This is a genomic window from Janibacter sp. RAF52 (genome assembly GCF_052114035.1).
GTDB classification, from domain to species: domain Bacteria; phylum Actinomycetota; class Actinomycetes; order Actinomycetales; family Dermatophilaceae; genus Janibacter; species Janibacter hoylei.
Map to the genome: position 1 here is coordinate 1 of NZ_JBFRDY010000001.1, position 56237 is coordinate 56237.

The window sequence follows — 56237 nt, forward strand, 5'->3', positions numbered from 1 at the left end:
AAGGGGCGACCACGACGCCCCGTGCGAGCAGGAAGCAACGGCTCGATCAGCCGCCACTGCGCATCCGACAGCACCTGAAATCGCGTCATGTCGTCCACGCTGCCCCACCCAAACCCAAATCTTTGCCAGACACGCCCTAGGGAAATGCGCAGGCCTGGCCGTATTTCCCTAGGGAGATACGGGGGTCAGGTAGACGGCGCCGAGGGCGGCGACGCGGACGCGAGCGGACCAGGGCTGGCCCTGCCACGGGTGCTCCTCGGTCTCGACGGTCACCCCGGCCTGGCTGGGGGAGCCGGCAGCGTCGTAGCCACTCGTGTCCAAGCGCACCTCCCAGCGGCCCGCACGCGGCAGGCCGATGCGCAGCTCGCCGCGGTCGGCCCCGCCGAAGTTGACGACGACGGCGACGACGTCGCCGCGGCGCTCCTGGTCGGCGAAGCGCAGGAAGGCGACGGTGTTGCCGAGGTGGTCGTCGGCGTCGAGCCACTGGAAGCCGGCCGGGTCGGCGTCCAGCGCCCACATCGCCGGGTGGTCCGCCGCGAAGGAGTTGAGCTGCGCGACGAGCTCGGCGACCCGACGGTGGCCGGGGTCGTCGAGCAGCTCCCAGTCGAGCGAGCGGCTCTCGGCCCACTCACGCGTCTGCGCCATCTCCGTCCCCATGAAGATCAGCTGCTTGCCCGGGAAGGACCACTGGTAGGCGTAGAAGGCCCGCAAGGTCGCCAGCTGCTGCTCGATCGTCCCAGGGATCTTCAGCGGCATCGACCCCTTGCCGTGGACGACCTCGTCATGGCTGATCGGCAGCAGGTAGCTCTCCGCGTAGGCGTACATCATCGCGAAGCTCAGCAGCCGGTGGTGGTGCTGCCGGTTGATCGGGTCCTCCGCCAGGTAGCGCAGGGCGTCGTTCATCCAGCCCATGTTCCACTTCAGCCCGAAGCCGAGCCCGCCCCCGTCGGTCGGGGCGGTCACGCCCGGCCAGGCCGTCGACTCCTCGGCGATGGTGACGATGCCGGGCGAGCGGCGGTAGGCGGTCGCATTGACCTCCTGGAGCAGGGCGACCGCCTCGAGGTTTTCGCGGCCGCCGTGCGCATTGGGCAGCCAGTCGCCGTCGCCGCGGGAGTAGTCGAGGTAGAGCATGGAGGCGACGCCGTCGACCCGCAGCCCGTCGACGTGGAACTCCTCGAGCCAGTACAGCGCGTTGGCGACGAGGAAGTTGCGCACCTCGGGCCGACCGAAGTCGAAGACGTAGCTGCCCCAGTCCGGCTGCCAGCCCCGTCGCGGGTCCGGGTGCTCGTAGAGCGGCAACCCGTCGAAGGCCACGAGCGCCCACTCGTCCGTCGCGAAGTGCCCGGGCACCCAGTCGAGGATGACGCCGATGCCGGCCCGGTGGCAGCGGTCGACGAGGTGGCGGAAGTCGTCGGGCGAGCCGAAGCGGGAGTTCGGCGCGAAGTAGCTCGTCACGTGGTAGCCCCATGACGGCGGGTAGGGGTGGTCCATGACGGGCATGAGCTCGATGTGCGTGAAGCCGTGCCGCACGACGTGGTCGACGAGCTCGTCGGCCAGGTCACGCCACGAGAGCCCCTGGCGCCACGACCCCGGATGCACCTCGTAGACGCTCATCCGGCCCGTGTGCGGATCCGTGCGCGCCCGCTGCTCGAGCCAGGCGGCGTCCTGCCACTCATGGCCGCTCGTCGTCACGACCGAGCCGGTCGCCGGCGCCGTCTCGGCGAGCCGGGCGAGCGGGTCGGCCTTGTGCCGCACGACGTCGTCGGCCCCCCGCAGGGCGAACTTGTACACGTCGCCGTCGGCCGCGCCCGGCACGAAGAGCTCCCACACCCCGGACCCGCCGAGACAGCGCATCGGGTGGCTCGCCTCGTCCCACCCGTTGAAGTCGCCGATGACGTGCACCGCCTTGGCCCGCGGTGCCCACACCGCGAAGGAGACCCCCTCGACCGGCCCCATCGGGCCGTCGTAGGCCCGGGTGTGGGCCCCGAGCACGGTCCACAGCTGCTCGTGACGCCCTTCGTTGATGAGGTGGAGGTCGACCTCGCCGACGGTCGGGGCGAAGCGGTAGGGGTCGTCCCCGACGTGCTCGACGCCGTCCTCCCAGGTCGTGAGGACCCGGTAGTCCATGGTCCGGTCGGCGTCCTCCCGCAGGCCCGAGAAGATGCCGTCCTGCTCGTGGTCGAGGTCGAGCGTGACGTCGTCCTCGAAGCGCACCCGCACGCGCGTCGCCAGGGGGCGGAGCACCCGCACGCGCAGCCCACCGGCCTCGAGGTGCTGGCCCAGCACGTCGTGGGGCTGCGCGCTGCGGCCGTGCGCCACGGCCCACAGGGCGCCGGGCAGGGCGGACTCGGGTACGGGGGTCACGGGCGCTCCTCCAGCAGTCGGTCGATCGCGGTGGCCGGCAGCACGAGCCACGCGGGGCGGTGGTGCGCCTCGTAGACCACCTCGTACAGCGCCTTGTCGAGCACGAAGGCATCGAGCAGCGCACCCGACTCGCGCGGGTCGGGCCCGACGTCGGCGTAGCCGTCGAGGAAGGCGGTCTGTGCCGCCGTGCACCACGCCCGGGCGTCGACCGCCGCGCCCTCGCGCTCGAGGGTGCCGGCCACGTAGTCGAGCGAGCGCAGGATCCCGGCGACGTCCCGCAGCGGGCAGTCGAGCTCGTTGCGCTCGGCGAGCGGTCGCAGGGGCTCACCCTCGAAGTCGATGAGGACCCAGCCGCGGCCGGGTACGTCGAGGACCTGCCCAAGGTGCAGGTCACCGTGGATGCGCTGCAGGTCGGGCCAGCGGGCCGTCGTCGCCGCGTCGACCAGGGCGGCGACCTGTTGCTCGTGCCCGGCGAGCCCGGGGACCTCGCTCGTCGCCAGCGCGGCACGGCGACGGATGGCCGAGGTGATCCGGGCGATGTCGTCGTCGCCGGCGGGCCGCGTCGGCAGCACCCGGGCGAGGGTGTCGTGCACGTGCGCGACGGCCTGCCCCAGCCGGCGGGCGCCATCGCTGAAGTCCTCACCCGCGGCGGCCGTGCGCAGGCACACGCGCCAGGCGTCGGTCGTGCCCTCGAGGTACTCCTGGGCGAAGGCCAGCTGACCGAGTTCGCGGTCGGGGGGTGCCCCCTTCGTCGGGTCGGCCCCGGGGCGCTGCCACGCGCCGGCCACGTGGCCCACGCTGGCGGGGACGAAGGGGGAGTGGGACGCCGCGAGCGCCCCCTGGAGCGTGATGTCCGGGTTTTCGCCGGCGGCGAGGGTGCGGAAGACCTTGAGGATCACCGGCGCGCCCGTGCCGGGGACCGGCGTGACGATGATCGAGGTGTTGGACTGCTCGCCGCCGATGACGCGGCTGGAGGCGACGACCGGGTCGCTCGGCCACGCCGGGTGCGGTGCGCCGACGATGTCCGGGTCGACCGTGTCGGAGACCGCACCGGCCTGCGCGGCCACGCGCCCGCAGATCAGCTCGAGCAGCTGTGTGACGAAGACGGGGTCGTGCGGCGCGTCGTAGACCCACCGGTGGCCGAGCACGGAGTGCTCCATCTCGCCGACGAGGGCGGCGTCAGCTCCGGGGAGCGGGGCTCCGCGGTAGGTGAGCGGCACCTGGTAGATGACCGGGCGCGTCGCCGACTCGTCGAGCACGACGAGGACCTCGATGCCGACCTCGCCGGCCGGGTCGTCGAGGCGCCACGAGTCGAGCCGGCGCAGGCGGGGCCGGCCACGACCGAGGTACCAGCGCTGCCCACCCATCCAGTCGGTGAGCAGCTCGAGCTTGGTCGGCGACAGCTCGGCCCGGTGGATCGTCGCCATCAGCGGATCACCGAGACGATGTGGACCGGCTCGCTCTCCGGGCCGAGGCGCACGTAGGTCTCCTCGCCCCACTGCCACCGGGCCCCGGTCACGAGGTCCTCCACCTCGACGCGCTCGCCGGGCTCGAGACCGAGGGCGGCCAGGTCGAGTCGCAGGGTCGACTCGCGCGTGCTGTGCGGGTCGACGTTGGCCACGACGATGACGGTGTCGACGCCGCCGTCGGGGAGGGTGCGCGACTTGGAGTAGGCGATGAGCTGGTCGTCGTCGACGTGGTGGAAGGTCAGGTTGCGCAGCAGCTGCAGGCTCGGGTGCTCGCGACGGGCGCGGTTGAGCATCGTCAGCCAGCCGGCGAGGGAGTCGCCCGCCTCGGCGACGAGGTCCCAGCGGCGGTCCTTGAGCTCGTACTTCTCGTTGTCGATCTGCTCCTCGGCGCCGGGGCGGGCCACGTGCTCCATGAGCTCGTAGCCGGCGTAGATGCCCCACGTCGGCACCATCGTCGCGGCCAGGGCGGCGCGCACCTGCCACGCGGCCCGCCCGCCGAACTGCAGGTAGGGAGTGAGGATGTCGTGCGTCGTCGGCCAGAAGCTCGGGCGCATGTACGCCGCCGCCTCACCGCTCACCTCGGTGCCGTACTCGACGAGCTCGGCCACGGTGTTGCGCCAGGCGAAGTACGTGTAGCTCTGCTGGAAGCCGACCTTGGCCAGGGTGTGCATCATCGCGGGCTTGGTGAAGGCCTCCGACAGCCAGATGACGTCGGGGTGCTTGCGCGCGACGTCGGAGATGAGCCACTGCCAGAACTGCACCGGCTTGGTGTGCGGGTTGTCGACCCGGAAGATCTTCACCCCGTGGTCGATCCACACCTGGACGACCCGCCGCACCTCGGCGTAGATCCCGGCGGGGTCGTTGTCGAAGTTGACCGGGTAGATGTCTTGGTACTTCTTCGGCGGATTTTCGGCGTAGGCGATGGTGCCGTCGGCGCGGGTGGTGAACCACTCCGGGTGCTCGGTGACCCACGGGTGGTCCGGCGAGCACTGCAGCGCCAGGTCGAGCGCGACCTCCAGCCCCAGCCGGGTCGCGTCGGCGACGAAGGCGTCGAAGTCGGCGAAGGTCCCGAGCTCCGGGTGGATCGCGTCGTGGCCCCCGTCGGGCGAGCCGATCGCGTAGGGCGAGCCGGGGTCGTCGGGCCCGGCCACGAGGGTGTTGTTGGGTCCCTTGCGCGCCGTCGTCCCGATGGGGTGGATCGGGGTGAGGTAGACGACGTCGAAGCCCATCTCCGCGATGGCCGGCAGCCGCTGCGCGGCCGTGCGCAGGGTCCCGCTCACCCAGCGCCCGGTCGTCGGGTCGACGTGGGCACCCTCGCTCCGGGGGAAGATCTCGTACCAGGAGCCGAAGAGCGCCAGCTCGCGCTCGACGAGCAACGGCAGGTCGGCACTCGGGCTGACCAGCTCTCGGTGGGGCCGTGCCGCCAGCTCCGCGGCAGCGGCGCCCGTCGTCACGAGGTGCAGGGCCGCGGCGGCTTGGTGGCCCGCCTCGTCCCGCAGGACGTCGGCAGCAGCACGAAGGGGGGCGCGCCCCCCTTCGTCGCGGGCGGGGTCGGCGACGGCCCGGTCCAGCACGACGGCACCCTCGGCCCGCATGAGCGAGGCGTCGATGTCGGCGGGGATCTTGATCGACGCGTCGTGCACCCACGTCGCCCACGGGTCCGACCAGCCCTCGACGCGGTAGTGCCACAGGCCCTCGCGGTCGGCGACGACCTCGACCTCCCACAGGCTCAGCCCGGGGTTGGTGCAGGTCATCGGCAGGTGCTGCTCGACGCCGTCGGGGTCGGTGAGCACGAGCGTCGCGTTGACCGCGTCGTGGCCCTCGCGGAAGACCTCGGCGGTCACGGTGAAGGGCTCGGCGACGACCGACTTCGCCGGGCGGGTGCCGTGGTCGACGCACGGACGCACGTCGCTGACGGGGATGCGGCCGATCGGCTGCTGGGGCGGCACGGAGACGGGCGCCGTGCTCGCGGGGGCAGGGGCGACGGTGAAGTCGGTGCTCACCCCCGCAACGTTACCCGCGGTCCACCTGCTGCAGGTTGGCGCGCCGGGGCGAAAGCCCCCAAGATGGGGGAGGTGAAGGCCATTCGACGTTTCAGCGTCCGCACCGCCCTGCCCGAGCCGATCACCGCCCTCGGCGATCTCGCGATGAACCTGCGGTGGAGCTGGCACTCGCCGACCCGCGAGCTCTTCGCCGGGCTCGACCCGCAGCGCTGGGACGAGGTCCACCACGACCCGGTCCGGCTGCTCTCCACCTTTTCGGCGGGAGAGCTCGAGGAGCTGGCCCGCGACGGTGATCTCGTCGCCCGCGTCGGCGCGGCCAAGGCCGACCTCGACGACTACCTCGGGTCGCGCCGGTGGTACCAGGACGAGGCGTCCCGGTCCCCGGGGAGTGACGGAGGGTCGAAGGGGGGCCTGCCCGCCTCCATCGCCTACTTCAGCCCCGAGTACGGCATCACCGAGGTGCTGCCGCAGTACTCCGGTGGCCTCGGGATCCTCGCGGGCGACCACCTCAAGGCCGCGTCCGACCTCGGGGTGCCGATCGTCGGCGTCGGCCTCTTCTACACGACCGGCTACTTCAAGCAGAGCCTGGACGCCTCCGGCTGGCAGCAGGAGACCTACCCCGTCCTCGACCCTCAGGGTCTGCCGCTGCACCTGCTCCGCGAGGACGACGGCACCCCGTGCGTGGTGACCGTCGCGATGCCCGGGGGTGCCTCCCTTCGCGCTCACGTCTGGCGCGCCCAGGTGGGCCGCGTGCCACTGCTCCTGCTCGACTCCGACGTGCCCGGCAACGACGACGCGATGCGCGCGGTCACCGAGCGTCTCTACGGCGGTGGCGGGGAGCAGCGCCTGCAGCAGGAGATGCTGCTCGGCATCGGCGGCGTGCGAGCGCTGCGCCTGTGGTCCCGGCTCACCGGAGCCCCCGAGCCGGAGGTCTTCCACACCAACGAGGGCCACGCGGGCTTCCTCGGCATCGAGCGGATCAGCGAGTTCACGCAGACCGCGGGGATGAGCTTCGAGGAGGCGATGGAGGCGGCCCGCGCCGGCACCGTCTTCACGACGCACACCCCGGTGCCCGCGGGCATCGACCGCTTCGACGTCGCCCTGCTCGAACGGTACTTCGGCGGGGCCCAGGAGTTGCCCGGCGTGCCGCTGGACAAGCTGCGGGCGCTCGGCGCGGAGACCTACGAGGGCGGCTCCGAGGGCATCTTCAACATGGCGGTCATGGGGCTGCGCCTGGCCGAGCGGGCCAACGGCGTCTCCCAGCTGCACGGTGTCGTCTCCCGGGAGATGTTCGACGGGCTGTGGCCGGGCTTCGACGACGCCGAGGTGCCGATCGCCTCGATCACCAACGGCGTGCACGCCCCGACGTGGGTCGACGACGCGGTCTACGACATCGCCGCCCACCACCTCGGCGGCCGCGACGTCGAGGCGTCGGACCGGTGGGAGGGCATCCCCGAGGTGCCGGGCGAGGCCATCTGGGCCGCCAAGGCGCAGATGCGCTCGCGGCTCGTCGACGACGTGCGCGCCCGCCTGCGATCCAGCTGGGCCAAGCGCGGGGCCACCGACGCCGAGCTCGGCTGGACCGACGGCGTCCTCGACCCCGAGGTGCTCACCATCGGCTTCGCCCGGCGGGTGCCGACGTACAAGCGGCTGACCCTCATGCTGCGCGACCCCGAGCGGCTGCGGGCGCTGCTGCTCCACCCCGAGCGGCCCGTCCAGCTGGTCATCGCCGGCAAGTCGCACCCGGCCGACGAGACCGGCAAGCAGCTCATCCAGCAGATGGTGCAGTTCGCCGACCAGCACGACGTGCGCCACCGCATCGTCTTCCTGCCCAACTACGACATCGCCATGGCGCGCACCCTCTACCCGGGGTGCGACGTCTGGCTCAACAACCCGCTGCGGCCCTTCGAGGCGTGCGGCACCTCCGGCATGAAGGCCGCCCTCAACGGCGGGCTCAACCTGTCGATCCTCGACGGCTGGTGGGACGAGTGGTACGACGGCGACAACGGGTGGGCCATCCCCACCGCCGACGGTGTCACCGACGAGGGCCGGCGCGACGACATCGAGGCCGCCGCCCTCTACGACCTCATCGAGACGCAGGTCGCGCCGCGCTTCTACGACGTCGACGAGGCCGGTCTGCCGCAGCGCTGGCTGTCGATGCTGCGGCACACCCTCACCACGCTCGGGCCCAAGGTGCTCGCCACCCGCATGGTGCGCGACTACACCGAGCAGCTCTACGCACCCGCCGCCCAGCACAACGCCCGGGTCAACGCCGACGGCCACGCCGGCGCGCGGGCGCTCGCGGAGTACAAGGCGCGGGCTCGGGCCGGCTGGTCCAGCGTGCGCGTCGAGCACGTCGAGGGCTCGGGCGTCTCCGACAGCCCGATCGTCGGTGAGTCGCTGAGCGTCGACGCCTACGTCGCACTCGACGGCCTGGCCCCCCACGAGGTCGACGTCCAGGTCGTCGCCGGTCGGGTCGCCCTCGGCACCGACGACCTCGTCGACTGGGACGCCACCTCGCTCGGCTTCGTCGAGGCCTACGAGGACGGGCGGGCGAAGTTTGCCGGCCACGTCCCCATCGAGCGGACCGGCCAGTTCGGCTGGACCGTGCGGGTGCTGCCGCGGCACGAGCTCATGGCGTACCCCGCGAGCCTGGGGCTCGTCGCCAACGCCTGACCCCTCCGGTCCCCGGGGAGGCGCGCCAGCGCCGTCTCGAAGGGCCCGCGTGGTCGCCTCTCCGTCGCGGTCGCCTCTGGCGTCGCGGGCGAAGGGAGGGGTGGCCCTAAGGGAAAGTCCGGCCGCTTGGCGTGACGACTCACGTCGTGCGGGCAGCCGGACTTTCCCATGAGTCGGGCCGACCCCTCCCTTCGCCCGCTCCTGCAGTGGTCGGGCTCTCCCTTCGCCAGGGCGTCGTACCCGCAGGTCAGGTCGTGTAGAGGCGCAGGCTCAGCGGGGTGAGGGTCTGCTGGCGGTCGGCGGGGCCCGCGTCGGCGTCCTGCGGGCGCTCCCAGGCGCTGTCCCACCTCAGGCGAAGGGGGCCGACGTCCGGGAGCGTGACGGCAGCCTCGTCGAGGCCTCCGTGCACCACCACCAGGGCGGCGGGCTCGCCGGCGAGGTGCAGCTGGAGGGTGCGTCGCTCGTCCTGGGCCCAGGTCTCGTCGGTCATCGGGGCGCCGGTCTCGTCGTACCAGCCGATGACCGACTCGTCGTGGTCCCGCAGGACGGGCACCTCGCGGCGCAGCCCGGTGAGGTGGGCGACCGTGGCGAGCAGGTCCCGGCGCTCGTCGTCGAGGTCCCAGTCGAGCCAGGTCATCTCGTTGTCCTGGCAGTAGGGGTTGTTGTTGCCGTCGTGCGTGCGCCCGATCTCGTCGCCGGAGGCGATCATCGGGATGCCGGACGACAGCAGCAGCGTGCCGAGGAGGTTGCGCACCGACCGGCGCCGGGCGAGCTGCACGACGGCGTCGTCGGTCGGGCCCTCGACGCCGTGGTTCCACGAGCGGTTGTGGTCGTTGCCGTCGCGGTTGTCCTCGCTGTTGGCCTCGTTGTGCTTGTGGTCGTAGGCGACGAGGTCGGCGGCGGTGAAACCGTCGTGGGCGGTGACGAAGCCGACCGACGACAGGGGGGTGCGTTCGCCGAAGAGGTCGCGGCTGCCGACGAGCCGGGTGGCGATCTCGCGCACGCCCGGGCCGCTCGCCTCGCCCCGCGAGAGCGCCCCGGCGTCGGCGAGCCAGAAGTCGCGGGTGGCGTCGCGGAAGCGGTCGTTCCACTCCGCCCACGCCCCGGGGAACTGTCCCGTGCGCCACCCGTCGGGCCCGAGGTCCCAGGGCTCGGCGACGTGCAGCACCCGGGAGAGCACCGGGTCCTCGCGCAGCGCCACGAGGAAGGGGTGGTCCGGCGTGTAGCCGAGGTCCTCGCCGCGGCCGAGGGCAACCGCCAGGTCGTAGCGGAAGCCGTCGACGTGCACCTCGGTGACCCAGTAGCGCAGCGAGTCGAGCACCATCTCGAGCACGAGCGGCTCGGTGAGGTCGAGCGTGTTGCCGCAGCCGGTGACGTCGACGTCGTGGCCCTGCTCGTCGAGCCGGTACCAGGTCGCGGTGTCGAGGCCGCGCCACGACAGCGTCGCGCCCCCGGTGCTCTGCTCGGCGGTGTGGTTGTAGACGACGTCGAGCAGGACCTCGATGCCGGCGGCGTGCAGCAGCTTGACCATGCCCTTGAGCTCGCGCAGCACCTCGTGCGGGTCGGCGTCGCTGGCGTAGGGCGCGTGAGGGGCGAAGAAGCCCAGCGTGTTGTAGCCCCAGTGGTTGGTCAGGCCGTGCTCGACGAGGTGCGGCTCGTCGGCGAAGGCGTGCACGGGCAGCAGCTCGACGGTCGTCACACCGAGGGAGCGCAGGTGCTCGATGGTCACCGGGTGGCACAGGCCGGCGTAGGTGCCGCGCAGGTGCTCGGGGACCCCTGGCAGCCGTCGCGTCATCTCGCGCACGTGCACCTCGTAGACCACCCGTGCGTCGCGGGGGTGGGCCGGGGGAGCGTCGTCGCCCCAGTCGAAGGTCGTGTCGAGCACGACATTGCGCGGGACGAAGGGGGCCGACTCGCCGCCCCGCTCGAAGACCGCCGGGTCGTACGTCACGGTCCCCTCGACGGCTCGACCCCACGGGTCGAGGAGCAGCTTTGCTGGGTCGAAGCGGTGCCCCACGGCCGGGTCCCAGGGTCCGTCGGCCCGCAGCCCGTAGCGCCGGCCCGGGTGGACGTCCGGCACGAACCCACCCCACCACCCGTCGCCGAAGGGGGGCAGCTCGACGCGCGTCTCGCCCCCTTCGTCGTCGGTCAGGCAGAGCCACACCGCCGTCGCGCCGGCGGCGTGGACCGCCACCGTCACCCCGCCGTCGACGGGGTGGACGCCCGGGGTGGGCCGGTGGGGCAGGACCCGGGCGGTGGAGGTCGACATGGCTCACAGGGTAAGCAGTGGGTAGCGTGGCGGCCATGAGCGACCCGACCGCCCTCCCCAACTTCGGCCCGACCCCTCCCGCCTCGGGTGACCAGCCCGAGCCCGAGGCCCCGCTGCGTGACCGCGTCCAGGACGCGCTGCGCGAGCTGGGTCTCGAGCCGTCGATCGACGACGAGGGCGACGTGGCCTTCACCTTCTCGGAGCAGCAGATGTTCATCCGCTGCGACGGCGAGTCCAACGTGCTGCGCGTCTTCGGCCAGTGGGCCCTCGAGGACCCGGTGCCGACCGACCCGGTGGAGCGGCTGCAGGTCAGCAACGACCTCAACGTCGCCTTCAACCTCGTCAAGGCGGCCGTCGCCGGCGACACCCTGCTCGTGACCTCCGAGCACATCCTCCCGCGCGGGGCCGACATCCGTGGCCTGCTCGGTCTGGCCCTGCCGCTCGTCCTCCAGGGTGTGCAGCTGTGGCACCAGCGGGCGACCGGTCAGGAGCCCGAGGGCGAGCCGACCGAGGCGGGGGAGCCCCAGGCATGAGCGAGGTCGTCCGCCTCGAGGTCGCCGACGGCATCGGCACCATCGTCCTCGACCGCCCGAAGATGAATGCGCTCGACGCCGAGATGCAGCGCCAGCTCGTCGCCGTCGCTGAGGAGGCCGCCGAGCGCACCGACGTCAAGGCGGTCATCGTCTGGGGCGGCGAGCGGGTCTTCGCCGCCGGCGCCGACGTCAAGGAGATGGCCGAGATGTCCTACACGGACATGGCCGCCCACGTGCGTCTGCTCCAGCGCTTCTCCCGCGCACTGGCCTCGATCCCCAAGCCGACCGTCGCCGCGATCACCGGCTTCGCGCTCGGTGGTGGTCTCGAGACCGCGCTGTGCTGCGACTTCCGGGTCGTCGCCGACAACGCGAAGCTCGGCCTGCCCGAGATCACCCTCGGGATCATCCCCGGTGCCGGCGGCACCCAGCGCCTGCCGCGGCTCGTCGGCCCGGCGAAGGCCAAGGAGCTGATCTTCAGCGGTCGCTTCGTCGACGCCGCCGAGGCGCTCGAGATCGGTCTCGCCGACCGGGTCGTGCCCGCCGCGGAGGTGCTCGCCACCGCGCAGGCGCTCGTCGCCCCCTTCGTCACCGGGCCGACGCAGGCCCTGCGCGCTGCCAAGGAGGCGGTCGACAAGGGGCTGGAGGTCAGCCTCGACACCGGGCTCGAGATCGAGGCCCAGCTCTTCACCGGGCTCTTCGCGACCAACGACCAGAAGACCGGCATGCGCAGCTTCGTCGACAACGGGCCGGGCAAGGCCACCTTCGAGGGGATCTGATGGCCGGACCTCGCGCGGCGAGCGCCGAGCAGGTCGAGGCCGCCTGGGAGGACAACAAGCTCGCCCAGGTGCTGTACCACGACTGGGAGGCGCAGACCTACGACGAGAAGTGGTCGATCAGCTTCGACGACCGCTGCACGTCGGTCGTGCGTGACCGCTTCCTCCACGTCCTGGAGTCGACGCGTCGGCCGGGGGAGTCGCTGCCCTTCGGGCGCACCCTCGAGCTCGGGGCCGGCACCGGCTTCTTCTCGCTCAACCTCAAGCTCGCCGGCCTCGTCGACGAGGTGCACGTCTCCGACCTGTCGCCCGGCATGGTCGAGGCGGCCAAGGCCAATGCCCAGCGGCTCGGTTTCGAGATCGAGGGGCGGGTCGCCGACGCGGAGTCGCTGCCCTACGACGACGACAGCTTCGACCTCGTCGTCGGGCACGCAGTGATCCACCACATCCCCGACGTCGAGGGCGCCCTGCGCGAGGTCGTGCGGGTGCTCAAGCCGGGTGGACGCTTCGTCATCGCCGGCGAGCCGACGACCATCGGCCACTGGTACGCACGACACCTCTCCCGGGCCACGTGGGAGACCGCGACGCGGGTCAGCAGGCTGCCGCCGCTGCGGGGCACGTGGGCCCGCGCCCAGGCCGAGCTCGACGAGTCGTCGCGGGCCGCCGCGCTCGAGGCCGTCGTCGACCTGCACACCTTCGACCCGGCGCAGCTGGCCGCGATGGCCCGCCGCGCGGGTGCGGAGCACGTCGGGACGGCGACCGAGGAGCTGCTGTCCGCCTTCGCCGGCTGGCCGATCCGCACCTTCGAGTACGCCGTCGCCGAGGATGCCCTCGGCTTCGGGTGGGCGAAGTTCGCCTACGGCTCGTGGAAGAACCTCATGAAGGTCGACGCGGTCCTCGGCCGCGTCGTGCCGCAGCGCTTCTTCTACAACGTCGGCGTCACCGGGACCAAGCCGCTGCGGTGACGGGCACGCGCTGATGGCCTCCTCGCACCTCACGTGGTGGCACTGGGCCCGGTGGGTCGTCGCCAACCGGGCCTGGTCCCACCACCACGTCCTCGGCTACCTGCGGATGGTCCGCGCCAAGCTCACGACCCCGGGGCTCGTCTTCGAGGGGCCGTGCTTCATCGGGCCCGGCGTCCAGTTCCAGGTCACGCCGGGCACCGGCCGGCTCGTCGTCGGTGCCTACACGCACATCGGTGGTGGCTCGGCGCTGCGCGCTCACGAGGGCACCCTGCGCATCGGTGCCAAGACGGTCATCGGGATCCGCAACACCTTCAACACGTGGCTCGACATCGAGGTCGGCGAGGCCTGCCTCTTCGCCGACGACGTCTACGTGTGCGACTTCGACCACCGCACCGAGGACCTCGACACCCCGATCAAGGACCAGGGGATCATCAAGTCGCCCGTGCGCTTCGGCGACGACGTGTGGGTCGCGACGAAGTGCGTCATCACCCGCGGCACGGACATCGGCGCGCACTCGGTCGTCGGGGCCGGCGCGGTGGTCCGGGGGGCGCATCCCCCCTTCGTCGTGCTCGGCGGGGTGCCCGCCCGCGTGCTCAAGCAGCGCGAGCGGGTCGTCGTCACCGAGGACGAGCTCGACCTGCCGGCGGGGTGGTGACGTGAGCGCGCGCGAGGCCCTCGACGTGCTCGTCGCCCACATCCCCGCCACGCACACCGACGAGGTGCTCGCGGCGCTCTTCGCCGTGGGCGCCGGAGCGGTGGGGGACTACCGCGAGTGCGCCTTCGTCCTGCGTGGCGAAGGGAGGTTCCGCCCTGTCGACGGAGCCCACCCGACGATCGGGACCGTCGGCGAGGCCGAACGGGTCGTCGAGGACCGCGTCGAGGTCGCCTTCCCCCGATCGCGAAGGGCGTTGGTGGTCAAGGCCCTTCGCGAGGCGCACCCCTACGAGGAGCCGTCCTTCCACGTCCTGGTCAATGTCGCGGACGAATTTCCCTCCGCCCCTCCCGCTCCCTGAGGAAGGTCGCGCAGCGACCGCCTCGCATCCCTTCCCGCTCCCTGAGGAAGGTCGCGCAGCGACCGCCGCGCACCCCTTCCCGCTCCCTGAGGAAGGTCGCGCAGCGACGGCCGCGTACCCCTTCCCGCTCCCTGAGGAAGGTCGCGCAGCGACCGCCTCGAAGGGTGGTGTGGTGAAGGGCACCCTCACCCGCGTTGGAGGTCGCGGCTCCCGCTGGATAGCGTGGGCGGACTGGGAGCCTCCCCACAGTTCGGGCACATCCTGCGCGGCTGCTGAGAGGATCAGCCCGGTACCCAGCCCCCTCACCCAGGAAGAGGACGATTCGCCGATGAACATCGTCGTCTGCGTGAAGTACGTTCCGGACGCACAGTCCGACCGCGGATTCAACGAGGACAACACGACCGACCGCGAAGGCGTGGACGGTCTGCTGTCCGAGCTCGACGAGTACGCCGTCGAGCAGGCCCTCCAGATCGTCGAGGCCGGTGAGGGCGAGGTCACCGTCCTGACCATCGGCCCCGCCGACGCCGCCGAGGCCGTCAAGAAGTCCCTCCAGATGGGTGCCGACAAGGGCGTCCACGTCTCCGACGACGCGATCGCCGGCTCCGACGCCCTCGCGACCTCGCTCGTCCTCGCCGAGGCCATCAAGAAGATCGGCACCCCGGACATCGTCCTCACCGGCATGGCCTCGACCGACGGCACCATGGGTGTCGTCCCGGCGATGCTCGCCGAGCGTCTCGGCCTGCCGCAGGTCACCTACGCCTCCGAGCTGACCGTCGACGGTGGGGTCGCGAAGATCCGCCGTGACGGTGACACCGCGAGCGAGACCATCGAGGCCTCCCTCCCGGCGCTCATCTCGGTCACCGACCAGATCAACGAGCCGCGCTACCCCTCCTTCAAGGGGATCATGGCCGCGAAGAAGAAGCCGGTCGAGGAGTGGAGCCTCTCCGACCTCGGCGTCGACGCCGGCCAAGTCGGCCTCGCCAACGCGGCCACGGCCGTCGAGTCGACGACCAAGCGTCCCCCGCGCGAGCAGGGCACGATCGTCACCGACGAGGGTGACGGCGGCACCAAGCTCGCCGAGTTCCTGACCACCAACAAGTTCGTCTGATCGACGACCCGGACACGAAGGAGCAATAGACATGGCTGAAGTCCTCGTCCTCGTCGACCACGCAAACGGTGAGGTGAAGAAGCCCGCCGCGGAGATGCTGACCATCGCCCGCCGCCTGGGTGAGCCCTCCGCCGTCTTCATCGGCCCCGGCGCCGAGACCGCCAAGGACCTGCTCGCGCGCTACGGCGCCGAGAAGATCTACGCCGTCTCCGATCCGGCCGCCCTCGAGCACCTCGTCGCCCCCCAGGCCGAGGTCCTCGCGCAGCTGGTGCAGGAGAAGTCCCCGGCGGCCGTGCTCATCCCGAGCAATGCCGCCGGCAAGGAGATCGGTGCCCGCCTCGCGGTCAAGACCGACTCCGGTCTGATCACCGACGCCGTCGACGTGCAGGAGGGGCCGGTCACGACCCAGTCCGTCTTCGCCGGCAGCTACACGGTCCAGGCCAAGGTCACCAAGGGCACGCCGATCATCTGCGTCAAGCCCAACTCCGCCGCGCCGGAGCAGGCCAACGGTGCCGGTGCCTTCGAGGAGCTCTCCGTGAGCATCTCCGACGGCGCCAAGGCCGCCAAGGTCACCGCGTCCGAGCCGAAGAAGGCCTCCGGTCGTCCCGAGCTCACCGAGGCGGCGATCGTCGTCTCCGGTGGTCGCGGCACCGGTGGCGACTTCTCGCCGGTCGAGACCTTCGCGGACGCCCTCGGTGCCGCCGTCGGTGCCTCGCGCGCCGCGGTCGACGCCGGTTGGTACCCGCACAGCTCGCAGGTCGGCCAGACCGGCAAGCAGGTCTCGCCGCAGCTGTACGTCGCGGCGGGCATCTCCGGTGCCATCCAGCACCGCGCCGGCATGCAGACGTCCAAGACGATCGTCGCGATCAACAAGGACGATGAGGCCCCGATCTTCGAGCTCGTCGACTTCGGTGTCGTCGGTGACCTCTTCACCGTCCTGCCCCAGGCCACGGAGGCCGTCAAGGGCAAGTGACCCTCGGTCACGCCTGACGAAGGGCGCCGCTCCCCGCACCGGGGGCGGCGCCCTTCGTCGTGTCGGCGCGTCACGCGGCGGGTCCGGCCCCGCCCCGGACGGGGTGAGCAAGGTCCCCTTTACCGAAACGTGACTTTTGGGACGGGGAGTGGCTATGGTGTCTCGTGGCCGTGAGGCCGTCCCTGTTGTCCCAAGCCTTGAGGTCTCGCGTGAGCACGTCCCGTTACGTCGGTCGGCACGGCAGTCGTCGTCCCAGTCCCCTGTCCCGTCTCGGTGCACTCCCTTCGTCCGCCGGCTCCCACGGAGCCCGTGCGGCAGCCAAGACCGTCGCCGGCCTCGGCATCGTCCTGGGCTCCGGCGCCTTCGTCATCGCGCCGACCTCCGCCGTCGGCAGCCAGTCCGGCACGGACGTCGCTGCCGTCGAGAGCGTGGACACGACCGCCGCGGAGCTCCTGGGCGAGCGTGCGGGCGACCCGACGGCCTCCCGCTCGGGCTCCCGGACCACTGCGGCGATCACCGCGCCCACCGGCAGCACGGCCGACGACGCCCACGAGGACTCCGGCGCTCTCGGCATCGACCCCGTCGTCAAGCCCAAGCCGAAGCCGAAGCCCAAGCCCGAGCCCGAGCCCGTCGAGCAGGAGCAGACGGACGAGGCCGACAGCGGTGCCGAGCGCGAGCAGACGCAGACCTCCCGCAGCTCGGACACCCGCAGCGCTCCGGAGCAGGACACCGAGTCGTCGCAGTCCTCGCAGTCGCAGTCGCAGCAGTCGAGCGGGTCGGTCGCCACGGGCAACTACGCCTCGCAGGGCGCTGCCCTCGGCCTCGGCCCCAACGCGCAGAAGGTCTACTCGGCCGTGCGCACCCAGTTCCCCGACATGACCAACATCGGCGGCTTCCGCGCCGGCGACCCCGGTGACCACGGCAGCGGCAACGCGGTCGACATCATGGTCACCGGCAGCCGCGGCGACCAGGTCGCGTCGTGGCTGCAGGCCAACGCCGGCCAGCTCAACATCAAGTACCTCATCTGGAAGCAGCGCATCTGGCTCCCGGGCAGCGGCTGGCGGCCGATGGAGGACCGCGGCGACCCGACGCAGAACCACTTCGACCACGTGCACGTCTCGGTCGGCTGAGACCCGCGCCCGCACGCCCCGTCACGCACCAGCGTGGCGGGGCGTGCGTCGTCGCGGGAGGGTCGGCCCGGGCAGCTCAGGCGTCGAGGACCTGACGCGCCAGGGCGAGCCGGTCAGGCGCCAGGGTGAACCAGGCCCACTGCCCGCGACGCTCCCGTGTCAGCAGCCCGGCGTCGACGAGCACCTTGAGGTGGTGACTCACCGTGGGCTGGGCCAGGCCGAGGGGCTCCGGTAGGTCGCAGGCGCACACTTCCTGACCGGGGGAGCAGCGCACGATGCCCAGGATCTGCAGCCGGACGGGGTCGGCGACCGCCTTGAGCAGCCGGGCCACCACCTCGGCGTCCTCGCGCGTGATCGGTGCGCTGCCCTCGGTGGCGCAGCACCGCTCCACCGCCTGGCTGAGGAGGGTGCGTCCGTCGGTAGAGGGGGCGATCGACATGGCCCCATATTGACACGCGTCGATGCGCAGTGCCAAGGTTGACGTATCGACACACGTCGATATGACCCGATGGAGGAACCCCACGTGAGCCGCGTCCAGATCGCTCTCAATGTCGTCGACCTCGAGGCGTCCATCGCCTTCTACTCCACGCTCTTCGGTGTCGAGCCGCACAAGCGCCGGCCCGGCTACGCCAACTTCGCGATCACCGAGCCGTCGCTCAAGCTCGTGCTCATCGAGACCGACGAGGCGACCCGCGAGAGTGGGCCGCGCGGTGCGCTGAACCACCTCGGTGTCGAGGTTGACCGCGCCGAGCAGGTCAGCGAGGCGCGCGCCCGGCTCGCGGATGGCGGGCTGGCGACCTTCGACGAGGACGACACGACGTGCTGCTATGCGCTCCAGGACAAGGTGTGGGTCCACGACCCGGCCGGCGCTCCGTGGGAGGTCTACGTCGTCAAGGACGACAACCCGGCGAATGCGCAGCCGGCCACCGCGGCCCTGCCCGTCCTCGAGCAGTCCTCGCCGTGCTGCGCCCCGCAGGGGAGCCGGGCGTGACGATGTCTGAAGTGGCCACCGAGCGCGCGCCCGCGCGCCTGGCGATGCTGGATCGCTACCTGCCCGTGTGGATCGGCATCGCCATGGTCGCCGGGCTCGTGCTCGGCCGTGGGGTGCCTGGTCTGGGGTCCGCGCTGGACGCTGTGCAGCTGCATGGCATCTCGCTGCCGATCGCCCTCGGCCTGCTCGTCATGATGTACCCGCCGCTGGCCAAGGTCAGGTACGACCGCCTTGATTCGGTCACCCGTGACCGCAGCCTGCTCGGGTCCTCCCTCGTGCTCAACTGGATCGTCGGGCCGGCGCTGATGTTCGCCCTGGCGTGGGCCTTCCTGCCCGACCTGCCGGAGTACCGGACCGGTCTGATCATCGTAGGCCTCGCCCGGTGCATCGCCATGGTGATCATCTGGAACGACCTGGCCTGCGGGGACCGTGAAGCGGCTGCCGTGCTCGTCGCGCTCAACTCGATCTTCCAGGTCATCGCCTTTGCCGGCCTCGGGTGGTTCTACCTTTCGGTGCTGCCTGGCTGGTTGGGCCTGGAGCAAAGCACGCTGGACGTCTCGTTCGGCCAGATCGCCGTGTCGGTCCTGATCTTCCTCGGGGTCCCCCTGCTCGCCGGGTACCTCTCCCGGCGCATCGGCGAGCGGCGCTGGGGCCGGCAGGCATACGAGGGCACCTTCCTGCCGAAGATCAGCCCGTGGGCGCTCTACGGCCTGCTCTTCACCATCGTCGTCCTCTTCGCCCTGCAGGGCGACGCCATCACCTCGCGCCCACTGGACGTCGCCCGCATCGCGGTGCCCCTCCTGGCCTACTTCGCCCTGATGTGGGGCGCCGGATACCTCACCGGTCGCGTACTCGGGATGACCTACGAACGCACCACCACGCTCGCCTTCACCGCGGCGGGCAACAACTTCGAGCTGGCCATCGCCGTCGCCATCGCGACCTTCGGCGTCACCTCCGGCCAGGCCCTCGCAGGCGTCGTCGGACCCCTCATCGAGGTGCCGGTCCTCGTCGGCCTCGTCTACGTCAGCCTTGGCCTGCGTCGACGATTCCCCCACCCTTCGTCAGCCGTGGCACCATCTCGCATCAGAGCAGAGGACCGCACGTGAGTACCGCACCCCACACGCCCGACACGTACGACCGACTCATCGACGACCTGACCTACGCCTACGACGGGGTCTTCTCACCCGAGACCATCGCCACAGTCGTGCACGAGGCCCGCGCCCTGCTCGAGCCGCGCGCCACGATCACGCAGTACCTGCCGATCTTCGTCGCGAAGCAGGCCCGCGAGCAGCTCATGACCGTGGCCCAGGCTGAAGGGAGAGTCGCCAAGCAAGTCCCCGAGATCCTCTTCGTCTGCGTGCACAACGCCGGGCGGTCCCAGATGGCGGCCGCCCTGACCGAGCACCTGTCTGCCCGCAAGGTCCACGTGCGCTCAGCCGGGTCTGAACCCGTGGACACGGTCAACCCCACCGTCCTCGACGCCCTGGCTGAGCGTGGCATCCCGCTCAGCGCGCCATACCCCAAGCCATTGACCCACAGCGCCGTCCAGGCAGCAGACGTCATCGTCACCATGGGCTGCGGCGACGCCTGCCCGGTCTTTCCCGGCAAGCGCTACGAGGACTGGGACGTCGCCGACCCCGACGGCCAACCACTCGACGTCGTGCGGGACATCCGGGATGACATTCAGCAGCGTGTGACCCGCCTCCTTCGTGACGTCCTCGCCTGACCCCTCCCACACGCCTGGAGCCCCACATGACCGACCAGCCCTCAGTCCTCTATGTCTGCGTCCACAACGCCGGGCGGTCCCAGATGGCCGCCGCCTACACGCGCACCCTCTCCGGTGGCGCCGTCGAGGTGAGATCAGCCGGATCTGCACCTGCCGACACGATCAACCCCGCCGTGCGAGAAGCGATGCTCGAGGAGGGCATCGACCTGTCAGCGGAGACGCCCAAGATCCTCACGACCGAAGCCGTCGAGGCCTCCGACGTCGTCATCACCATGGGCTGCGGCGACACCTGCCCGATCTTCCCCGGCAAGCGCTACGAGGACTGGACCCTCGATGACCCGGCCGGGCAGGGAGTCGAGGCCGTCCGGCCGATCCGAGACAACATTCGAGCGCGGGTCAGCGAACTCCTCGACTCCCTCGGGATCGAGACGGTCGAGGCCAGCTCGTGAGCACCCGCCCCTCCGTGCTCTTCGTCTGCGTCAAGAACGGCGGCAAGTCCCAGATGGCCGCCGCCCTCATGCGTCAACGCCACGGCGACGCCGTCGACGTGTACTCCGCCGGCACCCACCCCGGGGACAAGCTCAACACGCAGTCCGTCGCCTCGCTCGAGGAAGTCGGGGCCAGCGTCACTGGTGAGCACCCCAAGCCCATCGACCCCGCTCTCCTCGACTCCGTCGAGCGCGTCATCATCCTCGGCGACGAGGCGCACATCGACCAGCCGGGCAGCGCACAGGTCGACCGGTGGATCACCGACGAACCATCCAACCGCGGCATCGAGGGGCGCGAGCGCATGGCTCTGATCCGCGATGACATCGCTACCCAGGTCGATGCCCTCGCTGCAGATCTGCACCAGGGGGACTGAGGGCTCGCGGTGGCAGTGTTGGCGACCTCCTCGTGCACCTCGAATGTGCGAGGTTTCCTGGACCCTCACCGGCACGCCCGTCACGCGTCCGCGCGGGCCATCGCCGTGAAGTAGGCGCCGTCGTGCTCGTCGCGCAGACGCTTGAGCTCCGTGAGTTCCTGCGGTGCGGCGTCGTCGGCGACCGCGGCGGCGTAGGCCGCGTAGACGCCTGACCGGTCACGGCGACCGGCGGCTGCGACTCGTCCCATGCCGAGCGGATCTCCGGCGTGACCCAGCCCTCGCGCTGGTGCTGGCCGGCCAGCTGCCACCGAAATCCCTGCCCCCGCGCCAGCTTGTCCTCGAGGGCGTCGCCGACCGTCGGGCCGTTGACGAGGACGGTGAGCGGGAGGTCGCCCGGCGGTGACCCGAGGAGGGTGGCCAGGTCCCGGGGCCCGACGGTGGTGAAGAACCGGCTGTCCAGGAGCATCGAGTCGGTGACGAGGATCTCGCCGCCGATGAGGTGCGCGACGCGGAGGGCGCCGACGACTCGGGCCATGGCTCGCGACGGGTCGGTGCTGTCGTCGTGGAGGCGGCGCATGGCCACGGAGTCGAGCTCCGCGAGGAAGATCCGGCGAGCCAGGTGCATGTGGGCATCATGTCAGCACGGCAGCGCCCTCCAACGGATCGCCGCTGTAGTATATCATCGTCACATGACGATGAATGGACGGGCGCTCGTCTTCCACGCATTCTCCGAGCCGACCCGGCTCGCACTGCTGGAGCACCTGCGCAGCGGAGAGCACCGGGTGCGCGACCTCGTCGACCACATGGGGCTGGCACAGTCCACCGTCAGCGTCCACCTCGCCTGCCTGCGCGACGCCGGTCTCGTGACGGTGCGTGCCGAAGGGAGGGCCAGCTGGTTCTCCCTTCGTCGGCCCGACCGTCTCGACGCGCTGCTCCGCAGCGCGGACGACCTCGTCGAGGAGCCGGCATGAGCGGCGGGCACGGACACTCGCACGCCCCCACCTCGGCCACACCGGACCGTGGGCTGCGCAACCGGCTGGCCATGGCCTTCGCGATCACGGCCCTCGTCGTCGTGGCCCAGGCGATCGGGGCCCTCGTCACCGGCAGCCTCGCGTTGCTCACCGACACCGCGCACGCGCTCGCCGACTCCGCCGGCCTGCTCGTCGCGGTGGTCGCGGCGACGATGGTGCTGCGTCCGGCGAGCAGCCGGCGGACCTGGGGCTTCTTGCGGATCGAGGTCATCGCGGCCCTCGGGCAGGCCTGCCTGCTCGTCCTCGTCGGCGGCTACGCGGCGATCGAAGGGGTGCGTCGCCTCGTCGAGCCGAGCGAAGTGCCGGGGCCGCAGCTGCTCGTCTTCGGGATGCTCGGTCTGCTCGCCAACCTCGTCGCCATGGCGGTCCTGTCGACCGGGCGCGGGGCCAACCTCAACATGCGGGCCGCCTTCCTCGAGGTTGTCAATGACGCGCTCGGGTCGCTCGGCGTCATCGTGGCGGCCGTCGTCATCACGACGACCGGTTTCACCCGGGCTGACAGCATCGCCGGTCTCTTCATCGTGGCGCTCATCGTGCCGCGTGCCGTCACCCTCCTGCGCGAGACGGTGCGGGTGCTCATGGAGTTCGCCCCCGAGGACGTCGACCTGGACGTCGTGCGCGCCCACGTCCTCGAGCTCGACCACGTGCGTGAGGTGCACGACCTGCACGCGTCGACGATCGGCACCGGCCTGCCCGTCATCTCCGCCCACGTCGTCATCGACGACGGGTGCTTCGAGTCGGGGCACGCGCCGCAGATCCTCGAGGAGATCCGGCAGTGCCTGCGCGAGCACTTCCCCGTCTCCTTCGACCACGCGACGGTCCAGCTCGAGACCGCGGACCTGCGGGAGCGCACCTGCGACTCGATGGAGCACGCCTGAGCGGCAGTGCCTCAGTCAGCGGGGGCCTCGCGCCGGTCGCGGACCGCGAAGACGAGCGCGACGAGCACGATGACGCCGATGAGCCCGAAGCCGGTGCTCAGGGCGGCCGGCCAGCTGCCGGTGGTGCCGACGACGGTGAAGGTCGCCGAGGTGATGACGGCGATGCCGACCGAGGTGCCGATGCGCTGACCAGTCTGCATGACGGCACCCGGGCTGCCCGCGTAGGCCAGCGGCACGTCGGCGAGGGCGAGCGTCTGGTTGAGGCTGATGACCGACCCCTGCGCCGCCCCGACGAAGACGAGGCTGAGCACGAGCCACCACTCGCTGATGTGGCCGCCCGCCTGGAGCAGGGCCACGACGATGCTGCCGACGACTCCGACGAGACAGCCCGAGGCCGCCGATGACGAGCTGCCGCCCCCGGCGGTCGACCCGTCGACCCGCCCAGCTGGCGGGACGGCGGCGGTGAGGGCCGCGGGGACGCCGACGAGCGCCGTCTGCAGGGCGCTCTTGCCGGTACCGATCTGCAGGTAGAGGGCGACGAGGACCCACACGCTCGTCATGCCGAGGAAGTACAGCAGCGCGATGGTGCTGCCGCGGGTGAAGCTGGGGATCGCAAAGATCGCCAGGTCGACCATAGGGCTGCGGCCGGTGTCGCGGTAGTGGCGCTCCCACCGCACCCAGGCCCAGCCGAGCAGGAGGCCGACGGGCAGGCTCGTCCAGTACCAGGGCGAGCTGCCCGGTGGGGAAGTGGCGGTAGAGCGTGCCCGCCCCGACCCCCGCCTGCTCCTCGGTACCCCGGGCATCGGCATCGCGCTCACCATGCTCTTCGTCGGGGGCGGCGCAACCTCCCACCTCGTCGTCCTCGCCTGCTGGATCGTCGGCGGGGTCGCGCGCGGGTCTCGGGGTCGCCCGGCAGGGGCGTGGCGCGCACATCGCGGTCGCCGAACGCGAGGGCGCGCTGGCCTCGGCCTGAGCGAGCCCAAGGTTGTGTGTGCAACTGGTAGCCCTGCGGGCCGGCGCGCGCTGAGGAGCGTCGCCGGCGGCCAGGACTACCGGTTCAACACACAACCATCGCTCGGCGGATCGCCGCCGGATCGCCGCCGGATCGCCGCCGCAGTCACCTCGTAGACTTCATCCGATGACCACCTACCTCGACCACGCGGCGACCACGCCGATGACTCCCGCTGCCCGGGAGGCGATGGTCGAGCAGCTCGCGCTCACCGGCAACGCCTCCAGCCTCCACGGGCCCGGCCGCGACGCCCGCCGGGTCGTCGAGGAGTCGCGTGAGCGCATCGCCGCGGCCCTCGGCGCCCGTCCGAGCGAGATCGTCTTCACCTCCGGAGGCACCGAGGCGGACAACCTCGCCATCACCGGCTCGCTCCGTGCGGCACGTGCGGCGGACCCCCTTCGCTCTCGCGTCGTCGTCAGCGGTGTCGAGCACCACGCCGTCCTCGACGTCGTCGACCACGCGGTCGAGCACGAGGGCGCCCAGGCGACCTTCGTCGCTCCGGGGGAGTGCGGCGCGGTGCAGCCCGACGCGGTCCGGGCCGCGATCGAGGAGGACCCCGCGAGCGTCGGGCTCGTCTCGGTCATGTGGGCCAACAACGAGGTCGGCACCGTCCAGGACGTCGCCACGATGGCCGCGATCTCCCACGAGCACGGGCTGGCCTTCCACACCGATGCCGTCCAGGCTGCCGGCCACCTGGCGGTCGACTTCGCCGAGAGCGGCGTCGACCTCATGAGCATCAGCGCGCACAAGTTCGGCGGACCGCTCGGCATCGGGGCGCTCGTCGCCAAGCGCGACGCCCGGCTCGTCGCCCTGAGCCACGGTGGCGGGCAGGAGCGCGGGGTGCGGTCCGGCACGCTCGACGTGCCGGCCATCCGCGGCTTCGCCGTCGCGCTCACCGAGGCGGTCGAGCGCCGCGAGGACGAGGCCGCCCGCGTCGGCGTCCTGCGCGACCGCTTCCTCGCCGGCACCCAAGCCCTCGACCTCGACATCCGGATCACCGGCTGCTGGACGCCCGGCGACGTGTCCAACCGTCTGCCGGGCAATGCCCACATCACCATCCCCGGGTGCGAGGGCGACTCGATGCTCTACCTGCTCGACGCCGCGGGCGTCGCGGTCTCGACGGGCTCGGCCTGCCAGGCCGGCATCCCGCAGCCCTCCCACGTCGTGCTCGCGATGGGCCGCTCCGAGGAAGAGGCGCGCGGCTCGCTGCGGGTGTCCTTCGGCTGGACCTCCACCGAGGCCGACGTCGATGCCGTCCTCGCGGCGCTGCCCGAGGCGGTCGAGCGAGCCCGGCGGGCGAGCGGGGCAGCCTGATGCGCGTCGTCGCAGCGATGAGCGGGGGCGTCGACTCGGCGGTCGCCGCCTCCCGGATGATCGAGGCCGGCCACGACGTCGTCGGAGTCCACCTCGCCCTGGCCAAGAACGCCAAGACGCTGCGCGAGGGCGCCCGCGGCTGCTGCACCATCGAGGACGCCGGCGACGCCCGGCGGGTCGCCGACCGACTGGGCATCCCCTTCTACGTCTGGGACATGGCCACCCCCTTCGCCCGGGACGTCGTCGACGACTTCGTCGCCGAGTACGAGGCAGGCCGCACCCCCAACCCCTGCCTGCGGTGCAACGAGAAGATCAAGTTCGCCGCGCTCCTCGACAAGGCGCTGGCGCTCGGCTTCGACGCCGTGGCGACCGGGCACTACGCGCAGATCGTCGACAGCCCCCACGGGCGCGAGCTGCACCGTGCGGTCGACTCCGCCAAGGACCAGTCCTACGTGCTCGGCGTGCTCGACGAGGAGCAGCTGGCGCGTGCCTTCTTCCCCCTCGGCGACACGACGAAGCCGCAGGTCCGCGAGGAGGCGGCCGCGCGCGGCTTCGCCGTGGCCAAGAAGCCCGACAGCCACGACATCTGCTTCATCTCCGACGGCGACACCCGCGGCTGGCTGACCCAGCGGCTCGGTGAGCAGCCCGGAGAGATCGTCGACGAGGGCTCCGGCGAGGTCGTCGGCGCGCACCGCGGCGCCTACGGCTTCACCGTCGGTCAGCGCCGCGGGCTGGGCCTGGACCGCTCCGACCTCGACGGCCAGCCGCGCTATGTCACCCGGGTCGAGGCCGCGTCCAACCGGGTCTTCATCGGCACCTCGGACCTGCTCGGCACCGACGAGATCGAGGCCGACCACGTGCGCTGGTGCGGGCCGGCGGCGCAGGGGCGGCACCGGCTCGGCGCGCAGATCCGGGCCCACGGCGAGGAGATCGCCGCCACCGCCGAGGTGGTCACCGATGCAACCGCCGAAGGGGGCCTGCGCCTCGTGGTCCACCTCGACGAGGCCGTGCGCGGCGCTGCCCCCGGTCAGTCGATCGTCCTCTACGACGGCACCCGCGTCGTCGGCTCGGGCACCATCGCGCGCGCCGGCCGCACCGCGAGGGCGAGCGCGTGACCCGCGCGTCCGGTGTCGGGTCGTGGCCCGGCACGCGATCACGCGAGGCCGTCGTCGCCGTCCGCGACCTGCTCGGCGACGGCATCCCGCACCTGCCCGAGCTGCCCGGTCGTGGGGTCGGGGCCGACATGGTCGGGCGCGCGGCGGGCCTGCTCGAGGGACTGCACGTCGAGACCCAGCCCTACGGGTGGCGCTTCGCGGGCCGTCCCGGCCATGACGAAGGGAGGGCCCGCGCCCTCCTGCGCGAAGACCTCGACGAGCTCGCCGAGGCCTACGACGGCTGGTCCGGCCCGCTCAAGGTCCAGGTCACCGGGCCGTGGACGCTCGGTGCGACGATCGAGCTCCCGCGCGGCGAGCGCGCCGTCGCCGACCACGGTGCGCGGCGCGACCTCGTCGGGTCGCTCGCGGAGGGCCTGCGTGCGCACATCGCCGACGTCGAGCGCCTCGTGCCCGGCGCCGAGGTCGTCGTGCAGGTCGACGAGCCGGCTCTGCCCGCCGTGCTCGAGGGGCGGCTGCCGACCGCCTCGGGCTACGGCACGCTGCGCTCGGTCGAGCGGTCGGAGGTCCGTGACGGTCTGCGCGAGGTGCTCGACGCGGCAGGGGAGCGGACGACGCTCGTGCACTGCTGCGCCGGCGAGGTGCCGGTCCAGCTGCTGCGGGAGAGCGGTGCCCGTGGCATCTCGCTCGACACCTCGCTGCTCGACGGTGCCCGATGGGAGCAGGTCGCGGAGGCCGTCGAGGCGGGCGTGACCCTCTGGGCCGGCGCCGTGCCGACGAGCGGCGGTGACTGGCGCACGGCGCGCGATCGGCTCGTCGGCGCCTGGCAGCGAATCGGCCTGCCGGTCTCCGCGCTCGCCGACGTCGTCGTCACGCCGACCTGCGGGCTGGCGGGGGCCTCCCCTTCGTCCGCCGTGGCAGCGCTGCGGACCACGACGGACCTCGCCTCGGCCCTGACCGACCTCGCCGCCGGCTGAGTCACTCCCTTCGGCAGGTGGCCGGGAAGCACGCGCGCGGCCGGGAAGACCGCGGATGGCCGGGAAAACCGGAGATGACCGCGCAATTGCACGGTCATCTCCGGTTTTCTCCCGGCCCGCGGGTCGAGCGGTGGGAGGGCTCAGGCGGTCGGGGCGTGGATCTCCCGCTTGAGGATCTTGCCCGTCGGGCCCTTGGGCAGCTCGTCGAGGACCCAGATGGTGCGCGGGTACTTGTAGGCCGCGACGCGGTCCTTGACGTACTGCTTGATCTCCTCGAGGTCACCCGAGGCACCCTCGCGCAGCGAGACAGCGGCGCCGACGTCCTCGCCGAGCTCGGGGTGCGGCACCGAGACGACCGCGCACTCGAGGACGTCGGGGTGGGTGTAGAGCACCTCCTCGATCTCGCGCGGGTAGATGTTCATGCCGCCGCGGATGATGAGGTCCTTCTTGCGGTCGACGATCGTGTAGTAGCCGTCCTCGTCGACGCTCGCGATGTCACCGGTGCGGAACCACCCGTCCGGGATCGCGGCCTCGGTCGCCTCGGGCTTGCCCCAGTAGCCCTTCATGACGTTGTCACCGCGGATCGCGATCTCGCCGACGCCCTCACCCGGGCCGACCGCCTGGCCGTCCTCGCCGATGAGCTTCATCTCGCAGCCGGGGATCGCGCGGCCGATCGTGCCGGGCTTGGTCGGCTGGTCGAGCATGTTGAAGGAGGCGACCGGCGAGGTCTCGGACAGGCCGTAGCCCTCGAGCAGGCTGACCTTGAAGGTCTCCTCGAACTCGCGCAGCGTCTCGCCCGGCAGGGAGGAACCACCGGAGACGCAGGTGCGCAGGCTCGAGGTGTCGGTCTCGGAGACCGCCGGGTGGTGGAGCATCGCGCCGTACATCGTCGGCACGCCCTCGAAGATCGTCACCTTGTCCCGGGCGATGACCTCGAGCGCCTTGCCCGGGTCGAAGCGGGGGATGAGGGTCAGGGTCGCGCCCTGGCGGACCGCGGCGTTGAGCCCGCAGGTCAGGCCGAAGACGTGGAAGAGCGGCAGGCAGCCCATGATGACGTCGTCGGGCTGGATCCCGATGATGTCCTCGGCCGAGCGCTGGGCGTTGAGGTTGAGGTTGTCGTGGGTGAGCTGGGCGCCCTTCGGCCGTCCCGTCGTGCCGGAGGTGTAGAGGATGACGGCGTCGTCGTCGCCGGCGCGCTCGGTGGGGGTGGTGATCGGCTCGCCCGCGGGGAGGGACTCGGGGGCCGGGCCGACCGGCCCGGAGACGATCACCTGCGTGTCCGTGCCCTCGGCGCCCGCCTGCGCCTCGGGCGCGAAGTCGCCCCAGACGAAGGAGAACTTCGCGCCGGAGTCGGTGTAGAAGTACTCGATCTCGTTGGCCTTGAGCAGCGGGTTCATCGGGACGACGACGCCGCCTGCGAGCAGGGTGCCGTAGAAGAGCACGGGGAAGGCCGGGACGTTGGGCAGGATGAGCGAGACCCGGTCACCGGGCTCGAGACCGGCTGCGCGAAGGGAGCCAGCCGCCTTGGCCGCGAGGCCGTGCAGCTGTGACCACGTCAACTCCGCGTCGTCGAGTTTGATGGCCACCTTGTCCGGGTGGGTCTGGGCAGTGGTGACGAGGTTCGTCGCCAGGTTCGTCATCGTCGACTCCTGAATGCTGGTTCGGATGGACCCATCCAACACGGTCGGCCGCGTGGAGGGAAGGGGTGTCGGGGGTGTGCGGCAGGATGGTCGGGTGAGCGAGATCCCCGAGAAGGACGAGTCCACGGAGCAGGTCCAGCCGGAGACGCCGGCCGACGTGCCCGACGAGCTGCGACAGGAGTGGGCCGACCTCGCTGAGCAGGCGACGACGGCCCAGTTCGCCTACCACGTCAAGGATGCGCCGACGATCAGTGATGCCGAGTACGACCGGCTCATCCGGCGGCTGCAGGAGATCGAGGAGGCGCACCCCTCCCTGCGCACTCCCGAGTCGCCGACGCAGCAGGTGGGCGGGGCGATCTTCTCCACTGACTTCACCGCGGTCGACCACCTCGAGCGCATGCTCAGCCTCGACAACGCCTTCGAGGGCGACGACCTGCTCGCGTGGGCGCAGCGCGTCGAGACCGAAGTCAGCGGCTTCCACTACCTGTGCGAGCTGAAGATCGACGGCGTCGCGATCAACCTGCTCTACGAGGGTGGCAAGCTCACCCGGGCCCTGACCCGCGGCGACGGGCGCACCGGCGAGGACGTCACGCTCAACGTGCGCACCATCGAGGGGATCCCGACCCAGCTCGACGACAGCGTGCACCCCGTGCCCGACCTCGTCGAGATCCGCGGGGAGGTCTTCTTCCGCCTCGAGGACTTCGCCGAGCTCAACGCCGGCCTCGTCGAGGCGGGCAAGGCCCCCTTCGCCAACCCGCGCAACTCCGCCGCGGGATCGTTGCGACAAAAGGACCCCCGGGTCACGGCCCGCCGCTCGCTGCACATGCTCGTCCACGGCATGGGGCGGCGCGAGGGCTTCGACGTCGACAGCCAGAGCCACGCCTACGAGCTCATGGCCGCGTGGGGGCTGCCGACCTCGCCGCACTACCGCGTGCTCGACTCGATTACCCGGGTGCGCGACTTCATCGCCGACGTCGAGCGGCAGCGCCACGACTACGACCACGAGATCGACGGCGTGGTCGTCAAGGTCGACGAGATCGTCGTGCAGCGTCGGCTCGGGTCGACCTCGCGGGCCCCGCGCTGGGCCATCGCGTGGAAGTACCCGCCCGAGGAGGTCAACACCACGCTCCTCGACATCCAGGTCAACGTCGGGCGCACGGGGCGGGTCACCCCCTTCGGCGTCATGGAGCCGGTGACCGTCGCCGGCTCGACCGTCTCGATGGCCACGTTGCACAACGGCCACGAGGTCAAGCGCAAGGGCGTGCTCATCGGTGACACCGTCGTCCTGCGCAAGGCCGGCGACGTCATCCCCGAGATCCTCGGCCCGGTGGTCGAGCTGCGCGACGGCAGCGAGCGCGAGTTCGTCATGCCGACGCACTGCCCGGCCTGCGGCACGAAGCTCGCCCCGCAGAAGGAGGGCGACAAGGACATCCGCTGCCCCAACTCGCGTACCTGCCCCAGCCAGCTGCGCGAGCGGCTGTCGTCGCTCGCCGGGCGGGGTGCCTTCGACATCGAGGCGCTCGGCTGGGAGGGCGCGGTCGGGCTGCTCGACTCCGGCGTGCTCACCGACGAGGGCGGGCTCTTCGGCCTGACGGCGCAGGACGTCGCGCGGGTCCCGCTCTTCACCCGGGCGGCGAAGAAGACCGACCCCGAGGAGGCCGTCCACGACGGTCGGGTCCTGTCGGCCAACGGCGCCAAGCTCGTCGACAACCTCCAGCAGGCCAAGCAGCAGCCGCTGTGGCGGGTGCTCGTCGCGCTGTCGATCCGGCACGTCGGGCCGACCGCGGCCCGGGCGCTGGCGCAGCACTTCGGCTCGATGGCCGCGATCCGCGAGGCGGACGAGGAGGCCCTGGCCGACGTCGAGGGTGTCGGGCCGACGATCGCCGCCTCGGTGCGCGAGTGGTTCGACGGCGAGGGCAACGACTGGCACCGCGGCATCGTCGACCAGTGGGCCGCCGACGGGGTGCGCATGGAGGACGAGCGCGACGAGTCGATCCGGCAGACCCTCGAGGGCGTGACCGTCGTCGTCACCGGCTCGCTCGAGCGCTACTCCCGCGACAGCGCCAAGGAGGCCATCCTCGAGCGCGGCGGCAAGGCCTCGGGCTCGGTGAGCAAGAAGACCGACTGGGTCGTCGTCGGCGACAACGCCGGATCCAAGGAGGCCAAGGCCCGCGAGCTCGGACGCCCGATCCTCACCGAGGACGAGTTCACCGAGCTCCTCGAGACCGGGGCCGTGGCGCGTTTCGCCGAGGCTGGTGGCGAGGGTGATGGCGCCGGGGACGGCCCCGCGGACACGGGCGGCGCCGCCGGATGAGCGGCATCGACCGCGCCACCGCCCAGTGGTACGTCGACACGGCCCTGGCCAAGCTGCTCGCCCGAGCCGACGAGCTCGTCGATGCCGGTGGAGAGGAGCTGCTCTGCGGTCGGCCCGACGTCGAGGGCGCCAACAGCGTCTACGCGCTCGTCGTCCACTGCTGCGGCGTCTTGGAGCGCTGGGGCGGCGAGACCATCGCGGGGCGGCAGATCCGACGTGACCGGGCCGCGGAGTTCAACGCCATGGGCACGATCGACCAGCTCGAGGCGCTCGTCGCAGCCCAGCGGCGGCGCTGGGTCGACGACCTCGCCGACTACGACGCCGGCGCAGCGCCGCGTGGTCCCGACGGCTGGGAGGAGGGCGACCCCGATCCGACGACGCAGGGCTTCGTCGTCCTGCACGTCATCGAGGAGCTGTACCAGCACCTGGGCCACGTCGACCTCACGGTCGACCTCGTCCTCGGTCGCTGAGCCCGGCCTCTCGACTACCGTCGTCCTGTGAGCACTGACAGCACGCCCCCTGACCAGGCCGAGGCCGACACCGCGAGCGAGCAGCCCGAGGGTCCGACCTTCGCCGACCTCGGCCTCGACGACCGGGTCGTGCGCGCGCTCAAGGACATCGGCTACGAGCGGCCCTCGCCGATCCAGGCGGCGACCATCCCGGCCCTGCTCGACGGGCGTCACGTCGTGGGCCTGGCGCAGACCGGCACCGGCAAGACCGCGGCCTTCGCGCTGCCGGTCCTCAGCCGCCTCGACCCCAAGCAGAAGTCGCCACAGGCGCTCATCCTCGCGCCGACCCGCGAGCTCGCGCTGCAGGTCTGCGAGGCGATCGAGAAGTACTCGGCCCGGATGACCGGCGTGCGCGTCCTACCGGTCTACGGCGGCCAGGGCTACGGGGTCCAGCTCAGCGCGCTGCGTCGCGGTGTGCACATCGTCGTGGGCACGCCCGGGCGGATCATGGACCACCTGGACAAGGGCACGCTCGACCTGTCGCAGCTGCGCTTCCTCGTCCTCGACGAGGCCGACGAGATGCTCAAGATGGGCTTCGCCGAGGACGTCGAGACGATCCTCGCAGCGACCCCCGAGGACAAGCACGTCGCCCTCTTCAGCGCGACCATGCCCGCGCAGATCCGCCGCATCTCGCAGAAGTACCTCACCGACGCACTCGAGATCACCGTCGAGCGCAAGACGACGACCGCGCCCAACATCACCCAGCGACACCTCTTCGTCTCCTACCCGCAAAAGGTCGAGGCGCTCACCCGCATCCTCGAGGTGGAGAACTTCGAGGCGATGATCGTCTTCGTCCGCACCAAGAACGAGACCGAGACGCTTGCCGAAAAGCTGCGGGCCCGTGGATTTTCGGCCGCGGCGATCAACGGCGATGTCGCGCAGGCACAGCGGGAGCGGACGGTCGCGCAGCTCAAGTCGGGCAAGCTCGACATCCTCGTCGCCACCGACGTCGCCGCCCGCGGCCTCGACGTCGAGCGGATCAGCCACGTCGTCAACTACGACATCCCGACCGACACCGAGTCCTACGTCCACCGGATCGGGCGCACCGGCCGCGCCGGACGCTCGGGTGACGCGATCTCCTTCGTCACGCCGCGTGAGCGCCACCTGCTCAAGTCGATAGAGAAGGCGACCCGCACGACCCTCACCGAGATGTCGATGCCGAGCGCTGAGGACATCAACGCCAGCCGGCTGGGGCGCTTCGACGACCGGATCACCGCGGCGCTCGCCTCGTCCGACCTGTCGACCTTCCGCGACGTCGTGGGCCACTACGTCCGCGAGCACGACGTGCCCGAGGGGGACGTCGCGGCCGCGCTCGCCATCGTCCTCCAGGGCGACGAGCCGATGCTCCTCGACCCCGACCCGGTGCGCCCGCCACGGCGTGAGCGGGACGAGCGGGCCCCCCGCCGTGACCGCGATGGCGAAGGGAGCCGCCGCGGTGACCGTGGCCCGCGCGGCTCCTCGGGCCCCATGGGCACCTACCGGATCGCCGTGGGGCGGCGGCACAAGGTCGAGCCCCGCCAGATCGTCGGTGCCCTCGCCAACGAAGGGGGCCTGCGCCGCCAGGACTTCGGGCACATCGACATCCGGGGCGACTTCTCCATCGTCGAGCTGCCGGCGACCCTGCCGCCGGGCACGACCGACCGGCTGAGCCGCACCCGCATCTCGGGGCAGCTCATCGAGCTGCGGGAGTGGCAGGAGCGTGGTGGCGGTCGACGCGAGGGTGGCCGGCGTGACGGCGGCTCCTACGACAAGAAGCCGTACGGCAAGAAGCCCTACGACAAGAAGCCGCACCGCAAGGGCCGCCGCGACTGATGGAGCCCGATCCCGTCGACCGTCTGCTGCTCGACGAGCTCGGTGACCTGCCGGACGGTCGCATCGCCGTCGTCGACGACGACACCGGTGCGCTCGCCGGCGCACTGCGCGACCTCGCGGGTGAGCGCGTGGTCGCCCACAGCACCAGCCTGCTCGCCGAGCGTCGGGTGGCTGCCACCGGCGTCGCCACCGTGCCCGACCTCGCCGGGGCACTGACCGGCGCCGCGCTCGTCGTGCTCCGGCTGCCGCCCTCACTCGACGCGCTCGACGAGGTCGCCCGCACGGCAGCGCTGCTCGGCACGCCGGACGTGCGCATCGTCGCCGGTGAGCGCGTCAAGCACATGACGCCGTCGATGAACGACGTGCTCGGCGTGAGCTTCGAGCAGGTGCGGGCGAGCCTCGGCCGGCAGAAGTCCAGGGTGCTCCACGCCGCCGATCCACGCCCGGTCGAGCAGGTCTGGCCGCGCCGCCGCCACCACGACGACCTCGACCTCACCGTGCACGCCCACGGGGCCGCCTTCGCCGGCACGCGCATCGACGCCGGCACCCGGCTCCTGCTCGGGCAGCTCGACCGGCTCGCCGACACCGACGGCACCGTCGTCGACCTCGGGTGCGGCACAGGGGTGCTCGCCGCCGTGCTGGCCCGCCGCTTCGTCGACGTCGTCGCGATCGACGTCTCCGCGGCGGCGGTCGCCTCCGCCCGCCTGACGACGGCCGGTCGGGTGGACGTGCGCCGCGGCGACGGACTGAGCGAGCTCGCCGAGGCCTCGGCCGCGACGATCGTCAGCAACCCGCCCTTCCACGTCGGCACCGCCAAGGACTCCACACCCACGCTGCAGATGATCGGCGACGCCCGCCGGGTCCTCGTCCCGGGCGGCGAGCTCGTGCTCGTCTACAACTCGCACCTGCCCTACCTGCCGCGGCTGCGCGAGGTCGGGCCCACGGAGATCCTCGCCCGCGACCGCAGCTACCTCGTCACCCGCACCGTGCGGGCATGACGAAGGGGGGGTGCACCCGGCCGGGTGCACCCCCCTTCGCTCGTGGGGTGGGTCAGCCGAGCGCGGCGACCGCGGCGTCGTAGTCGGGCTCCTGCGTGATCTCGGGGACGAGCTCGCTGTGCAGGACGGTGCCGTCCGCGTCGACGACGACGACGGAGCGCGCGAGGAGGCCGGCCATCGGGCCGTCCGTCATCGTCACGCCGTAGTCCTCGCCGAAGGAGGAGCGGAAGGCGGAGCCGACCTTGACCTGGTCGATGCCCTCGGCGCCGCAGAAGCGGGCCTGGGCGAAGGGGAGGTCCTTGCTGACGTTGACGACGGTCGTGTTGTCGAGGGAGGCGGCCAGCTCGTTGAACTTGCGCACGCTCGCCGCGCAGACGCCGGTGTCGATGCTCGGGAAGATGTTGAGCACGACGCGGCCCGACAGGTCGCCGGAGGTCAGCGCGGAGAGACCCTCGCCGACGAGCTCGAAGGCCGGCGCGCTCGCGCCGGTGGCCGGCAGCTCGCCGGCGGTGGTGACGGGGTTGCCCTTGAATGCGGTGGTAGCCATGCCCCATGCCTACACCCCGAAGGGGGTCGGGGCCACCTGCGGTCTGCGGAGCGGTCAGCCCACGAGGGCCTTGATCCCGAGTCCGACGGGGACGAGGACGAGCGAGGACAGGCCCAGGGCGCCCATGATGATCGCCCCCTTGGTCTCCGAGTCGAGCGCCTCGCGCCAGCCGGCGCGCTGCAGGATCTCCTTGACCGGCACGTTGATCTCGGCGCTGGAGAACTCGTAGTCGACTTGCTGCTTGAAGCCGTCGAGCCCGAGGCCCCACTCCTTGCGCCTGGTGTAGGTGAACTCGCGGCCGGAGCGCACCTCGACCTGCGCGCCCAGGCCGGTCACCCCGGCGTGGGACTCGACCTGCCGCGACTCGTCCGTGCGCTTGACGACCCCGGGCTTGTCCGTGGGGGTGAAGCGGGCGACGACGGCGTGCTCGAGGTGGCGCCGCGTCGCCAGGTGCTGCCAGCGCGCGTCGGCGAGGTCGGCGTGCACGAGCACGGTGTGGCCGTTGGAACGCACGACGTAGGGCGTGCCCTCGAAGGCGGTGGCGAGCGCCGGCGCCAGCCACTCGTAGGGCCACGGGGCGTTCTTGTCGGTCGCCGGGGGCAGCGGGGTGGTCGGTGGCGCGACCACGGCGTGCTCACCTGCGCTGACATCGGGGTCGGTCTCGCGGAGGAAGCCGATGAAGGCCACGAGGGTGACGACGACGGCGATGCCCCAGACGACGCCCCAGAAGAGCGCGGGCCAGGGCTGCCCGTCGGCGAGCCAGATCCAGAGACCACCGAAGAGGGCGACACTGAAGGCGAGGATCGCCGCGACGAAGGTGAGGACCTTGCGCCGGCGGCCGCTCATGCGGGCAGCGCCCCCGGGCCGGGGACGTGCTCGCCGTGGCCGTCGGAGCGCAGGCGGGTACGCAGCCGCTGGGCCGCGGCCTCGAAGCGCTCGTCGCCGACGTCACGCATCGGGGCGTGCGGGTCGAAGTCCTCTGGGGAGAAGGCCGGCCAGGTGTGGATGTGCAGGTGGGGCACGAGGAAGCCCTCGAGGAGCATGCCCACGCGCGGGGCCTCCCACTCGGCCTGCTGGGCCCGCCCGATGATGCCGGCGACCCGCTGCAGGTGGGCCCACGTCTCCTCGTCGGCGTCGGTCCACTGCTCGATCTCGGCGCGCGGCACGACCATGGTGTGCCCGTCGGTAAGGGGCTCGATCGTCAGGAAGGCCACGCAGGTCGGGTCGGACCACACGAACCGGCCGGGGATCTCACCCGCGATGATCTTCGTGAAGAGAGTCGCCATGCCGCCCACCCTATGAGTCCGGTGGCTGAGGTGCGACGAGCGCAGCGAGGAGCCTCGAAGCCCGGGCTCCTACAGTGGACCCATGCCCCAGGTCAGCGCCGACGTGCACGTGCCGATCCCCCCGGAGCTCGCCTTCGCGGTCGCCCAGACGACGGGGGAAGTCCGCCACCGGTGGGACCCCTTCATCCGCGAGCAGCACTTCGTGGACGGGGCGAGCGAGCCCGGCGTGGGGGTGCGCACCTTCACGCGGTCCTCCTTCGCGGGGCCGATCTCGCCGAGCATGGTCAGCGAGTACGTCTCCTGGCGTCCGCCGACGTCGGTCGGGATGACGATGGTGCGTGGCCCGTGGTTCTTTGCCCGCTTCGGCGCCGGGTGGCGCTTCCAGCCCGACGGCGACGGGACCCTCGCCGTGTGGAAGTACACCTACGACGTGCGCCCTGCCGCCCTGCAGCGTATCGCCCACCCCATCGGTCAGCGCCTGCTCGGTCGTGAGATCTCCCGCCGCATCGAAGGCTTCGCCGCGGGGTGCCGCGACGAGGTGGTGCTCGCCGCGGCCCGGGCGGATATGGCCCGGCGTGCCGAGGCCGACTCCAGTTCGAAGGGGGGAGCAGCGTGACCTCCCCTTCGTCCGTCATGCGTCTGGCCGGATGCCAGTGGTCCGCCACCGGTGACCCGGCCGCCAACCTCGTCACGCTCGGGGAGTGGACCGCCCGGGCCGCGGACGCCGGTGCCCGGCTCGTCGTCCACCCCGAGGCGGCGATGGCCTCCTTCGCCGGTCGGCTCGACACCGCCGCCGAGCCCCTCGACGGGCGCTTTGCCGACGGGGTGCGCGAGGTGGCTGCGCGGCACGGCGTGACCCTCGTCTTCGGCATGTTCACCCCCGCCGACGAGATCACGACCGCCGAGGGCAGGGAGCGCTCGCGGGTGCACAACACGCTGCTCGTCACCGGCGGTGGCGTCGAGGAGACGACCTATCGCAAGATCCACCTCTACGACGCCTTCGGCAGCCGTGAGTCCGACACGGTGGCGCCCGGCGACGAGGTGCGCACCGTCGAGGTCGACGGCTGGTCCGTCGGCCTGGCCACCTGCTACGACGTGCGCTTCGCCGACCACTTCACCGAGCTGGGTCGGCGTGGTGCCGAGCTCGTCGTGCTGCCCGCCTCGTGGGGGGACGGGCCCGGCAAGGCGAGCCAGTGGGACCTGCTCACCCGGGCTCGCGCGCACGACGCCCAGGCCTGGTTGCTCGCCGTCGGGCAGGCCTGGACCCCGGAGTCGGTGCGCGGTCCCTATGGCATCGGTCGCTCCGCGCTCGCCGACCCGACCGGCGAGGTCCGCGCGCGCCTCGGTGGTGGGGAGGGCGTGCTCGTCGCCGACATCGACCGCGAGACGGTGACCCGTACCCGTCGGACCATCCCGATCCTCTAGAGGCGCACTCCGCGCGGGCCGGCGGGCGCCACCCGAGCGCCGGGCACACCGTGCCCGTCGGCGGAACCTAGACTGTCCCGCATGGCTGACCTCTCCCGCGACGACGTGGCGCACCTCGCCTCGTTGGCCCGCATCGACCTCTCCGACGCCGAGCTCGACCGCATGGTCGGGGAGCTGGGCACGATCATCTCCTCCGTCGAGGCGGTGCAGCAGGCGCCGATCGACGGGGTCGAGCCGATGAGCCACCCGATGCCGATCGTCAACGTCACCCGCCCGGACGAGGTGCGCCCCTCGCTCACCCCCGAGCAGGCCCTCGCGATGGCGCCGGCCTCCGAGGTCGGGCGCTTCGCCGTGCCGCGCATCCTCACCGAAGACTGAGCCAGAAGGACCCCATGAGCGACCCCACCCGCATGACCGCTGCCGCGCTCGCCGACGCGCTGGCCTCCGGCGACCTCTCCTCCGAGCAGGTCACCCGCGCCCACCTCGACCGCATCGAGGGTGTCGACGAGCAGGTCGGCGCTTACCTCCACGTCGCCGGCGAGTCCGCCCTGGCCGAGGCCCGCGCGGTCGACGAGCGCCGAGCGAAGGGGGAGACCCTCCACCGCCTCGCCGGCGTCCCGATCGCCGTCAAGGACGTCATGACGACGACCGGCATCCCGACGACCGCCGGCTCGAAGATCCTCGAGGGCTGGATCCCGCCCTACGACGCGACGGTCGTCAGCCGGCTCAAGGCCGCCGGCCTGCCGATCCTCGGCAAGACCAACATGGACGAGTTCGCCATGGGCTCCTCCACGGAGCACTCGGCCTACGGCCTGACCCGCAACCCCTGGGACCTCGAGCGCATCCCCGGAGGCTCCGGCGGTGGCTCGAGCGCGGTCGTCGCCTCGTGGCAGGCGCCCCTGGCGACCGGCACCGACACCGGCGGCTCGATCCGTCAGCCCGCGGCCGTCACCGGCTCGGTCGGCGTCAAGCCGACCTACGGCGGCGTCTCGCGCTACGGCCTCATCGCCATGGCCTCCTCGCTCGACCAGGCCGGACCGTGCGCGCGCACCGTCCTCGACACCGCCCTCCTGCACGAGGTCATGGCCGGGCACGACCCGCTGGACTCGACCTCGATCGACCAGCCGGTGCCCGATGTCGTCGGTGCCGCGGAGCGCGCCGACGTGGCCGGGATGAAGATCGGCATCGTCCGAGAGCTCACCGGCGAGGGATTTTCCCCGCTCGTGCAGGCGCGCTTCGACGAGTCGGTCCAGCACCTCGTCGACGCGGGTGCCGAGGTCGTCGACGTCTCGTGTCCCAACTTCGTCCACGCGCTCGGCGCCTACTACCTGATCATGCCGAGCGAGGCGAGCAGCAACCTCGCCCGCTTTGACGCGATGCGCTATGGCCTGCGGATCGGGCCCGAGGGCGTCGACGCCCCCAGCGCGGAGCAGGTCATGGCCGCCAGCCGTGAGGCGGGCTTCGGCGACGAGGTCAAGCGCCGCATCATCCTCGGCACGTACGCCCTCTCCTCGGGCTACTACGACGCCTACTACGGCAGCGCGCAGAAGGTGCGGCGCCTCATCGCCGACGACTTCGCGCGGGCCTTCGAGACCGCTGACGTCCTCGTGTCGCCGACCGCCCCGACGACCGCCTTCCGTTTCGGCGACAAGAGCGACGACCCGATGGCCATGTACCGCGGCGACATCGCGACGATCCCGGCCAACCTCGCCGGTGTGCCCGGCATGTCGCTGCCGAGCGGCCTCGCCGAGGACGGCCTGCCCGCGGGCTTCCAGATCCTCGCGCCGGCCATGGCCGACGACCGCCTCTACACCGTCGGCGCCGCCCTCGAGCAGCGCCTCGTCGCCGCCTGGGGTGGGCACCTGCTCGAGCAGGCCCCCGAGCTGGCCGTCACGAAGGGAGCCTGAGACATGGCGAGCACCACCACGGACGCAGTCCTCGGGTACGACGAGGCCCTGACCACCTTCGACCCCGTCATGGGCCTCGAGGTGCACGTCGAGCTCGGCACCAACACCAAGATGTTCTGCGGCTGCGCCACGGGCTTCGGTGCGGACCCCAACACCCAGGTCTGCCCGGTCTGCCTCGGGCTGCCCGGCGCGCTGCCGGTCGTCAACGCGGTCGGTGTCGAGTCGACGATCCGGATCGGCCTGGCACTCAACTGCGAGATCGCGCAGTGGTGCCGCTTCGCCCGGAAGAACTACTTCTACCCGGACATGCCGAAGAACTTCCAGACCTCGCAGTACGACGAGCCGATCGCCTTCGACGGCTACCTCGACGTCGAGATCCCCGCCGCCTCCGGTGAGGGCACAGAGACCTTCAGAGTCGAGATCGAGCGCGCGCACATGGAGGAGGACACCGGCAAAAGCCTGCACGTCGGTGGCGCCACCGGACGCATCCAGGGCGCCGAGTACTCGCTCGTCGACTTCAACCGCGCGGGCATCCCCCTCATCGAGATCGTCACGCGCCCGATCGTCGGCGCGGGCGAGCGGGCCCCCGAGGTCGCCAAGGCCTACGTCGCCGCGCTGCGCGACCTGCTGCGCGCCCTCGACGTCTCCGACGTGAAGATGGAGCAGGGCTCGATGCGCTGCGACGTCAACCTCTCCCTTCGTCCCAAGGCTGGCGACGACCCCGCTGCGCAGGCGCAGCTCGACGTCCCGCTCGGCACCCGCACCGAGACCAAGAACGTCAACTCCCTGCGCTCGGTGGAGCGCGCCGTGCGCTACGAGGTCTGCCGCCACGCCGCGGTCCTCACCGCGGGTGGCTCGATCCTGCAGGAGACCCGCCACTGGCACGAGGACACCGGCGTCACGACAAGCGGCCGCGAGAAGTCCGACGCCGAGGACTACCGCTACTTCCCCGAGCCCGACCTCGTGCCGGTCGCGCCCAGCCGCGAGTACGTCGAGCAGCTGCGGGCCACCCTGCCCGAGCCGCCGGCCCAGCGCCGCAAGCGGCTGCAGGGGGAGTGGGGCTACTCCGACCTCGAGATGCGCGACGTGCTCAACGCCGGCGCGACCGAGCTCATCGAGGCCACCGTCACCGCCGGCGCCAAGCCGCAGGCCGCGCGCAAGTGGTGGCTCGGCGAGCCCTCACGCCGCGCCAACACCGAGGGCGTCGACCTCGCGACCTACGCCGAGCAGACCGGCGTCACGCCCGAGCACGTCGCCGAGCTCGAGTCGCTCGTCGGCTCCGGTCGGCTCAACGACAAGATGGCCCGCCAGGTCCTCGAGGGTGTCCTCGACGGCGAGGGCACCCCGACGGCCGTCGCCGACGCCCGCGGGCTCGAGCTCGTCCAGGACGACGGTGCCCTCGAGGCCGCGGTCGACAAGGTCATCGAGGCCAACCCCGACGTCGCCGACAAGATCCGCGGTGGCAAGGTCCAGGCCGCCGGCGCGCTCATCGGCCAGGTGATGAAGGAGATGAAGGGCCAGGCCGACGCCGGCAAGGCCCGCGAGCTCATCCTTGCCAAGCTCGGCGCCTGACACAGGCAGCACGAAGGGGGGCGGTGCCGGTCGACCCGGCACCGCCCCCTTCGCCGTGGTCACCCTCGGACACCGCTCCGGTCGGCACCGCGGCGGCCACGGGTCGGAGGCCGGCGTGCACGTGACCTGCGCCACCTACGATGGCGCGCATGGTCACCGTCTCCTTCCCTGACAGCAGCTGGCGCGACGACGTCGGTCCGGTCGACGGCGTGGAGTCCGTCGTGTGGGACCCGCAGGCGGCTCCGCCGCCGGAGTCGGTCGACGTCTACATCGCGCCCTACATGACCAAGCCCGACGGCGTCGCGATCGTCGCGCAGCAGCCGTCGGTGCGGCTCGTGCAGCTGCTGTCGGCCGGCTTCGACAACATGCTGCCGGTCCTGCCGGATGGGGTCTCCCTCGCCAATGCGAAGGGGGTCCACGACGCGGCCACCGCAGAGCTGGCCCTGGCCCTCGTCCTCGCCTCGCAGCGTGGGCTCGACGACTTCGCGCGCGCCCAGGCGCAGGGGGAGTGGACCTCCCGTCACGTGCGCCCGGGCCTCGCCGACAAGCGGGTGCTGCTGCTCGGCTACGGCTCGGTGGGCCGGGCGGTCGTCGAGCGGCTCGTGCCCTTCGAGGTGTCGGTCACGGCGGTGGCCTCGCGGGCACGCGCCGGCGACGACCTCGTCGAGGCGGTGCACGGGGTCGACGAGCTGGCCGCTCTCGCACCGGAGCACGACGTCATCATCTCGGTGCTGCCGGGCTCCGACGCCACCCACCACATCCTCGGGGAGGAGCTGCTGAGCTCGCTGCCGGACGGCACGCTCGTGGTCAACGTCGGCCGCGGCCCCGCGCTCGACACCGAGGCCGCCCTGCGGCACGCGGGCCGCCTGCGGTTTGCGCTCGACGTCACCGACCCGGAGCCCCTGCCGACGGGGCACCCCTTGTGGTCGGCGCCCGGTGTCATCATCAGCCCGCACGTCGGTGGGGTGACCCAGGCCTTCCGCCCTCGCGCGGTGTCGATGCTGCGACGTCAACTCACCGCGCTCGCCGCAGGCGAGCCGCCGATCAACCTCGTGCACGAGGGCTGAGGCCACCCCTCTGCGCAGTCGATCGAGGGGTGGCGCGCTCGTGTGGTCCGGGCCACACTCGGTCCATGACCATGTCAGCGGAGGACCGGACCCTGATCCTGCTGCGGCACGCCGAGCCCGAGCCGGGCCGTGCCGGTCAGGACGACCGTGAGCGACCCCTCACCGAGACCGGGCGGGCGCAGGCCCAGGAGGTCGGGCGGTGGCTGCGCGAGCACGGCCTGGGCTGTGACGAGGTGATGTGCTCGCCGGCCGCGCGCACCCGGGAGACGATGCACGAGGTCGCCGAGGCCGGCTGCCCCGAGGCAGAGGTGCAGATCGAGCACCGGCTCTACAACGCCGACGCCGAGGAGGTCCTGGCCGTCGTGCGGGAGTCGACCGACGACGCGAGCGTGCTGCTCGTCGTCGGCCACGCGCCGGGCCTGCCGGCGGCGGCGAGCCTCCTCGCCGACGGCGAGGGGGACGACGAGGCGCACGAGCTGCTCAGCCACGGCTTCCCGCCCGGTGCGGCGGCGGTGCTGCGCTTCTCGGGGCACTGGGAGGACCTGGCCTTCGGCGCCGCGGTTCTCGACGAGTTCCGCGTGCCCTGAGGGGGCTGGGGATGGTCGGCGGGCCCTGCTGACCGGCCCGGGCCGTCACGACGAGACGACCATGTCCCACATGGTGGGCGCGGTCGTCTCATTCGTTGACACACGCCGGGCAGGCGGGGGAGAGTAGCGGCATGGCCCTCCTCCTCGTACTTCCCCGGCGCGCTGCCTGAGCGACGACTCGTCGCCGACGCAGCGCGCGCCCTTCATGTCCGCACCCGGACTGAGGGGCTTTTTCATGGCCGGGAGAGGATGAAGAGGAGCACAGATGGCACGCCGAACCGAAGGACAGACGGTGACTGACACGACCAGCAGCGCCCCGAGCCCGGCCGCGATGGCGCGCCGGAGCGAGGCGGGCAGAGCGACGACCTCCGCGCAGGTGACCGGGGCCAAGAGCCTCGTCCTGTCCCTCGAGAGCGTCGGCGCCGAGGTCGTCTTCGGCATCCCCGGCGGCGCGATCCTGCCGGCCTACGACCCGCTGATGGACTCGACGAAGGTCCGCCACATCCTCGTGCGCCACGAGCAGGGCGCCGGCCACGCCGCCGAGGGTTATGCCTCGGCGACCGGCAAGGTCGGCGTCTGCATGGCCACCTCCGGCCCCGGCGCCACCAACCTCGTCACCGCGATCGCCGACGCCCACATGGACTCCGTGCCGATGGTCGCGATCACCGGCCAGGTGGCCTCGAGCTCGATCGGCACGGACGCCTTCCAGGAGGCGGACATCCGGGGCATCACGATGCCGATCACCAAGCACAACTACCTCGTGACCGACGCCGCGGAGATCCCGCGGGTCATCGCGGAGGCCTTCCACATCGCGAGCACCGGCCGACCCGGCCCCGTGCTCGTGGACATCTCCAAGGACGCACTGCAAGCCACCACCACCTTCGAGTGGCCGCCGCAGGTCAGCCTGCCGGGCTACCACCCGGTGACGCGTCCGCACGCCAAGCAGATCCGCGAGGCCGTCCGCCTCATGGCCGAGAGCCGCCAGCCGGTGCTCTACGTCGGTGGTGGGGTCATCCGGGCCAGAGCCCACGCGGAGCTGCGTCGCCTCGCCGAGCTCACGGGCATCCCGGTCGTCACGACGCTCATGGCCCGCGGCGCCTTCCCCGACGGGCACCCGCTGCACTTGGGCATGCCAGGCATGCACGGGTCCGTCGCGGCGGTCACCGGCCTGCAGCGCAGCGACCTGCTCATCACCATCGGGGCGCGCTTCGACGACCGGGTCACGGGCCAGCTGTCGTCCTTCGCGCCGGGGGCCAAGGTCATCCACGCCGACATCGACCCGGCCGAGATCTCCAAGAACCGCGTCGCCGACGTGCCGATCGTCGGTGATGCCAAGGCGATCCTCGGCGAGCTCATCGCCGCGATCGAGGCCGGCGAAGGGGAGGCCGCTGCGGTCATCCCGGACCGCTACCGCGACTGGGCGGCAGCGACGACCCGGTGGTCGCAGGACTACCCGGTCGGCTACACCTCGCACGGCGAGGGCGCCCTCATGCCGCAGCAGGTCATCGAGCGGATCGGCCAGATCGCCGGCCCGGAGGCGGTCTACGCCGCGGGCGTCGGCCAGCACCAGATGTGGGCCGCGCAGTTCATCGGCTACGAGCGCCCCAACTCCTGGCTCAACTCCGGCGGCGCCGGGACGATGGGCTACTCCGTGCCCGCAGCCATGGGCGCCAAGGTCGGTGAGCCCGACCGGGTCGTCTGGGCCATCGACGGCGACGGGTGCTTCCAGATGACCAACCAGGAGCTCGCGACCTGCGTCATCAACGACATCCCGATCAAGGTCGCGGTCATCAACAACTCGAGCCTGGGCATGGTGCGCCAGTGGCAGTCGCTCTTCTACAACGAGCGATACTCCAACACCGACCTGCACACCTCGGTCGGCAGCCGCATCCCCGACTTCGTCAAGCTCGCCGATGCCTACGGCTGCGTCGGGCTGCGCTGCGAGCGGCCCGAGGACCTCGACGCGACGATCGAGCAGGCGATGGCGATCAACGACCGCCCGGTCGTCATCGACTTCGTCGTCGAGCGGGACGCCATGGTGTGGCCGATGGTGCCCGCCGGCGTGAGCAACGACGCCATCCAGATCGCCCGCGACGAGGCCCCGCAGTGGGACCGCGAGGAGTCCGAGGCCATCGAGCAGTCCACCGACGCCGACCACGACGGGCAGTGAAGGAAAGAGCATGAGCACCAAGCACACCCTCTCCGTCCTCGTCGAGAACAAGCCCGGTGTCCTCGCCCGGATCTCGGCCCTGTTTTCCCGGCGCGGCTTCAACATCGACTCCCTCGCCGTCGGGCCGACCGAGCACCCGGAGATCTCCCGGATGACCGTCGTCGTCGACGTCGACCTGCTGCCGCTGGAGCAGGTGACCAAGCAGCTCAACAAGCTCGTCGAGGTGCTCAAGGTCGTCGAGCTCGACCCGCTCGCGTCGGTGACCAGCCAGATCGTCCTGGTCAAGGTGCGCGCCGAGGCGAGCAACCGCAGCGGGATCCTCGAGACCGCGCAGATGTTCAAGGCGAAGATCGTCGACACGACGAGCGACGCGATGACCCTGCAGGTCTACGGCAACACCGACAAGATCGCCGCGATGCTCGAGATCCTCGAGCCCTACGGCATCAAGGAGCTCGTCCAGTCCGGTGTCGTGGCCATCGGCCGCGGCCCCCGCTCCATCACCGACCGCTCCCGACACTGACCCCCCTTCGTCCTCGTCCGTCGTGACGGGAGACGATGACGACCAACCCGACCGCACCACCCACCACACAAGGAGAAGTGCCCCATGGCCGCCGAACTGATCTACGACGACGACGCCGACCTGTCCATCATCCAGGGCCGCAAGGTTGCCGTCATCGGCTACGGCTCGCAGGGTCACGCCCACGCGCTCAACCTGCGCGACAGCGGTGTCGACGTGCGCATCGGCCTCAAGGAGGGCAGCAAGAGCCGCGCCAAGGCGGAGGCCGAGGGCCTGAAGGTCCTCACCCCTCGCGAGGCCGCCGCCGAGGCCGACGTCATCGTCATCCTCGCCCCCGACCAGGTGCAGCGTCACCTCTACGCCGACGACATCGCGCCGGAGCTCAAGGAGGGCGACGTCCTCGTCTTCGGCCACGGCTTCAACGTCCGCTACGGCTACATCCAGGCGCCCGACGGCGTCGACGTCATCCTCGTCGCGCCCAAGGCGCCGGGGCACACCGTGCGCCGCGAGTACGTCGACGGCCGCGGCATCCCCGACATCATCGCCGTCGAGCAGGACGCCTCGGGCCGGGCTTGGGACATCGCCGCCTCCTACGCCAAGGGCATCGGTGGTACCCGCGCCGGCGTCATCAAGACGACCTTCACCGAGGAGACCGAGACCGACCTCTTCGGCGAGCAGGCCGTCCTCTGCGGTGGCATGTCGCACCTCGTCCAGGCGGGCTTCGAGACGCTGACCGAGGCGGGCTACCAGCCGGAGATCGCCTACTTCGAGGTGCTCCACGAGCTCAAGCTCATCGTCGACCTCATGTGGGAGGGCGGCATCGCCAAGCAGCGCTGGTCGATCTCCGACACCGCCGAGTACGGCGACTACGTCTCCGGCCCCCGCGTCGTCGACGCGAAGGTCAAGGAGTCGATGAAGGGCATCCTCTCCGACATCCAGGACGGCTCCTTCGCCAAGCGCTTCATCGAGGACCAGGACAACGGCGCTGTCGAGTTCCAGCAGCTGCGGGACAAGGAGGCCGGTCACCCGATCGAGGCGACGGGCAAGGCGCTGCGCGCCCACTTCGCGTGGCAGTCCGGGGACGACGACTACACCGAGGGCTCTGCCGCCCGCTGACCCCGACCCACCAGACCCCCGCGGCGGTCACCCCCGCAGCGGGCTCCGAAGGGGGGCGCCCACCGGCTCACCGGCCGGGGCGCCCCCTTCGTCATGCTCGGGTTCAGCCGGCGAGGTGACCCCACGTGGGTGCGAGCTGTGCCCACGTGCCCGTGGCCACGGCCCGACCGCCGTCGAGGACGACGACGTGGTCGGCCTGCTCCAGTGCCGCCCGCTTCGAGGTCGCACCGATGACGGTTGCGCCGCGCTCGCGCAGGCCCCGCCACAGGTCGATCTCGGTCGTCGCGTCGAGGGCGGAGGAGACGTCGTCGGCGAGCAGCAGCTCGGCCTCGGTCGCCAGGGCCCGGGCCAGCGCGAGCCGCTGCACCTGCCCACCCGACAGGCGCACCCCGCGATGGCCGACGAGGGCGTCGGGCCCGCCGGCGTCGTCGACGTCCTGGGTGAGCCGGGCGAGGGCGACCGGCTCGTCGAGGGGGCGGTCGTGGCCCAGGCGCACGTTGTCGGTGAAGCTGCCCGACAGCACCCTCGGCACCTGCGCGACGTGGGCGATGCGGCCCGGCCGCAGGGTGGACTGCGGGTCGGTGACGGGCGTGCCGTTCCACCGGATCTCGCCGCGGTGGTCGACGAGACCGGCGAGTGAGGCGAGCAGGCTCGACTTGCCCGAGCCGACCTGGCCGACGAGCAGCACGAGGTCGCCCGCGTCGACGACGAGGTCGATCTCGCTGGCGCCGACGGTCCCGTCGTCGTGGACGACCGAGACGTCGCGCAGCTCGAGGCGCCGCAGGCGCTCGCGCTCGCCCTCGACCGGCGCGGGCGCGGTGCCCTCGACGAGGTCGACCCCCGCGGGCAGGTCCATGAGGTCGACGCCACCGGCGAAGCGCGCCGTCTCGACCTGCCAGGCGCGGGTGCCGGGCGCCTCGGTGACGACCATGCTCGCCACGCGGCCAAACCAGTCGAAGCCCGCGACCGCACCCGAGACGAGGATCGCGGTGCCCAGGCCCCAGCCACCGGCCACGTGGATCCACCACGTGACGACGACGCCGCACTGGACCATGACCAGCGGCACGGCGTCGAGCACGGCCTGCACCCGGTGCTCCTTGACCGCCGCCTGGACCCGGCCGGCGTCCACCTGACGCAGGTGCCGTCGGACGAAGGGAGTGGCCGCCGCCAGCTTGACGGTGCGCACCGACTCGAGCGAGGAGACGACGGCCCGACCGAAGCGGGCCCGCGCCAGCGAGGCAGCAGCTGCGGACCGGCCGGCGATCGGGCGGCCGAGGGTCGCGGCGAGGGCGGACCCCACCATGACGGTCAGCAGCACGGCTCCGGCGACCCACGTGCCGGCGAGCAGAGCCGTGAGGGCGGCGATGACCAGGCCGTTGATGAAGTCGACCCACCGGTCGGCGTACCGGGCGTACCGGTCGGCGTCCATCGAGCGGGCGACGACCTCGCCGGGGGGAGTGCGCGGCAGCCGCTCGGCCCGGGTCTGCCCGGCGAGGACCGCCATGCGGGTGCGCAGCATGACCTCGATCCACCAGCGCGGGTACCGGTAGAAGGCCTGCGACGTGAGGAAGGGGACGACGAGCAGGCACGCGACGAGCGCCGCGGCGAGCAGGGTCGGGGTCTGCCCGGCCTGCAGGCCCTCGATGACCTGGCCCCACACGAGACCGGTCATCGCACCCTGAGCGCCGAGCAGCGACATCGCGAGGAAGCACACGGCGCCGGCGACGCCCCACGACGGCTTGACGAGCAGGGCGTGGGTGATGCCCCGGGCGAGGGAGGGTCCGTCGCCGATGGCGGGCCGCTCGGGCGGCGTCGTCGTGCGGCGGCGCCCACCGACGGGGTCGAGGTCGGCGTGGTCGACGGCGCCCTCGGGGGAGGGCTGGTCGGCCGCGGACTCGGCGCGGCTGTCGAGGAGCAGGCTGCGGAAGGGACCCGGCTGCTCGGCGAGCTCGGTGCGACGCCCCTGCTGGATCACCGTTCCGTGGTCGAGGACGACGACGTGCGGGGCCCGCTCGATCGTCCCGAGGCGGTGCGCGATGAGGATGCCGGTGCGACCCACGAGGAGGCGGTCGGCGGCGGAGACGACCCGGCGCTCGGTGAGCGGGTCCATGCGGGCGGTCGCCTCGTCGAGGACGACGACCCGCACGTCGCGCACGAGCAGCCGCGCGAAGGCGACGAGCTGCTCCTCGCCCGCGGAGAGGGTCGTGCCGCCGGGACCGAGGAGGGTCTCGAGGCCGTCGGGCAGCCCGGCGACCCAGTCGACGAGCCCGAGCTCGACGACGGCCGCCTCGATGTCGCTGCGCGGGGTGTCGTCGAAGAGGGCGATGTTGTCGGCGAGGGTGCCGGCGATGATCTCGGTGCGCTGGGTGACGACACCGACGTCGGTGCGCAGCAGCTGCACGTCGAGATCGCGCACGTCGACGCCCCCGACGAAGACCGTGCCCCGCGGCGGCTCGATGGCCCGCGAGACGAAGGAGGCCAGGGTCGACTTGCCCGAGCCGGTGCGGCCGACGAGCGCGACGGTCTCGCCCGCGGGTACGGCAAAGGTCACGTCCCGCAGGGCGAAGCTGCCCTCGGTGTAGCTGAAGTCGAGGCCGCGCACCTCGACCGCCAGCTCGGCGCCCGCGGGGACGGGGGCGCCTCCCTTCGGCTCGGGCTCGACGGCGAGCATCTGCCGCAGCCGGATCACCGCGCCCAGGCCGGCCTGCAGGTCCGGCAGCTGGTGGGAGAGCTGGGTGACGAGACCGACGAAGGTCGACGTGACGATGAAGAGCGTGACGAGCTGGCCCACCGACAGGCCACCGCCGGTCGCCAGCGCGATGCCGGCCAGGCCGATGCCGGCGAGCAGACCGTGGAGCAGCAGACCCGCCCGGCGGGCCAGCCGGCTCTCGAGCGTGACGACGTCGGCGAAGCGGGCGTGGACCCGTGCGGTGAGCGTCGCCAGGCGCTGCAGCATGTGTGCCTGACCCAGGCTGGTGCGCAGGTCGTCGCGCCCGGCGATGCCCTCCTCGAGGGCGCTGGCATGGTCGGTCCAGGCGGCCTCCTCGATGACCTTGCGGCGGGCGATCTCCCCGAGCAGGGGACGCACGGCCACGGCGGTGAGCAGACCGATGACGGGGAAGAGCAGCCAGGCCGGCCACCACGTGATGCCGGCGACGACCCACATGGGGACGACCGAAAAGGCGGTGCGCGCAAACATCCACACCTGCCACCGCATGAGGTTGCCGACCTCGTGGGTGTCGTCGTCGACGCGGTCGAGGATCTCGCCGGCCGCCTGCTCTGAGAGGGTCGCGACCGGCTGGGCGAGCGCGGCGTCGAGCAGGTCGTCGCGCAGCACGCCCTCGGCGCGGTCGGAGAGGCCGACCCACACGACCTTGCCGAGATTGTCGATGACGGCGCCGCCGACGACGAGCAGGGCGAGCAGCTGGACGAGGCCGGTGCTCGGTCCCTCCGCCAGGCGGCCGATGACGACGGTGCCGGTCGTGAGCAGGACCGCCGCGGTCGCGGAGCAGACGAGCGCGGCCGCGGCCGCCGGCGAGCGCATCCGTCGCCAGTCGACGGTGCGCTCCGGGGGCATCGGCTCGGTGGGTGGGGGCGGCGCGGTGGTCCGCTCGAGGGTCTGCGTCATGGCCGCTCAAGGTTATGTCCAGCCACCGGCACCGCGCCTCCGACTTTTCGGCCCGACAGGCGGACGGCCGTCCACGGAGCGGACGGGGCATTCCGTGGCGGGAGGGGAGCGGCGTACCGTCGCACGATCGGCGGCCACACCCGGCCCCGCCCCCCCTTCGCACCACCGGCACCCCCACCCACGCCGTGCCCGCCCCACCACCGCACGATCACGAGGAGCCGTCATGAGCGACGAGGCCATCGAGGCACGCCGCGCCCTCCAGGAGAGCCTGGACCGCCGCGACAGCGGTGAGTGAGCGCAGCCCACAGCATCCCGACCGCCCCCGCACCGCCGACGGTGCGGGGGCGGTCTGCATGTGAGACGCGGTATCACCCTGCGGACCGGCGGCATACCGTGGAGGCATGCCGCAGCTTCGATCTCGCACGACGACCCACGGACGCAACATGGCCGGTGCCCGCGCACTTTGGCGCGCCACCGGCATGGGCGAAGGGGACTTCGGCAAGCCGATCGTCGCGATCGCCAACTCCTTCACGCAGTTCGTCCCCGGGCACGTCCACCTCAAGGACATGGGCCAGCTCGTCGCCGGTGCCGTCGAGGAGGCCGGGGGAGTGGGCAAGGAGTTCAACACCATCGCCGTCGACGACGGCATCGCGATGGGCCACGACGGCATGCTCTACTCGCTGCCCAGCCGCGAGGTCATCGCCGACTCCATCGAGTACATGGTCAACGCCCACTGCGCCGACGCCCTCGTGTGCATCTCCAACTGCGACAAGATCACGCCCGGCATGCTCCTGGCCGCGCTGCGCCTGAACATCCCGACGGTCTTCGTCTCCGGCGGTCCGATGGAGGCCGGCAAGGCGATCATCGGTGACGACGGCGAGACCTACACCCGTCTGGACCTCGTCGACGCGATGGTCAAGGCCGTCGACGACAACGTCAGCGACGACGAGATCACCGCCATCGAGCAGTCCGCCTGCCCGACGTGCGGGTCCTGCTCGGGCATGTTCACCGCCAACTCGATGAACTGCCTCACCGAGGCCCTCGGCCTCTCCCTGCCGGGCAACGGCTCGACACTTGCGACCGCCTCGGCCCGGCGCGACCTCTTCCTCGACGCCGGCAAGCTCGTCGTCGACCTGTGCCGCGACTACTACGACGGCGACGACGACTCGGTGCTGCCGCGCTCGATCGCGACCAAGCCCGCCTTCGCCAACGCGATGCGCCTCGACATCGCCATGGGCGGCTCGACCAACACGATCCTCCACCTGCTCGCCGCGGCCCAGGAGGCCGGCGTCGACTTCGACCAGACCGACATCGACGCCCTCTCGCGCGTCACGCCGTGCCTGGTCAAGGTCGCGCCCAACAGCGGCGACTACTACATGGAGGACGTCCACCGCGCCGGCGGCATCCCCGCGATCCTCGGCGAGCTGCACCGCGGCGGCATGCTCGACGCCAGCGTCCGGTCCGTGCACAGCCCCGACCTCGAGACGTGGCTCTCCGACTGGGACATCCGCAGCGGCGCCGCGACGAGCAAGGCGATCGAGCTCTTCCACGCCGCGCCCGGTGGCGTGCGCACGACGCAGGCCTTCTCCTCCACCAACCGGTGGTCGAGTCTGGACACGGACGCGCAGGACGGGTGCATCCGCTCCGTCGAGCACGCCTACACGAGCGAAGGGGGACTGGCCGTCCTCCACGGCAACCTCGCCCCGGACGGCTGCATCGTCAAGACCGCTGGCGTGCCCGAGCACCAGTGGAACTTCTCCGGCCCGGCCCGCGTCGCCGAGTCGCAGGACGCGGCCGTCGAGATGATCCTGTCCAAGCAGGTGCAGGAGGGCGAGGTCGTCGTCATCCGCTACGAGGGCCCCAAGGGCGGGCCCGGCATGCAGGAGATGCTCTACCCGACCTCCTACCTCAAGGGCACCGGCCTGGGCCCCAAGTGCGCCCTGATCACCGACGGCCGCTTCTCCGGCGGCTCGTCCGGCCTGTCGATCGGGCACGTCTCCCCGGAGGCCGCCTCCGGCGGCGCGATCGGCCTGGTCAAGGACGGCGATGTCATCGAGTTCGACATCCCCGGCCGGCGGGTCAACCTGCTCGTCGACGACGAGGAGCTCGCCCGTCGCCGCGCCGAGCAGGACGCGAAGGGGTGGGCCCCCGCCGCCCCCCGCGAGCGCCACGTCACGCCCGCGCTGAAGATCTTCGCGAAGTTCGCCCAGTCCGCCGACAAGGGTGCTGCGCGCAAGGTCGACTGACCCCGCCCTTCGCTCCCTGAGGAGGCCGGGGGTCGCTCCCTTCGTTCCCTGAGGAGGAGGCCGGGGGTCGCCCCCCCGGTGCCTGAGGAGGAGGCCGGGGGTCGCCCCCCCGGTCCCTGAGGAGGAGGCCGGAGGTCGCCCCCCCCGGTCCCTGAGGAGGAGGCCGGGGGTCGCTCCCCCCGATCCCTGAGGAGGAGGCCGCCTGCGGCCGACGTCTCGAAGGGTGCTGGGGACGAAGGGAGAGGCCGGCGCCGGCCATTGACGCGACCATGCCCCCCCCCGCATGCTGGAGAGTGCTGGTGATCCGTGCGGGGGAGGTGTCATGCGACGGCTGGTGACATGTGCAGTGGTGGTGGTGGCGACGGTCGGCGGGTGCTCGTCCTCCGACGACGTGCGGCTCGAGGGTGACGAGGAGGTGCGCATCCTCGTCCTGCCCGAACCCACGGACGGCGGCAATGACATGCAGGCGCGTGCCACCCTCGCGCTGGACGACAAGACCGGGTGCATCGTCGATGAGGAGTCGCGGCGTCCGGTGGCTTTCCCCGACGGCACGTCGGTCGAGGGCGACCGGCAGTCGTGGTCGATCGTCAGCGAGTCCGGTGACGAGTTCACCGAGGGTGACCTCATGATGGGTGGTGGCGACGAGGACTCTGAGATGGGCGGCTTCGAGCCCGATGCCCTCCCCACCGGATGCGGAGGGACGCCGTGGGTCGCCATCGTCACCGAGCTCGGGGCGGGGACGTCCCCCTTCGAGTAGGGCTGCTGCGCGCGGAGGCACCCTCCGAGACGGTCGCGGGGCGACCTCCTCAGGGACCCTTCGAGACGGTCGCGGGGCGACCTCCTCAGGGACCCTTCGAGACGGTCGCAGGGCGACCTCCTCAGGGACCCTTCGAGACGGTCGCGGGGCGACCGCCCACGCGGAGCGTGGGACCCACTCAGGGAGCGAGGGGCCCTGCGCCCACATGTCGGGACGCGGGGTTCACATGTCGGGACGCGCGCCTAGCCTGAGCACATGAGCACGGACGCAGCGCAGACCAGCTTCGACATCGCCGTCATCGGCGGCGACGGCATCGGCCCCGAGGTCGTCGCGGAGGGCCTGAAGGTCCTCGGCGCCTCCGGCGTCGACCTCCGCACCACCGAGTACGACCTCGGCGCGGCCCGCTGGCACCGCACCGGCGAGACCCTGCCCGACTCCGTCGTCGAGGAGCTGCGCGGCCACGACGGCATCCTCCTCGGCGCCATCGGCGACCCGAGCGTCCCCTCCGGCGTCCTCGAGCGGGGCGTGCTGCTCCCCCTTCGCTTTGCGCTCGACCACTACGTCAACCTGCGCCCGGCCAAGCTCTTCCCCGGCGTCACCAGCCCGCTCTCCGAGCACGTGACGAGCAAGGGGCTCGACTTCGTCGTCGTCCGCGAGGGCACCGAGGGGCCCTACGTCGGCAACGGCGGCGCGCTGCGCGTCGGCACCCCGCACGAGGTCGCGACCGAGGTCAGCGTCAACACCCGATTCGGTATCGAGCGGGTCGTGCGTGACGCCTTCGCCCGCGCCCAGGCGCGCCCGCGCAAGCACCTGACGCTCGTCCACAAGCACAACGTGCTCACCCACGCCGGTCACCTGTGGCGCCGCACCGTCGAGGAGGTCGGCGCGGAGTTCCCCGACGTCGAGACCGCCTACCAGCACGTCGACGCCGCGACGATCTTCCTCGCGACCGACCCGGCACGCTTCGACGTCATCGTCACCGACAACCTTTTCGGCGACATCATCACCGACATCGCCGCGGCCGTCGCCGGCGGCATCGGGCTGGCCGCGAGCGGCAACATCAACCCCACCCGCGAAGCCCCGAGCATGTTCGAGCCGGTCCACGGCTCCGCCCCAGACATCGCGGGTCAGGGCAAGGCCGACCCGACCGCCGCGATCCTCTCCGCGGCGATGCTGCTCGACCACCTCGGCCTCGCCGACGACGCCCAGCGGGTCGAGGCCGCCGTCGCCGCGGACCTCGCCGAGCGTGCGGGCGAGCGGTCCACGAGCCAGATCGGGGACGCCATCGCCGGGCGGCTGTGACGCCCGGACTGCGCTTGCGGTGACCGCCTACCGAGGCGCACACTGGTACAAGAAGTCGTACCAGTGTCTGGAGGCATCATGGCCGTCACCGCGAGCGAAGCCCGCAAGAACCTCTTCCCCCTCATCGAGCAGGTCAACGAAGATCGCACGACGGTGGAGATCACGTCGCGCCGTGGTGACGCGGTGCTCATGTCCCGTGCCGACTACGACGCCCTGGCAGAGACGGCCCACCTCCTGCGGGTGCCTGCCAACGCCCGTCACCTCCTCGAGAGCCTGGCCCAGGCCCGCGAAGGGCGGCGGGACGAGCACGACCTCGAGCGATGAGGCTGGTCTTCACCCCCAACGGCTGGGCCGACTACACGTACTGGCTCGGTGCCGACCGCCAGACGCTCAAGCGGATCAACCGACTGATCGACGACGCCCTGCGGGACCCGGTGGACGGCATCGGCAAGCCAGAGCCGTTGCGTCACATGCTCGCTGGTGCGTGGTCGCGGAGGATCACCGAGGAGCACCGTCTGGTCTACCTCGTCGACGGTGACGACCTCGTCGTCCTCCAAGCCCGCTTCCACTACAGCTGACCCGACCCCCTTCGCTCGGGGGGTAACCTGCACCACATCGGACCCGAGGAGACGTGCCACTGATGACCGCCGAGCTGACCTTCACCACCACCCGCAGCGACGCCCCCCTTCCTGACGCCGACCGCGAGGCCGTCCTGGCCAACCCCGGCTTCGGGTCGACCTTCACCGACCACATGGCCCTCGCCACGTGGACGAAGGGGGAGGGCTGGCACGACGGGCAGGTGCGCGCCTTCGGGCCGCTGCAGATCAGCCCGGCCGCGGCCGTCCTGCACTACGCGCAGGAGGTCTTCGAAGGGATGAAGGCCTACCGACACGAGGACGGCTCGGTGTGGACCTTCCGCCCCGACCGCAATGCGGTCCGCATGGCCCGCAGCTGCGAGCGGCTCGCGCTGCCGGTGCTGCCGGAGGAGGACTTCGTCGGGGCGATCCGCGCGCTCGTCCAGGCCGACGAGGCCTGGGTGCCCGCCTACGGCACGGGCGAGACGAGCCTCTACCTGCGGCCCTTCATGTTCGCCTCGGAGGCCTTCCTCGGGGTGCGACCGGCCAACGAGGTGACCTTCTCGGTCATCGCCAGCCCGGCCGGTGCCTACTTCTCCGGTGGCCTCACGCCGGTCAACCTCTGGATCAGCCAGGACTACGCCCGCGCCGGCGACGGTGGCACGGGGGCTGCCAAGTGCGGCGGCAACTACGCCTCCTCGCTCGCCGGCCAGCTCGAGGGTCAGGCCCAGGGCTGCGACCAGGCTGTCTTCCTCGACTCCTCGACGCACACCTACATCGAAGAGCTCGGCGGCATGAACCTCTTCTTCGTCACCAAGGACGGCAAGCTGCGCACCCCCGCGCTCACTGGCTCGATCCTCGAGGGCGTCACCCGCGACTCGATCCTCGCGCTCGCCCCCGACCTCGGCCTCACCCCCGAGGAGTCGCGCATCGAGATCGACTGGTGGAAGGAGGGCGTGGCCTCCGGCGAGATCACCGAGGTCTTCGCCTGCGGCACCGCCGCCGTCGTCACGCCGGTCGGCGAGCTGCGCTGGGCCGGCGGCTCCGCCCCGTCCACCGGTGGTGAGGGCGGAGGCGAGATCACCC

The 56237-nt window shown here is 71.9% G+C and carries 51 protein-coding genes (1 of these 51 running past the window's edge); 39 read left to right on the forward strand and 12 right to left on the reverse strand.

Going from position 1 to position 56237, the window contains the following annotated elements:
* Positions 1 to 168 precede the first annotated feature (168 nt).
* From glgB to AB4Y78_RS00015, 3 genes are read right to left on the reverse strand one after another with little or no spacing between them, the layout of a single operon-like run.
* Entirely contained in the window at positions 169 to 2364 is a 2196-nt protein-coding gene (gene glgB, locus AB4Y78_RS00005; RefSeq protein WP_306512471.1) for a 1,4-alpha-glucan branching protein GlgB, read from the reverse strand.
* On the reverse strand, positions 2361 to 3791 hold the full coding sequence (locus tag AB4Y78_RS00010) for a maltokinase N-terminal cap-like domain-containing protein (RefSeq protein WP_306512469.1): 1431 nt from the start codon (positions 3789 to 3791) through the stop codon (positions 2361 to 2363). The genes glgB and AB4Y78_RS00010 overlap by 4 nt, the downstream gene beginning before the upstream one ends.
* Positions 3791 to 5836 carry an alpha-1,4-glucan--maltose-1-phosphate maltosyltransferase gene (locus AB4Y78_RS00015; protein WP_441713795.1) on the reverse strand — a complete coding sequence of 682 codons (2046 nt, stop codon included), beginning with the start codon at positions 5834 to 5836 and terminating at the stop codon, positions 3791 to 3793. The genes AB4Y78_RS00010 and AB4Y78_RS00015 overlap by 1 nt, the downstream gene beginning before the upstream one ends.
* 72 nt (positions 5837 to 5908) lie before the next feature.
* Here AB4Y78_RS00015 and glgP point away from each other — a divergent pair, with 72 nt between their 5' ends.
* A complete protein-coding gene (glgP, locus tag AB4Y78_RS00020; RefSeq protein WP_441736795.1) occupies positions 5909 to 8512 on the forward strand; it encodes an alpha-glucan family phosphorylase in 2604 nt (867 codons plus the stop codon).
* A 247-nt stretch (positions 8513 to 8759) separates the two neighbouring features.
* On the opposite strand, the gene glgX is transcribed toward glgP, so the two are convergent.
* Entirely contained in the window at positions 8760 to 10781 is a 2022-nt protein-coding gene (gene glgX / locus AB4Y78_RS00025) for a glycogen debranching protein GlgX (protein ID WP_441713797.1), read from the reverse strand.
* Between the two features lie 35 nt (positions 10782 to 10816).
* Between glgX and AB4Y78_RS00030 the strand changes: the two genes are divergently transcribed.
* From AB4Y78_RS00030 to AB4Y78_RS00065, 8 genes are all read left to right on the forward strand, one after another.
* Positions 10817 to 11314 (forward strand): T3SS (YopN, CesT) and YbjN peptide-binding chaperone 1, encoded by a 498-nt coding sequence (locus AB4Y78_RS00030; protein ID WP_259909981.1) that lies wholly within the window; start codon positions 10817 to 10819, stop codon positions 11312 to 11314.
* A complete protein-coding gene (locus tag AB4Y78_RS00035; protein ID WP_007929373.1) occupies positions 11311 to 12090 on the forward strand; it encodes an enoyl-CoA hydratase/isomerase family protein in 780 nt (259 codons plus the stop codon). The genes AB4Y78_RS00030 and AB4Y78_RS00035 overlap by 4 nt, the downstream gene beginning before the upstream one ends.
* Positions 12090 to 13052, forward strand: a complete 963-nt coding sequence (locus AB4Y78_RS00040) for a class I SAM-dependent methyltransferase (protein ID WP_441713798.1) — start codon at positions 12090 to 12092, stop codon at positions 13050 to 13052. The genes AB4Y78_RS00035 and AB4Y78_RS00040 overlap by 1 nt, the downstream gene beginning before the upstream one ends.
* A 13-nt stretch (positions 13053 to 13065) precedes the next feature.
* Entirely contained in the window at positions 13066 to 13707 is a 642-nt protein-coding gene (locus AB4Y78_RS00045) for an acyltransferase (RefSeq protein ID WP_238148248.1), read from the forward strand.
* A gap of 1 nt (position 13708) precedes the next feature.
* Positions 13709 to 14065, forward strand: a complete 357-nt coding sequence (locus AB4Y78_RS00050) for a hypothetical protein (RefSeq protein WP_441713799.1) — start codon at positions 13709 to 13711, stop codon at positions 14063 to 14065.
* Between the two features lie 328 nt (positions 14066 to 14393).
* Positions 14394 to 15173: an electron transfer flavoprotein subunit beta/FixA family protein gene (locus AB4Y78_RS00055; protein ID WP_282072841.1), complete on the forward strand. Its 780-nt coding sequence runs from the start codon at positions 14394 to 14396 to the stop codon at positions 15171 to 15173.
* Between the two features lie 31 nt (positions 15174 to 15204).
* Positions 15205 to 16146 carry an electron transfer flavoprotein subunit alpha/FixB family protein gene (locus AB4Y78_RS00060; RefSeq protein WP_441713800.1) on the forward strand — a complete coding sequence of 314 codons (942 nt, stop codon included), beginning with the start codon at positions 15205 to 15207 and terminating at the stop codon, positions 16144 to 16146.
* 209 nt (positions 16147 to 16355) lie between these two features.
* A complete protein-coding gene (locus tag AB4Y78_RS00065) occupies positions 16356 to 17276 on the forward strand; it encodes a hypothetical protein (RefSeq protein WP_441713801.1) in 921 nt (306 codons plus the stop codon).
* Between the two features lie 76 nt (positions 17277 to 17352).
* Here AB4Y78_RS00065 and AB4Y78_RS00070 read toward each other — a convergent pair whose 3' ends face one another.
* On the reverse strand, positions 17353 to 17715 hold the full coding sequence (locus AB4Y78_RS00070) for an ArsR/SmtB family transcription factor (protein WP_007928061.1): 363 nt from the start codon (positions 17713 to 17715) through the stop codon (positions 17353 to 17355).
* A gap of 84 nt (positions 17716 to 17799) precedes the next feature.
* Here AB4Y78_RS00070 and AB4Y78_RS00075 point away from each other — a divergent pair, with 84 nt between their 5' ends.
* From AB4Y78_RS00075 to AB4Y78_RS00095, 5 genes are read left to right on the forward strand one after another with little or no spacing between them, the layout of a single operon-like run.
* Complete coding sequence (locus tag AB4Y78_RS00075) at positions 17800 to 18267, forward strand: ArsI/CadI family heavy metal resistance metalloenzyme (protein ID WP_441713802.1); 468 nt, start codon at positions 17800 to 17802, stop codon at positions 18265 to 18267.
* Between the two features lie 2 nt (positions 18268 to 18269).
* Complete coding sequence (gene arsB / locus AB4Y78_RS00080) at positions 18270 to 19373, forward strand: ACR3 family arsenite efflux transporter (protein ID WP_282072857.1); 1104 nt, start codon at positions 18270 to 18272, stop codon at positions 19371 to 19373.
* A complete protein-coding gene (locus tag AB4Y78_RS00085; protein WP_007928070.1) occupies positions 19370 to 19993 on the forward strand; it encodes an arsenate reductase ArsC in 624 nt (207 codons plus the stop codon). Before arsB ends, AB4Y78_RS00085 begins: the two co-directional genes overlap by 4 nt.
* Before the next feature lie 26 nt (positions 19994 to 20019).
* The gene (locus AB4Y78_RS00090; protein WP_007928071.1) at positions 20020 to 20442 is read left to right on the forward strand and encodes an arsenate reductase ArsC; all 423 of its coding nucleotides are present in this window, start codon (positions 20020 to 20022) and stop codon (positions 20440 to 20442) included.
* Complete coding sequence (locus tag AB4Y78_RS00095; protein WP_441713803.1) at positions 20439 to 20855, forward strand: arsenate-mycothiol transferase ArsC; 417 nt, start codon at positions 20439 to 20441, stop codon at positions 20853 to 20855. The genes AB4Y78_RS00090 and AB4Y78_RS00095 overlap by 4 nt, the downstream gene beginning before the upstream one ends.
* An 80-nt stretch (positions 20856 to 20935) precedes the next feature.
* On the opposite strand, the gene AB4Y78_RS00100 is transcribed toward AB4Y78_RS00095, so the two are convergent.
* Positions 20936 to 21103 carry a hypothetical protein gene (locus tag AB4Y78_RS00100; protein WP_441713804.1) on the reverse strand — a complete coding sequence of 56 codons (168 nt, stop codon included), beginning with the start codon at positions 21101 to 21103 and terminating at the stop codon, positions 20936 to 20938.
* A 441-nt stretch (positions 21104 to 21544) separates the two neighbouring features.
* Here AB4Y78_RS00100 and AB4Y78_RS00105 point away from each other — a divergent pair, with 441 nt between their 5' ends.
* Entirely contained in the window at positions 21545 to 21826 is a 282-nt protein-coding gene (locus tag AB4Y78_RS00105; protein ID WP_441713805.1) for an ArsR/SmtB family transcription factor, read from the forward strand.
* On the forward strand, positions 21823 to 22764 hold the full coding sequence (locus AB4Y78_RS00110) for a cation diffusion facilitator family transporter (protein WP_441713806.1): 942 nt from the start codon (positions 21823 to 21825) through the stop codon (positions 22762 to 22764). Before AB4Y78_RS00105 ends, AB4Y78_RS00110 begins: the two co-directional genes overlap by 4 nt.
* An 11-nt stretch (positions 22765 to 22775) precedes the next feature.
* Here the strand turns inward: AB4Y78_RS00110 and AB4Y78_RS00115 are convergent, their stop codons facing one another.
* Positions 22776 to 23582 (reverse strand): hypothetical protein, encoded by an 807-nt coding sequence (locus AB4Y78_RS00115; RefSeq protein ID WP_441713807.1) that lies wholly within the window; start codon positions 23580 to 23582, stop codon positions 22776 to 22778.
* Between the two features lie 320 nt (positions 23583 to 23902).
* Between AB4Y78_RS00115 and AB4Y78_RS00120 the strand changes: the two genes are divergently transcribed.
* The 3 genes from AB4Y78_RS00120 to AB4Y78_RS00130 are packed head-to-tail and all read left to right on the forward strand — an operon-like array spanning position 23903 to position 27176.
* Positions 23903 to 25087 (forward strand): cysteine desulfurase family protein, encoded by a 1185-nt coding sequence (locus AB4Y78_RS00120; protein WP_441736797.1) that lies wholly within the window; start codon positions 23903 to 23905, stop codon positions 25085 to 25087.
* On the forward strand, positions 25087 to 26202 hold the full coding sequence (mnmA, locus tag AB4Y78_RS00125; RefSeq protein ID WP_441736799.1) for a tRNA 2-thiouridine(34) synthase MnmA: 1116 nt from the start codon (positions 25087 to 25089) through the stop codon (positions 26200 to 26202). Before AB4Y78_RS00120 ends, mnmA begins: the two co-directional genes overlap by 1 nt.
* Positions 26199 to 27176 (forward strand): methionine synthase, encoded by a 978-nt coding sequence (locus AB4Y78_RS00130; protein ID WP_441713810.1) that lies wholly within the window; start codon positions 26199 to 26201, stop codon positions 27174 to 27176. Before mnmA ends, AB4Y78_RS00130 begins: the two co-directional genes overlap by 4 nt.
* Before the next feature lie 140 nt (positions 27177 to 27316).
* On the opposite strand, the gene AB4Y78_RS00135 is transcribed toward AB4Y78_RS00130, so the two are convergent.
* The gene (locus AB4Y78_RS00135) at positions 27317 to 28816 is read right to left on the reverse strand and encodes a long-chain-fatty-acid--CoA ligase (protein WP_441713811.1); all 1500 of its coding nucleotides are present in this window, start codon (positions 28814 to 28816) and stop codon (positions 27317 to 27319) included.
* A 94-nt stretch (positions 28817 to 28910) separates the two neighbouring features.
* Here AB4Y78_RS00135 and ligA point away from each other — a divergent pair, with 94 nt between their 5' ends.
* The 4 genes from ligA to AB4Y78_RS00155 are packed head-to-tail and all read left to right on the forward strand — an operon-like array spanning position 28911 to position 34449.
* On the forward strand, positions 28911 to 31130 hold the full coding sequence (ligA, locus tag AB4Y78_RS00140) for an NAD-dependent DNA ligase LigA (RefSeq protein WP_441736801.1): 2220 nt from the start codon (positions 28911 to 28913) through the stop codon (positions 31128 to 31130).
* A complete protein-coding gene (locus AB4Y78_RS00145; RefSeq protein ID WP_441713813.1) occupies positions 31127 to 31600 on the forward strand; it encodes a DinB family protein in 474 nt (157 codons plus the stop codon). Before ligA ends, AB4Y78_RS00145 begins: the two co-directional genes overlap by 4 nt.
* A gap of 27 nt (positions 31601 to 31627) precedes the next feature.
* Positions 31628 to 33451, forward strand: coding sequence for a DEAD/DEAH box helicase (locus AB4Y78_RS00150; RefSeq protein WP_441713814.1), 1824 nt, complete (start codon positions 31628 to 31630; stop codon positions 33449 to 33451).
* Positions 33451 to 34449 carry a class I SAM-dependent methyltransferase gene (locus tag AB4Y78_RS00155; RefSeq protein WP_441713815.1) on the forward strand — a complete coding sequence of 333 codons (999 nt, stop codon included), beginning with the start codon at positions 33451 to 33453 and terminating at the stop codon, positions 34447 to 34449. Before AB4Y78_RS00150 ends, AB4Y78_RS00155 begins: the two co-directional genes overlap by 1 nt.
* A 52-nt stretch (positions 34450 to 34501) precedes the next feature.
* Here AB4Y78_RS00155 and tpx read toward each other — a convergent pair whose 3' ends face one another.
* The 3 genes from tpx to AB4Y78_RS00170 are packed head-to-tail and all read right to left on the reverse strand — an operon-like array spanning position 34502 to position 36282.
* A complete protein-coding gene (gene tpx, locus AB4Y78_RS00160) occupies positions 34502 to 34996 on the reverse strand; it encodes a thiol peroxidase (protein ID WP_265231393.1) in 495 nt (164 codons plus the stop codon).
* Between the two features lie 54 nt (positions 34997 to 35050).
* The gene (locus AB4Y78_RS00165; RefSeq protein WP_441713816.1) at positions 35051 to 35842 is read right to left on the reverse strand and encodes a hypothetical protein; all 792 of its coding nucleotides are present in this window, start codon (positions 35840 to 35842) and stop codon (positions 35051 to 35053) included.
* Positions 35839 to 36282 carry an HIT family protein gene (locus AB4Y78_RS00170; protein ID WP_007928645.1) on the reverse strand — a complete coding sequence of 148 codons (444 nt, stop codon included), beginning with the start codon at positions 36280 to 36282 and terminating at the stop codon, positions 35839 to 35841. The genes AB4Y78_RS00165 and AB4Y78_RS00170 overlap by 4 nt, the downstream gene beginning before the upstream one ends.
* An 82-nt stretch (positions 36283 to 36364) precedes the next feature.
* Between AB4Y78_RS00170 and AB4Y78_RS00175 the strand changes: the two genes are divergently transcribed.
* From AB4Y78_RS00175 to ilvC, 10 genes are all read left to right on the forward strand, one after another.
* Entirely contained in the window at positions 36365 to 36898 is a 534-nt protein-coding gene (locus tag AB4Y78_RS00175) for an SRPBCC family protein (RefSeq protein ID WP_007928644.1), read from the forward strand.
* On the forward strand, positions 36895 to 37707 hold the full coding sequence (locus tag AB4Y78_RS00180) for a carbon-nitrogen hydrolase family protein (protein ID WP_441713817.1): 813 nt from the start codon (positions 36895 to 36897) through the stop codon (positions 37705 to 37707). Before AB4Y78_RS00175 ends, AB4Y78_RS00180 begins: the two co-directional genes overlap by 4 nt.
* Before the next feature lie 81 nt (positions 37708 to 37788).
* The gene (gene gatC / locus AB4Y78_RS00185; protein WP_441713818.1) at positions 37789 to 38085 is read left to right on the forward strand and encodes an Asp-tRNA(Asn)/Glu-tRNA(Gln) amidotransferase subunit GatC; all 297 of its coding nucleotides are present in this window, start codon (positions 37789 to 37791) and stop codon (positions 38083 to 38085) included.
* 14 nt (positions 38086 to 38099) lie between these two features.
* Positions 38100 to 39614: an Asp-tRNA(Asn)/Glu-tRNA(Gln) amidotransferase subunit GatA gene (gene gatA / locus AB4Y78_RS00190; protein ID WP_441713819.1), complete on the forward strand. Its 1515-nt coding sequence runs from the start codon at positions 38100 to 38102 to the stop codon at positions 39612 to 39614.
* 3 nt (positions 39615 to 39617) lie between these two features.
* On the forward strand, positions 39618 to 41186 hold the full coding sequence (gene gatB / locus AB4Y78_RS00195) for an Asp-tRNA(Asn)/Glu-tRNA(Gln) amidotransferase subunit GatB (RefSeq protein WP_441713820.1): 1569 nt from the start codon (positions 39618 to 39620) through the stop codon (positions 41184 to 41186).
* Positions 41187 to 41335: 149 nt separating this feature from the next.
* Complete coding sequence (locus AB4Y78_RS00200; protein WP_441713821.1) at positions 41336 to 42253, forward strand: 2-hydroxyacid dehydrogenase; 918 nt, start codon at positions 41336 to 41338, stop codon at positions 42251 to 42253.
* A 65-nt stretch (positions 42254 to 42318) separates the two neighbouring features.
* Complete coding sequence (locus AB4Y78_RS00205) at positions 42319 to 42840, forward strand: SixA phosphatase family protein (protein ID WP_007928638.1); 522 nt, start codon at positions 42319 to 42321, stop codon at positions 42838 to 42840.
* A gap of 331 nt (positions 42841 to 43171) precedes the next feature.
* Positions 43172 to 45010, forward strand: coding sequence for an acetolactate synthase large subunit (locus AB4Y78_RS00210; protein WP_441713859.1), 1839 nt, complete (start codon positions 43172 to 43174; stop codon positions 45008 to 45010).
* 10 nt (positions 45011 to 45020) lie between these two features.
* Positions 45021 to 45530, forward strand: coding sequence for an acetolactate synthase small subunit (gene ilvN, locus AB4Y78_RS00215; protein ID WP_007928636.1), 510 nt, complete (start codon positions 45021 to 45023; stop codon positions 45528 to 45530).
* 84 nt (positions 45531 to 45614) lie between these two features.
* The gene (ilvC, locus tag AB4Y78_RS00220) at positions 45615 to 46643 is read left to right on the forward strand and encodes a ketol-acid reductoisomerase (protein ID WP_282072962.1); all 1029 of its coding nucleotides are present in this window, start codon (positions 45615 to 45617) and stop codon (positions 46641 to 46643) included.
* A gap of 103 nt (positions 46644 to 46746) precedes the next feature.
* Here the strand turns inward: ilvC and AB4Y78_RS00225 are convergent, their stop codons facing one another.
* Positions 46747 to 50271: an ATP-binding cassette domain-containing protein gene (locus AB4Y78_RS00225; protein WP_441736803.1), complete on the reverse strand. Its 3525-nt coding sequence runs from the start codon at positions 50269 to 50271 to the stop codon at positions 46747 to 46749.
* Positions 50272 to 50672: 401 nt separating this feature from the next.
* On the opposite strand from AB4Y78_RS00225, the gene ilvD reads away from it, so the two are divergent.
* The 6 genes from ilvD to AB4Y78_RS00255 form a co-directional block, all read left to right on the forward strand.
* Positions 50673 to 52517, forward strand: a complete 1845-nt coding sequence (gene ilvD / locus AB4Y78_RS00230; protein ID WP_128277429.1) for a dihydroxy-acid dehydratase — start codon at positions 50673 to 50675, stop codon at positions 52515 to 52517.
* A 355-nt stretch (positions 52518 to 52872) separates the two neighbouring features.
* On the forward strand, positions 52873 to 53274 hold the full coding sequence (locus AB4Y78_RS00235) for a hypothetical protein (RefSeq protein ID WP_441713823.1): 402 nt from the start codon (positions 52873 to 52875) through the stop codon (positions 53272 to 53274).
* Positions 53275 to 53529: 255 nt separating this feature from the next.
* Positions 53530 to 54576, forward strand: a complete 1047-nt coding sequence (locus tag AB4Y78_RS00240) for a 3-isopropylmalate dehydrogenase (RefSeq protein WP_441713824.1) — start codon at positions 53530 to 53532, stop codon at positions 54574 to 54576.
* A gap of 78 nt (positions 54577 to 54654) precedes the next feature.
* The gene (locus tag AB4Y78_RS00245) at positions 54655 to 54900 is read left to right on the forward strand and encodes a type II toxin-antitoxin system Phd/YefM family antitoxin (RefSeq protein ID WP_007927933.1); all 246 of its coding nucleotides are present in this window, start codon (positions 54655 to 54657) and stop codon (positions 54898 to 54900) included.
* Entirely contained in the window at positions 54897 to 55154 is a 258-nt protein-coding gene (locus AB4Y78_RS00250) for a Txe/YoeB family addiction module toxin (protein WP_007927930.1), read from the forward strand. Before AB4Y78_RS00245 ends, AB4Y78_RS00250 begins: the two co-directional genes overlap by 4 nt.
* A 62-nt stretch (positions 55155 to 55216) precedes the next feature.
* A protein-coding gene (locus AB4Y78_RS00255; protein WP_441736805.1) for a branched-chain amino acid aminotransferase crosses the window boundary here: on the forward strand, positions 55217 to 56237 show its 5' portion. The gene runs 80 nt beyond the window's last position; 1021 of the gene's 1101 nt are visible here — the first part of the coding sequence; the start codon lies at positions 55217 to 55219; its stop codon lies beyond the right edge, outside the window.

What these genes read in the sequence shown, in the direction of transcription:
- AB4Y78_RS00010 (WP_306512469.1), bottom strand. Translation starts at nt 3,791, where the DNA reads ATGGCGACGATCCACCGGGCCGAGCTGTCGCCGACCAAGCTCGAGCTG.
- glgX (WP_441713797.1), bottom strand. Translation starts at nt 10,781, where the DNA reads ATGTCGACCTCCACCGCCCGGGTCCTGCCCCACCGGCCCACCCCGGGC.
- AB4Y78_RS00030 (WP_259909981.1), top strand. Translation starts at nt 10,817, where the DNA reads ATGAGCGACCCGACCGCCCTCCCCAACTTCGGCCCGACCCCTCCCGCC.
- AB4Y78_RS00035 (WP_007929373.1), top strand. Translation starts at nt 11,311, where the DNA reads ATGAGCGAGGTCGTCCGCCTCGAGGTCGCCGACGGCATCGGCACCATC.
- AB4Y78_RS00040 (WP_441713798.1), top strand. Translation starts at nt 12,090, where the DNA reads ATGGCCGGACCTCGCGCGGCGAGCGCCGAGCAGGTCGAGGCCGCCTGG.
- AB4Y78_RS00045 (WP_238148248.1), top strand. Translation starts at nt 13,066, where the DNA reads ATGGCCTCCTCGCACCTCACGTGGTGGCACTGGGCCCGGTGGGTCGTC.
- AB4Y78_RS00055 (WP_282072841.1), top strand. Translation starts at nt 14,394, where the DNA reads ATGAACATCGTCGTCTGCGTGAAGTACGTTCCGGACGCACAGTCCGAC.
- AB4Y78_RS00060 (WP_441713800.1), top strand. Translation starts at nt 15,205, where the DNA reads ATGGCTGAAGTCCTCGTCCTCGTCGACCACGCAAACGGTGAGGTGAAG.
- AB4Y78_RS00070 (WP_007928061.1), bottom strand. Translation starts at nt 17,715, where the DNA reads ATGTCGATCGCCCCCTCTACCGACGGACGCACCCTCCTCAGCCAGGCG.
- arsB (WP_282072857.1), top strand. Translation starts at nt 18,270, where the DNA reads ATGTCTGAAGTGGCCACCGAGCGCGCGCCCGCGCGCCTGGCGATGCTG.
- AB4Y78_RS00090 (WP_007928071.1), top strand. Translation starts at nt 20,020, where the DNA reads ATGACCGACCAGCCCTCAGTCCTCTATGTCTGCGTCCACAACGCCGGG.
- AB4Y78_RS00100 (WP_441713804.1), bottom strand. Translation starts at nt 21,103, where the DNA reads ATGGGACGAGTCGCAGCCGCCGGTCGCCGTGACCGGTCAGGCGTCTAC.
- AB4Y78_RS00105 (WP_441713805.1), top strand. Translation starts at nt 21,545, where the DNA reads ATGACGATGAATGGACGGGCGCTCGTCTTCCACGCATTCTCCGAGCCG.
- AB4Y78_RS00110 (WP_441713806.1), top strand. Translation starts at nt 21,823, where the DNA reads ATGAGCGGCGGGCACGGACACTCGCACGCCCCCACCTCGGCCACACCG.
- AB4Y78_RS00120 (WP_441736797.1), top strand. Translation starts at nt 23,903, where the DNA reads ATGACCACCTACCTCGACCACGCGGCGACCACGCCGATGACTCCCGCT.
- mnmA (WP_441736799.1), top strand. Translation starts at nt 25,087, where the DNA reads ATGCGCGTCGTCGCAGCGATGAGCGGGGGCGTCGACTCGGCGGTCGCC.
- AB4Y78_RS00135 (WP_441713811.1), bottom strand. Translation starts at nt 28,816, where the DNA reads ATGACGAACCTGGCGACGAACCTCGTCACCACTGCCCAGACCCACCCG.
- AB4Y78_RS00145 (WP_441713813.1), top strand. Translation starts at nt 31,127, where the DNA reads ATGAGCGGCATCGACCGCGCCACCGCCCAGTGGTACGTCGACACGGCC.
- AB4Y78_RS00155 (WP_441713815.1), top strand. Translation starts at nt 33,451, where the DNA reads ATGGAGCCCGATCCCGTCGACCGTCTGCTGCTCGACGAGCTCGGTGAC.
- tpx (WP_265231393.1), bottom strand. Translation starts at nt 34,996, where the DNA reads ATGGCTACCACCGCATTCAAGGGCAACCCCGTCACCACCGCCGGCGAG.
- AB4Y78_RS00165 (WP_441713816.1), bottom strand. Translation starts at nt 35,842, where the DNA reads ATGAGCGGCCGCCGGCGCAAGGTCCTCACCTTCGTCGCGGCGATCCTC.
- AB4Y78_RS00170 (WP_007928645.1), bottom strand. Translation starts at nt 36,282, where the DNA reads ATGGCGACTCTCTTCACGAAGATCATCGCGGGTGAGATCCCCGGCCGG.
- AB4Y78_RS00175 (WP_007928644.1), top strand. Translation starts at nt 36,365, where the DNA reads ATGCCCCAGGTCAGCGCCGACGTGCACGTGCCGATCCCCCCGGAGCTC.
- gatC (WP_441713818.1), top strand. Translation starts at nt 37,789, where the DNA reads ATGGCTGACCTCTCCCGCGACGACGTGGCGCACCTCGCCTCGTTGGCC.
- gatA (WP_441713819.1), top strand. Translation starts at nt 38,100, where the DNA reads ATGAGCGACCCCACCCGCATGACCGCTGCCGCGCTCGCCGACGCGCTG.
- gatB (WP_441713820.1), top strand. Translation starts at nt 39,618, where the DNA reads ATGGCGAGCACCACCACGGACGCAGTCCTCGGGTACGACGAGGCCCTG.
- AB4Y78_RS00200 (WP_441713821.1), top strand. Translation starts at nt 41,336, where the DNA reads ATGGTCACCGTCTCCTTCCCTGACAGCAGCTGGCGCGACGACGTCGGT.
- AB4Y78_RS00205 (WP_007928638.1), top strand. Translation starts at nt 42,319, where the DNA reads ATGACCATGTCAGCGGAGGACCGGACCCTGATCCTGCTGCGGCACGCC.
- AB4Y78_RS00210 (WP_441713859.1), top strand. Translation starts at nt 43,172, where the DNA reads ATGGCGCGCCGGAGCGAGGCGGGCAGAGCGACGACCTCCGCGCAGGTG.
- ilvN (WP_007928636.1), top strand. Translation starts at nt 45,021, where the DNA reads ATGAGCACCAAGCACACCCTCTCCGTCCTCGTCGAGAACAAGCCCGGT.
- ilvC (WP_282072962.1), top strand. Translation starts at nt 45,615, where the DNA reads ATGGCCGCCGAACTGATCTACGACGACGACGCCGACCTGTCCATCATC.
- AB4Y78_RS00225 (WP_441736803.1), bottom strand. Translation starts at nt 50,271, where the DNA reads ATGACGCAGACCCTCGAGCGGACCACCGCGCCGCCCCCACCCACCGAG.
- ilvD (WP_128277429.1), top strand. Translation starts at nt 50,673, where the DNA reads ATGCCGCAGCTTCGATCTCGCACGACGACCCACGGACGCAACATGGCC.
- AB4Y78_RS00240 (WP_441713824.1), top strand. Translation starts at nt 53,530, where the DNA reads ATGAGCACGGACGCAGCGCAGACCAGCTTCGACATCGCCGTCATCGGC.
- AB4Y78_RS00245 (WP_007927933.1), top strand. Translation starts at nt 54,655, where the DNA reads ATGGCCGTCACCGCGAGCGAAGCCCGCAAGAACCTCTTCCCCCTCATC.
- AB4Y78_RS00250 (WP_007927930.1), top strand. Translation starts at nt 54,897, where the DNA reads ATGAGGCTGGTCTTCACCCCCAACGGCTGGGCCGACTACACGTACTGG.